This is a genomic window from Acidovorax sp. 94 (assembly GCF_003634645.1).
In the GTDB taxonomy this organism is placed as follows: domain Bacteria; phylum Pseudomonadota; class Gammaproteobacteria; order Burkholderiales; family Burkholderiaceae_C; genus Acidovorax; species Acidovorax facilis.
In genome coordinates, this window is the sequence record NZ_RBJA01000001.1 from 1,573,415 (window position 1) to 1,628,544 (window position 55,130).

Genomic DNA, 55,130 nt, shown 5'->3' on the forward strand with positions numbered 1-55,130 from the left:
GTGCAGGGCCAGGGCGTATTTGCGCAAACGCTGGACAACCTCACCGCGTCCGGCCTCACGCAGATGCAGGCGCTGGCGCAGATCAACCGGCTCATCGACCAGCAGGCGTTCACACGCGCGGCCAACGACATCTTCTTGGGCTCCGCCGGGTTGTTCCTGCTGTTGATCGGTCTGATCTGGCTGACCCGCCGCCCCGCCAGAACGGGGGGCGCAGGTGCTGCAGATGCCGCTGGAGCTCACTAATTTGATAAAAATTGGCTGCTAGCGCTTATCCATAAATCGCTAGCAGCTATATTTTCAATAGCACTTTATTGCTTCCCATCAGCACGACGTCAGCCCTCCATCCCACACGGCGTGTCGGAAAACCCTGACCACCGTGCGGGCGTGGCACCTGCGGGTAGCGCGCTGGATGCACCCAACAATGCATTCACCGCAACCCACAACAAGGAACCGCCATGTCACTCTCGCTGATTCTCCTGATCGTCCTGATCCTCATCCTGGTCGGCGCGCTGCCCACCTGGGGCCACAGCCGCTCATGGGGCTACGGACCCAGCGGCGGGATTGGCCTGGTGGTGCTGATCCTGGTGATCTTGCTGCTCATGGGTCGGATATAGACCTCTGACCGCACTGCGCACATGCCGCCAGCCCCTGAAAAGTGGGCAGCGGCCACCGCAAAAAGCACAACGGCCCTTCTCGGGCCGTTGTGCTTTTTTGTGAACGGAACCGCGTATCGCGCCCAGACGAAGCCGCCGCTTACGCCACCCCAGCCCGCTTGGCGCCTGTCGCGGCAAACGCGGTCGAAAACGCAGCAAACTCCTTGTCCGCCACACTGCCATCGGCATTGCCACTGCGATCCATCAACTGCATCACGGCCTGCGAGAAGTCGCTGCCCGCCTGGGCGCCCTTGGTCTTGGCCAGGCCCTTCAAGAATTCATCCTGCGTGATGGAGCCGTCCTTGTTCGCATCAAAGCCCGCCGTCAGCTGCAACTTTTGCGCATCGTCGGCGCCAAAACGGGTCAGCAGTTCCTGAAAATCCTGAGTGGACACCGGGCGGCCCGACAACGCGGCCGACGCTGCATTGGCGGCCGAACCCGCGCTGCCGCGTGCCACCGCACCCAGGGCGTTCTCCAACTTGCCCTGCGACACCAGGATGCCCTTGCCTGCAAAGCCCGCCAGGGCCTCCGCCTGCGGGCTCAGGGTGAGCACGGCAGACGGCTCAGGCTCCACATCAGCCCCGCTGCGCCGCGACGCAGACGACTTGCCAGGGCCACCGGCGGTGGCGTTGAAAATCAAGGAGGCGACCGAAGCCAGGCCAGAGATAAGGGGGGACATCGCTGTGAACTCCTGTGTGGCGAAAGCCCCGGTGCCTGTGTCAAAAGGACAGGCCACCGCTTCGCCCAGTGAGCTGAGGGTACGCGACCCCCATTGCTGCAATGCCCGGATGAAACTGGGTAAACCGCGTTACTTCAGCACGTAGCTGGCCAGCACCGACTGCACCTCATAGATGCTGAGCTTCTTGTTGAACCGCTTTTGAAACGGCGCTGCTGAGCCAGAGATCCAGATCTTGAGCTCTGCATCCAGATCGAACGTGCCACCGGTCTCGATGCTGAAGTGCGTGATGCTCTTGTACGGGAGGGAGTGGTATTCGACCTTGCTGCCCGTCATGCCCTGCTTGTCCACCAGCACCAACCGCTTGTTGGTAAACACAAAATAGTCGCGGATCAGCTGGTAGGCATGCTCCACCACCTCCCCCGGGGCCAGGATGCGGCTGAATTCCTCCTGAATCTTGGCAGCATCAATCTTGGATGCGTTACCCATCACGCCATCAAGCAATCCCATGTTTTGTGCTCCGGTGAAGTCGTTGGATCGCGTGTTGTACCTCAACGGCTATGAATAGCCAGGCCCAAAGGCCACAAACTCCCCCACCAGCTGGCCCGCAGGCTGCCCCTGGTAGTGCAGCGCGGATGCCTGCGCGATCCGCCCTAGCCCCTTGCGCTGCAGCATGCGGGTGAACGGCTGCCAGGTCTCTGGCGCAGGCGCCTGGGCCACGGCGGTGAAGGTGCCGTCGATGGGCGCCAGATAGTCCATGGTGTTGCGCTGGATCACCAGGCGGCTGCCCAGCCCCTCGGCCGACAGCCGCAGGTGCAACATCGACCACGCAGCCAGGATGGCCACGGCCGACGCGCTACCGCCAAACACCGTCTCGCGGTGGTTGATGTTGGGAGCCAGCGGCGCGCTCAGCACCACCTGGTGCGGCGATGCCTCGACCACGGTGACTTCCATGGCCTGGGACAAGGGGATGTGCTGGTGCAGATAGGACTGAAGTTCGAGAGGGTTCACGGCTTGGCGTCAGAGGGTCAGAGGGTGACGAGATGGAGACGAAACAGGACGCTCACGGAAACTGCCCGGCCCCCGCGACCACAACTCCGTCAGAGGGCTCTGGCAGCGTGTCGATCAACGTGGCGCCGCCCAGAGCGGTGATGCGAACCTGCAGCGGGCCTGTGGCGATCGCGCTGGGGTGAACGAAGTAGTTGTAGTCGGTCCGCGCCACGGCAATCCAGTCTGCGCTGCCGCTGGGCTTGATCTCCAGCCCGGTGATGGGCAAGCGGTGGTTGCGCACCTGGATGGCCACCCACCAGCGGCTGCTGCCCTCCTTGTAGCGGTAGCTCACCGGGCCCGTGACATCACCCGGCACCACATGCCAGCGGATGGGAACACGGCCTGCGACGGGGTCGGCAATGCGGGCGAATGCGGACTCGCTCAGGTCCAGGTCGCCCGTCTTGCACTCGGGGCACTGGTCGGTGATGCGCACGGTGATGGACCCCTTGGGCCCGGTCACCGCCACGAACTGGCCGCAGACGGCACTGCCCGCGTAGTCAGGGCCGTTCATCGCCGCCACCAGGAGGTTGCTGGGGCTCGCGTCGAAAGTGCAGTTGCCCTCGCCCGTGGCGCCGTAGAACGTGCCTTCGCCGGTGTAGGTGGGCGACAGCGCACCGGGCACGGACGGTGCAGGGGATGCCCCCGGTGCGGGCGCCGGGGCCGGTGCCGGAGATGGCGCATCGGCACCTGCGGTGGGTCCGTCGGCCGAGCCGCCGCCACCGCAGGCAGCCAGGGAGACCAGCAAAAGCAGTGCGGTGAGCCGGACCCAGCGGGTTGGATGGGCCTGAGAATTTTGGGGAGTCATCGTCGTCATCCTGTGGTGAGGGCAGTGTGTTGATGGGCACCAGCCGTTCCATCCGTTTTTGGCGGGGGAGTATCGCGGTGCACGATGTGCAGAACGCCTGCGGGCTCCTGCTTCAAAAAGTCGCGCAGGAAGGCAGGCCGAATATCCAAGCCGGCCAGCTCGGCAGCAGAAAACCAAGCAAACACCAGCCTGCGAGCCCCCTCCACGCCGTCATAGGGGCCATCAGTCGCTGCCAACGGGCTGCCGGGCAGAGGGCTGGCGCGCAGATACAGCCCGATCTCGTGGTACGACACGCCCCCATAGGCAAAAAAATTCTCAGCCACCACAGCCAGGGAGCCCACGGCGATGCACGTGCCCCTGTCCGCGCCCAGCTCTTCTTGCAGCTCGCGCGCCAGGGCATCGCACGCGCTCTCGCCAGGCTCGATCGCGCCGCCGGGCAGAGCCCAGAAGCTGTCGCCGTCCAGCTGGTGCAGCAACACCCGTCCGCCGTGGGTGACGAGGGCTGCTGCGCGGTGGCGCACACACCAGGGTGGAGTGGATGGAGGCAGGCTTGGGTCAGGCATGGGAAATCAGCGTGGGGCGAAGGACAGCAGCGAGGCGATCCTATCCACTTGCGCCCGCTGGTCCACTCCCGCCGGCGATCAGCTTGAAAGCAATCGCAACAAGGCATGCCACGGTGCGTGGCGCTTCATGTTGCGCGTGCCCAGGGCACCACCACCCGGATGCAGGTGCCGCCGTGCTCGCCCTGGAGCACCTGCAAATCTCCACCCGCCAGCGTTGCCCTGTGCGCCATCCCTGTCATTCCTTTGCCAGTGGCCACCGTGCTTTGCGGCCCCGGCGGCTCCATACCCCGGCCGTTGTCGCGGATTTCCATGCACCAGGCCCCGGTGTCCGGGAGGTTCCTCGCGCGCACCTCGATCTCGGTGCCCTGCGCATGTTGCAGCGCATTGCTCAAGGCCTCCTGAACAATGGCTACGAGATGGGTCGTGCTCTCCGGGAGCGGAAAATCTGCACATGGGGGCGTTTCAACATCCCACAGCATGCGGATGCCGCGCTGCGCCAGCACAGGACAGATGCGGTATCTCAGCTGCGCCAGGCGATCCGCCAGCGGTGCGTCCGCACTGTCCATGGAATCCACGATCAACCGCAGGTCGAGCAGGCACTTCTCCAGCGCCGCATGAAGCGCGGGCTCGCGGAGCTTCGAAGATTCCAGCAAGACCAGGGCGCAGACCAGTTGGGCGCCCAGGTTGTCATGCAGATCCCTGGCGATGCGCCGCCGCTCGGCGAGGACCTCCATACTGGGCCGCGGGCTGAGCCGGGGGCGCCACTGCAAGGCCCTGGGCAGTTGCACCAGCAGCATTGCACCAAGCCCCATGGTCGCGCCCACCACAGCCATCTCCCACCACCGCTGCATTGACGAACTTACGGACCCGATCCAGTGAAATGCCACGGCAATCAATGCCATCTGTAGTAGCCAGATACCAATGCAGACGACGGCAAACCATGGTGGGCGGGTGCGAAACATAAGGGCATCTGCCTTTCCGGGACCTGCACATCTACAGCGGCTCCCTCCTATGAACGCTCGCTAAAACAGTCCCCGCAGCGAGGCAAAACGCACCGCTTGCGCGCGCGTGCGCACCTGCAGCTTGCGGTAAATGTTGCGCAGATGGGTGTTGACTGTCATGCCGCTGATCAGCAGGCGCGAGCCCACTTCGGCGCTGGTGTAGCCGCTGGCCACCATGCGCAGGATTTCTTTTTCGCGCTCAGACAGGCGCTCTGCCTCGTCGGGTTGTCGCCGCTTGGTCTCGGCGCCGTGGATGCGGTCAAAACGCTGCAGCAGCCTGCGGGCCAGGTTCGGCGTGATGGATGCGCCACCGTTGGCCACCTGCAGCACCGCCATCGAATAGTTGCGAAACCACGAGTTCTTGGCCACGTAGCCTGCAGCTCCCAGTTCGAATGCGCGCATGACCTGCTCGTCGTTTTCCATGACCGAAATGACCACGGCCTGCGCAGAAGGCCGCGCCGACTTGAGGAGCCCCAGCAAATCAAAGGCATCGCCATCGCCGAGATTGAGGTCCACCAGCAGCACATCAAAATCATGCTGCTTGATCGCTCTGCGCCCTTCCCGCACGCTGCCGGCCTGCGCAACGAGCAGGGTGCGGGGATCTGCCATCAGCTCCTGGGCGATGACAAGGCGGATATGCGGGTCATCATCCACCAGAAGCACCCGCACCGGGCTGGCCTTTTGCCCCGTGAGAAAGGCAGGCCACACAGAAGGCGGGCTGTCAAAAGTGTCGAATTGCCCGGATGACCACTGCGGCGCTGGCATTGCATCTGCAAAGGGTAAGCAGGCCAACGCCGGCACGGGCGGGTTCGGAGAGTTGTCAGGCTGCCAGTTGCTCATCACTAGAAACTCCTGCGGACTTGGTCCATTGCGACTCAATGACGGTTTTCGCTGCTGTATCTCTGTACGAGGCTCCAAAGCCGACACGGCTTTCAATTCCATTTTTTCCGCGCGCCACCCCAAGGGGCTGCGGCACATCAAGATGCGGCAAAAAAAGATTGAAATCTATAACTAATTGTGAACTTCACAAACTTCACAAATGGTTACTACCTGAAATTCAGCGCTCGTTCCCCGCTTTTTCCTATGCACAGCAGTGCGCACCTTTGGCCGTGGCAGAGGAAGCAAAGTGAAGGCAAGAAGCGGGTCGCTCCATCGATTGAGGTAGCCCGCCCAGCGTATTTGCGGCCGACACATCCAGGAACACACTGAAACCAGACAGCGCCACACGGCCATCGCCCCCTTCCGGGCACTGACCAGACAGCCTGTCCAGCCCTGCATCGCAGATTCGCTGCGGTTGCAGCATGTGTCGAAGTTCATCCTTGAAGGATCTGTCATGAAAACCCTTGCTTTCATCGCACTCAGCGCCGTTGCCACTGCCGCCCTGGCCACCGGTCCCGTAGCTTCCAGCCCGGAAATCACCATCACCGGGAACTCCACCCAGTCTGTGTCCCTGACTTCGGTGTCGGTGAACAACAACTCGACAGGCGCAAAGAGTGAAGCGTTCCAGAACCTCGCTTCCAACACAGGCAACGTCACCATCAGCGGCAACTCGGTCCAGACCGTGACCGGTTTCGGCGGAAGTCTGACCAACACCGCCAGCGGCAGCGAAGCCTATGCCAGCCAGAACCTCTCCTCCAACGTTGGCGAGGTCACCATCGGCGGCAATTCCAACCAGTTCACCGCCATGATCAATTCGTCGGTCAACAACCTGTCCAGCGGCAGCAACAGCAAGGCCGTGCAGAACATTGCCTCGAACAATGCCTGCTTCACCTGCCAGCCCACCAAGACAGTTGGCTGGCCCCACTGAGAGCGCCGCCACTGCGGCACACAACGGCCGATGGCGGCCTGGGTCCGGGCCGCGCGCAGCCGCCCGGACGTGTTTGCCAAGGAGCGCACTGGCATGGCTGCATTGGCAGCCCGGGTGCGGTCCTTTCCCCTTTCCAGGAGGTGTTCCATGAGCACACGTTTTTTTGCACGCTGGGCGACATGGGCAGCCGCCTTCGCAGCCGTGCTTTTTGCGGTCCCGGCGTGGGCCCAGGCCCCCGGCGAAGACCCGGTCGTCCTCACCAAAAAGCTCACCATCCAGATGCAGCCCACAGGGGCGGCAGCGGCATCCACAGGCCTGGACAACGCCAGCACCATGCCGTCGTGGCTGCGCGCCCGCATTGCACGCTATGAGGCCAAGGCTTTCTCCGACGACCCGGGCGGCGTTCTGACCAACAACGACGTCGTCACCACCGCCAACGCGCAAGGCATGCAAAAGACCTGCGTTCAGGAGGTGGGCAGCAACACCGTATCGGGCGCCGCAACGGGCACAGGCAAATATGGCCCAAACCAAGCCCCCCAAGTGGTGGTGCTGCGGGGCGATCTCGTCAACATCTGCAAGTAACCCGTTCTGCCCTGCAGTTCCTGCAGCGAGGAGAGACAACATGCCGCCCATCGCACTCGGCCAGGCCCGTGCCGACAAGCACACCCAAGCAGGTCCCCATCACGCAACGCTGTGGGCGGTGCTGCTGGCGCTGGTGCTTGGCGGCTGCGCCACCCCCCGGGACCCGCGCAAGGATCAGGAGTTTCAAAGCCTGGCCTCCATCACCGACCGGCCCGTGGTGCGCCCTACCCGCTCCATCTCCAGCTTTTCCGATTCGCTGATGTGCATGGACCACCTGCTGCGCGACGCACAGCTGCCGACCACGCTCATCACCAGCAAGCAGATCCCCGACTACTCCACCCGCGTGACCGTGGCCACCAAGGACATGGTGATCACCGCGCTGTCGCAGATGTCGCGCCTGAGCAATGCGTTCCGCTTCGTCGACTACGAAGTGGACATTGCGCGCCAGGACACGGTGCAGAACCTCACGACGATCCTGCTCAACAACAACCAGATGCAGCTGCAGCGGCCCGCGCTGTACCTGTCGGGCTCGATCTCGTACGTGGACCAGAACGTCATCAACAACCGGTTCGATACGGGGCTTTCCGGACCGCGGATCGACCTGGGCTACAGCCAGAGCCGCAACGCAACCATCATCGGGCTGGAGATGCACCTGGGCGACTTTCGCACCCGTACGCTGATCCCCGGGCTCGACTCGGCCAACGAAGTCATCATCGGCAACGGCGGCCAAGGCGTTGATCTGGCCGGGCGTATCGGCACCTACGGAGTCCAGTTCAATGTGGGGCGCGACTACACCCAGGGATCGGGCGGCGCCGTCCGCACACTGGTGGACCTGGCCACCATCGAACTCATTGGCAAATGGGCCCGGGTGCCCTACTGGCAGTGCCTGACGCTGGAGCAAAACCACCCCGACTTTCAGCGGCAGCTGCGCGACTGGTTTGACGAAGGCTCGCCCGCCGTGCGCACCCAGCTCATTGCGCGCTCGCTGGTCAGCCGGGGCTACCTCGCCCCCGTTGCGCAACCCCTGCCGGACAACGACCCAGCGCTGCGTAAAGCCCTGGCGCGCTTTCAGGCGGACAACGGCATGGTGGTGACGGGCGTGGTGGACTTTGCGACCTACGAACGGGCGTTGCGCCACTTTGTCGGCCTCTCGGCGGACGGCACTCTGGCCCGCATTGGCTGGGCCAGCACGCACGCAGAACCCGTGCAGCACATCGCAGCCGGGCCCGCCACGCCCGATGCCGCAGTCAACGTGGTGAGCAACAATCCGGGTGCAGCCAAGTACGGAGACCCGCCGCCTGCCCGCAGCGTCGATCTGCAGATCGAGAACGTATTGCTGGAGCGCACCGCGTTCGAGGTGGGTGAACAGGTCTTCCTGTCGGCCACCGTGTCGCGCGCTTCCTACCTGCAGTGTTTTCTGGCAGATGCAACTGGCACAGTCATCCGCCTGCTGCCCAACCAGGCCAACACCACCGGCTGGGTGTCCGCCAACCAGGCCATCCGCATCCCCGACTGGATGAGCCCCAACCCCGGCTTCATCATGGACGCGGCCAGCCCGGGCACCGAGGGCGTGGCCTGCTTTGCGACCGACGAGGACAGCACACCCCGCCTGCCCGAAGCGCTGCGCGGCCCGCCGCTCAAGCCCATCCCGAATTACCGGGCGCTGGAGCGCTTGAACGAAGCCTTCGCCACCGCCTGGGGCAGCGAGGGCTACACCGGCAACGCGGTGTACTGGCAGGTCGTTCCGCGCCGGCCCCTACCCGCAGCAGCCACTGCGCCAACGCAACCCGCCCCGCGCAAGTGAAAGACCACAGGCACAGCACTGTGCGCGCACACGCCATGACCACAACCCCATCGACCACCACGGCGCGCCCGCAGTCCACTATCAATGGGCTGCGCACGCCACACGGCACTTGGCGCGCACTCCACGGCGCTGTGGCGCAGGCCTCGGGCACAGCGTGCCTGGTCTTGGCGGTGGTGACTGCGGCGCCCGTGCTGGCCTCGGTGCGTGCGCTTCCCACGCCCGCTGAGACCACCTTCATCGATCGCGCCACCCTGAACGCGGCGTCCCCCCAGGTGCCCGGGTCTGACAACCCCATGCAGGAGAAGATGTTGCAAAAACTTCGCAGCGCCGCGCAACGCGACGGGGCACCAACACGCAAGCCGCGCTCCCCCCCTGTCTCCACAGCGCGATCATCCGGCGACCTATCGCCTGCCGATGCGGCGTGGCTCTTGGGGCTTCTGGCGCTGCACGGCCTGGCCATGCCCGCAGACCCGGCGCAGGCCCAGCACTGGTTTGAACGTGCGCAACTGCTCGGCCACCCCTTGGCACCTGCGGGCCTCGCATGGTGCCAGCTCAGCGGCTGTGTGGCAGCACCCAATCCTTCAACCGCCATGCACTGGATTGCGCTGGTGGGCCGTACCGATCCAGGGCTTTCCAAATACCTCGAATGGCATGCGGCCAAGGCATTGGCCCCGTTGGCCGAGCCCCGTTCGCCCTCACCAGACCGGTACCCCGGTTCGGTGGCGCCAGCGGCGGCCAACCCACCGCTGCAAAAACTGTTGACGCAAGCCGTGCGTGCAGGCAGTGCGCAGGCCAGCAACGAACTGGGGCTGGAGTTCATCGCCAGCGGCGACATCGAACAGGCGATGGTTCAATTTCAATCAGCGTCTGCAAAGTCTGAGGCCGCTGCCGCCAACGCCAGCCTTCTGGCCCGCCGCTTCCACAGCGATCCCGACGCCCGCATCCGATCAGCCCGCTACAGCGCTGCGGACTGGTACGTGGAGGCCCAGCGGTACCACCGGGGCGACGGTGTACCCGCCAACTACACCGAGGCTGTACGCCTGTACCAGGTAGCGGCCAGCAGCGGCGACCCGCAGGCCCGCAAGATGCTAGAGCTGATTTTCTCCAGGCCTTTGCAAGGCGGCACCATCGACGTCACATGGATGCAGCAGCTTGCAGGTCTCCACATGGGCATCAACGGCTCGTCCGCCAGCGCACGCCACTCGGCGCCACCCAATGGCTGGCAGCGGGAGCCAAGTCCCTTGTATGACCTAGTGCCACTGCAGTGGCGAACGACTGGGCACTATCCACGCCGCTGAACCGGCCCTGGCTCCCCCAAGTTCCCGCTGGTGCAGGCACGGGCACCCAGGTGAATCCTCTATCCGGGCGAAGTAGCAGGTATGGAGGGCACAGGCTCCTCCCGGTGTACAAGGTGTGCCACGCCCCTTGAACCACACGCCAGGAGTTCACGCAAATAGCTGCGCAGGATGGTCGGGCGGATGTCCATGTGCGCCAGGTCGTCGCTGGCAAACCAAGCAAACACCAGCCCGCGCCCGCCTTCCACTCCTTCATACGGTCCCTCCCCTTTTGCCAAGGGGCCATCCAGCAGCGGGCTGGCATGCAGGCAAAGACCAATTTCATGGTGCAGCTGGTCTGCATGAAGGAAGAAGTTCTCCACCACGCAAGACAGCGCCCCCGGTTCCACCGCCTGCCCCAGCTCTTCCTGTAACTCACGCACCAGCGCCTGCGCTGCAGTCTCTCCCGGCTCAATACCACCCCCCGGCAATGCCCAGAAGGGATCGCCTTGCGCGCAGTGCAGCAGCACCCGGCCCTGCTGGGTGATAAGCGCTGCCACACGCTGGCGCACGCGTGGGACAGGTGCAGACGGATTTGAGAGCTTGGTTGTCACATGCCAAAAGGATTGCCGGCAAAAGTGCCGGAGGCGCCAATAATTCAGGCGCCACAAGCTATCAATGCTATAGCTATTTAGACCTAGGCAGAAGGGATCAAAAGCCCCTGCTGCGCTGCCACGGCTTCGCGCAAGAACGCCCACGTGGCCTGCATGCGTGCAACGTGTTTGTTCTCTGCAGGCATCGACATCCAGAACGTTCGCTGAAACCGCGCCAGCCCAGGCAGCACGGGAATCAACGACGGGTCCTGCGCCGCCACAAACGCAGGCAGCACCGCAAGCCCAGCGCCGGCACGCGCCGCCTCGTATTGCGCCAGGATGCTGGTGCTGCGCAGCACAAAATGCGCCGGGCGGTGCAGCTCGTCCAGGATCTGCAGTTCCTTGCTGAACAGCAGGTCATCCACGTAGCTGATGAAGGTGTGGCCGCGCAAATCATCGGCCGTATGGATGGGCGCATGACCCGCCAAGTAGTTGCGCGCACCGTACAGCTGCAGCACATAGTCAGTGAGCTTGACCACCAGCACCGCCCCGCGCGCCGGGCGCTCCAGCGAGATCACGATGTCCGCCTCGCGCCGGGACAGGTGCACCAGCCGGGGCAGCGCCAGCAGGTCCACCACCAGGCCCGGGTGGCCCAGCGCAAAGCGGGCCAGTTGGGGCGCCAGGATCAAATTGCCAAAACCTTCGGTGGTGCCAATGCGCACCAGGCCGTGCAGGCCCTGGCGCACGCCGGGCGCGGCGTTTTCCACTGCCAGAAAGGCGGCTTCCATCGCTTCGACCTGGGGCAGCAGCGCCCTGCCCGCCTCCGTCAGGCGGTGGCCGCCAGCCTCACGCGCGAAGAGTGCCGAACCCACCTGCTTTTCCAGCGCCTGGATGCGGCGCGCCACCGTGGTGTGGTCCACGGCCAGGCGGCGCGCTGCGCCCACCAGGGTGCCGGCCCGGGCCAGTTCCAGAAAATAGCGCAGGTTGTCCCAGTCCATGGTGTGGTCCTTGAATCAGTGAGGGCTTACGCAAACAAGGATGCGTAACGGTCGTAGCCCAATAGATAGAAAACGCCCCGACCACCGTGTTTTGCATAAGTGTTGTCAGTGATCGGGCAAGCAAGCGGAGGCAAAAGGAGCGATGTGCATTTTTGCAAACCTTGTGCGCACCATTGTCTATTGTGCAGACAATTCTGCACAGCTAGGATGGCGAAGTTCTGGGCACCATGCCCGCACCTTTGCCCGCTTTTTCCAGGAGACAAACCCATGAACGCACCCACCAACGTGGCCGCACTGGCCCCTACCGTCAAGCTGCTGATCGGCGGCCAGTTCGTCGAATCCAAGACCACTGAATGGCGCGACGTAGTCAACCCCGCCACGCAAGAGGTGCTGGCCCGCGTGCCGTTTGCCACCGCTGAAGAAATCGACGCCGCCGTGGCCTCGGCCAAGGAAGCGTTCAAGACCTGGAAGAAGACCCCCATCGGCACCCGCGCCCGCATCTTCCTCAAGTACCAGCAGCTCATCCGCGAAAACATGGCCGAGCTGGCCGCGATCCTGACGGCAGAACAAGGCAAGACCTTGCCGGATGCAGAAGGTGATGTGTTCCGTGGCCTCGAAGTGGTCGAACACGCTGCCAGCATCGGCAACCTGCAACTGGGCGAGCTGGCCAACAATGTGGCCGGTGGCGTCGACACCTACACCCTGCTGCAACCACTGGGCGTGTGCGCAGGCATCACCCCCTTCAACTTCCCGGCCATGATCCCGCTGTGGATGTTCCCCATGGCGATTGCCACGGGCAACACCTTTGTGCTCAAGCCCTCCGAGCAAGACCCCATGGTGACCATGCGCCTGGTGGAGCTGGCGCTCGAAGCCGGCATTCCACCCGGCGTGCTCAACGTGATCCACGGCGGCGAAATGGCCGTGAACGCGATCTGCGACCACAAGGACATCAAGGCCGTGTCGTTCGTGGGCTCCACCAAGGTGGGCACCCATGTGTACAACCGCGCCACCCTGGCCGGCAAGCGCGCGCAATGCATGATGGGCGCCAAGAACCACGCCATCATCCTGCCCGACGCGAACAAGGAACAAACGCTCAACGCGATTGCCGGTGCCTCGTTTGGCGCCGCTGGCCAGCGCTGCATGGCCCTGCCCGTGGTGGTGCTGGTGGGCGAGGCGCAAAAGTGGATTCCCGAGCTGGTGGCCAAGGCCAAGACGCTCAAGGTCAACGGCGGCACCGAAAAGGGCACCGATGTGGGCCCGCTGGTGTCCTGCGCCGCCCTCGCCCGTGTGGAAGGCCTGATCGAGCGCGGCATTGCCGACGGCGCCACGCTGGAGCTCGATGGCCGCAAGCCCGTGGTGCCCGGCTATGAAAAGGGCAACTTTGTGGGCCCAACGATCTTCTCGAACGTGAAGCCCGGCATGGCCATTTACGACCAGGAAATCTTTGGCCCCGTGCTGGCCCTGGTGCCCGCCGCCGACATCGACGAAGCCATCGAATTCATCAACGCAAACCCCAACGGCAACGGCACCGCCATCTTCACCCAGTCGGGTGCGGCAGCGCGCAAGTTCCAGGAAGAGATCGACGTGGGCCAGGTCGGCATCAACGTGCCAATCCCCGTGCCAGTGCCCCTGTTCTCGTTCACCGGCTCGCGCGCTTCCAAGCTGGGTGACCTGGGCCCCTACGGCAAGCAGGTCGTGATGTTCTACACACAGACCAAGACGGTAACGGCCCGCTGGTTTGATGACAGCACGGTGAGCCAGGGTGTCAACACCACAATTAGCCTGAAATAACCCCCTGAGCGGCTGCGCCGCTTCCCCCTTTCTCTGCATCGCTGCGCCATGCGGAAGGGGGACGCCACCCGTGCCTGAACCGTGAGATGGCGGCCCTTGCACGGTGGCGCTGGCATTGGGCCGCGCTGGTTTCGACTGCATTGGTCGGTGGTAAAAGCAGGACATGCAAATTTTCAAACTGAAGAATTGGGTGTCAACGGTGGCCGTAACTGCAACCGCCGGGGGTGCGTTGTTGCTGAGCCCGGGTGTTTTCGCCCAGGCAGGCGCCGCGTGCCGCGACGCCGGTAGCCTGGAAGAGACCAACGCGTGTGCAGTCAAGGCCTACCAGGTCGCGGACACGCAGATCGCCATCCTCTACGGTGATGTGATGCGCGCCCTGTCGGCCCATGAACGCCCCCAGCTGCGCCAGGAGCACACCAACTGGCAGCGCGACCGCATCACGCGCTGCAAGCAGGCCACACGCGCCAGTGAGTCAGAACCCGAGTGGCCGCGCCTGTACCACGACTGCCTCACCGCAGAGACCGAGAACCGCCGCAGAGGCCTGATGCGCTGGCTGACGCTGGACCATCCGTCTGCCAAGCCTTAAAAACTTCACCCCAGAACAACAAGAACCAACGAGACAAGCAGTATGGACTTTGAACTCACCGAAGAACAACGCGCCTTTGCCCAGACGGCCCGCGACTTTGCACAAGCTGAGTTCGCACCCCACGCCGCGCACTGGGACGAGGAAGGCATCTTCCCGAAGGAAGCCATCGCCAAGGCGGGCGAGCTGGGCTTTTGTGGCCTGTACGCACCCGAAGCCGCCGGTGGCCTCGCCCTGCCCCGGCTGGACGCCACGCTGGTCTTTGAAGAGATGGCGGCTGTGGACCCCAGCACCACCGCCTTCATCACCATCCACAACATGGCCACCTGGATGCTGGGCACCTGGGCCACGCCCGCCGTGCGTGACCACTGGGGCCCGCTGCTGACCACGGGCGAAAAGCTCGCGTCCTACTGCCTCACCGAACCCGGCGCGGGCTCCGACGCCGCCTCGCTCAAGACCCGGGCCGAGTTGGTGGGCAACGAATACGTCATCAACGGCAGCAAGGCCTTCATCAGCGGTGCAGGCAGCACCGACGTGCTGGTGCTCATGGCCCGCACGGGCGATGCGCAGTCTGGCGCCAGCGGCATCAGCGCCTTTGCCGTGCCCGCCGATACGCCCGGCATCAGCTACGGCAAAAAGGAACAGAAGATGGGCTGGAACAGCCAGCCCACGCGCACCATCAGTTTTGACAACGTGCGCATCCCTGCCGACCACCTGCTGGGCCGCGAGGGCGAAGGCTTCAAGATCGCGATGAAGGGCCTGGACGGTGGCCGCATCAACATCGCCACCTGCTCCGTGGGCGCTGCGCAAGGCGCGCTCAACGCCGCCCAGCAATACATGCAAGACCGCAAGCAGTTCGGCAAGCCCATCGCCAGCTTCCAGGCCCTGCAGTTCAAGCTGGCGGACATGGCGACGGAGCTGGTGGCCGCGCGCCAGATGGTGCGCCTGGCCGCCAGCAAGCTCGACGCTGGTGCGCGCGACGCATCCACCTACTGCGCCATGGCCAAGCGCTTTGCCACCGACGCAGGCTTTACCGTCATCAACGACGCCCTGCAGCTGCACGGCGGCTACGGCTACATCCGTGAATATCCGCTGGAGCGCCTGCTGCGCGACGCCCGTGTGCACCAGATCCTGGAAGGCACCAACGAAATCATGCGCGTCATCATTGCGCGGCGCATGCTGGATGGGGATGCGACGGAGGTGATTCGCTGAGCGCTTACTCCTGTTTTCATAGCTGCTAGCGCTTATCCGACGGGCGGTAACGGCCAATTTCCCTCATGAAATACATATCTCAGACAGGAACATCAGCCCACGCACCCGCAGCGGCGCTGGGGGGTTACCCCCTCTCCCCTCGCGGGAGAGGGTTGGGGAGAGGGGGCCCGCACCCGCGCCGCGCCCGTTTCACCCCCTCTCCCCGGCCCTCTCCCACAAGTGGAGAGGGAGTGAGAGCCATCTGAGATAGCGACCTCATCAGCCCATGTGAATCAGAAGCCATGCCCGCCCGCCCCCTCTCCGACGAAACCCTGCACCTGATCGACGCCATCCGCGCGGCGCTCGCGCACCGCAGCGACGTGGAAGAGCGCCCGCTGTTCGGCACCTATGCCTTCTTTGTGGACGGCAAGATGTGCATCGCCGTCAAAGGCGAGGAGCTGCTGGTGCGCCTGCCGCCCGACCGCCACGGCGCGCTGCAAGAGATGCAGAACACCCGCGAGCTCTCGCCCGGCGGCGGCATGCAGGGCTACTTCTGGGTGGAGCCCAACGGCTACGCCACGCGCGCGCAGTGGAACTACTGGGTCGAAGAAGCCCTGGCTTACAACCCGCTGGCCAAGGCCTCGCCGCGCAAGAAGAAAACAACCAACACCCCGGCTGCAGCGAAGAAAGCACCCGCCAGCACCGGCACCAAGCCGAAGACAAAAGCCGCCGCGAAGAAGCACAGCATCTTCGAAGCCGACGACTGATCTGCCCCACCCAACCCGGAGCCCACCACCATGCCCCTACGCATCGTCCGCCTTGGCACCCCGCGCGCCACCGGGGAAGGCACCCGCATCGGCACCGTGCGCCGCCCGCCGCGTGGCGTGCCCAAGGCCGAGTTCGCCAGCCGCGACTACTACGACGTGTGGTACCCCCTGCTCTCCCCCAGCGCCGACCTCATGGCCCAGGGCCAGCAGGTGCCCAGCGGCCAAGAAGGCGACCAGGCGTGGGAGGCCTTCGCCAAACAGTTCCGCAAGGAACTGGCCCAGCCCGAGGCCAGCCGCACGCTCGATTTGCTGGCCGCGCTGTCGCACCACAGCGCGATGTCGCTGGGCTGCTACTGCGAGGACGAAGCCCGCTGCCACCGCTCGGTGCTGCGGGCCGAGCTGGCCCAGCGTGGGGCCGACATCAGCCCCTAGATTTCAAGCTTTTTAGGCCGCTACCGCGCTATGGAAAAGCCTTTCCAGCTATCAAATTCATACTAAATCCGCACCCATTCCCTTTCACCATCACAACGACATCCAGGAGCAACACAGCATGAAAATCGCATTCATCGGCCTCGGCAACATGGGCGGCCCCATGGCACACAACCTGCACAAGGCAGGCCACGAAGTGCGCGCGTTCGACCTCTCGCAACCCGCCCGCGACAAGCTGGCCGCAGACGGCGTGCCTATCGCCACCGATGCCAAGGCAGCAGTCGCAGGTGCCGAAGTCGTCATCAGCATGCTGCCCGCCAGCCAGCATGTGGAAGGCCTCTTTCTGGGCGCAGGCGAGCTGCTGGCCCAGCTGCCTGCGGGCACGCTGATCATCGACTGCTCCACCATCGCAGCCGCCACCTCCCGCAAAGTGGCCGAGGCCGCCAAGGCCAAAGGCGTGGCCTTTATCGACGCGCCCGTGTCGGGCGGCACCGGCGGCGCCATTGCAGGCACCCTCACCTTCATGGTGGGTGGCGACGCCGCCGACCTGGAACGCGCCCGCCCCGTGCTCGAAAAAATGGGCGCCAACATCTTCCACGCAGGCAGCGTGGGCGCGGGCCAAACGGCCAAGATCTGCAACAACATGCTTCTGGGCATCCTGATGGCAGGCACCAGCGAAGCCATCGCCCTGGGCGTTGCCAACGGCCTGGACCCCAAGGTGCTGAGCGAAATCATGCGCCGCAGCTCGGGCGGCAACTGGGCGCTGGAGAAGTACAACCCCTTCCCCGGCGTGATGGAAACCGCGCCTGCCAGCAAGGGCTACGCGGGGGGTTTTGGCACGGACCTGATGCTCAAGGACCTGGGCCTGGCGCAAGAGAACGCGATGGCCGTGAAGGCTGCTACGCCGCTGGGGGGGATGGCGCGCAATTTGTATGCGGTGCACAGCTTGGCGGGGCATGGGGGGCTGGATTTTTCCAGCATTATTAAGATGGTGCAGAAGGGGTAATCGCCCTTCTGCCATAAAAAAACGCCAGCGTTTGCTGGCGTCTTTTATTGTGCTGACAGGAGTGGAATAACTCCTTAAAATCTGGCGATTTTCACTTCCGATCGCGCTTCAGTTCCAAAATGCTAGCGTTGCAGCGTAGAGCTAACCAGCGCTGCGCGGCTTTATCGCGCAGCGTCCAGCGACCGAAGGGGAGCAAGGTTGAGCGCCATGTTATGTTTTTTGGTACGTAAATGGATCGATTCCACGAAGCTGGCACCAATGCTGCAACGTGAGGATGAACGCCTCTAGCGGATATACGCTGTACCCGAGGCAACGCATGTAGAAATCGAGCCCTTTGAGGCTTGGGAACACACGAACCCCTTCCCTTCCGTGATTCAAGAAGTGGACCTCATGGACTAAACCGAGTGTCACAAGAGCCTCGATCTGGGGCCGAAACCGCGAAATTGCGATGCGATGATCGGTCTCTGTCGATAAAATCTTCTCGTGCGTTGAATTGGCAATAGGCACTATAGAACTTAGATCGCCGGGGAACTGCTTAAGTACGTCCACTACCGAGTAGATCAGTTTGTTCTCAGGGTAGAAGACAGACTCCGAATGCGATGCGATGGGTTGCTTTACGCTACAGCAGCGAGGGTCGCCATATATTCGATTGATCAGGCGCGCTTGAAACGGAGTTAACCGTTTCAAGGTGTCGGTGTAGACAAGCGAATCATCCGCTGCTGCGCGCTTGGACGATGCAACTGCCAGAAGTCCAGCCCACATGGATTGGATGCTAGGGTCTTCTGTCCACGATGCATCTTCGATGATTTGTCGAAGTAAGAGCGGGTTTGCATCACCGGTTGGCTCCAACTTCTGATGCTCGATCTTCTCCCTTGACTTGTTAGCTATAGATTCAAGGTTTTTCTTGCGGAATGCGGCGACTTTGTCTCTTAGGAGTAAACCGAACTCCTCTGCCGCAGGCATACAAATCGCGCCAAAGAACGCCCCGACTCCATCGACCGATTTTTCCGTAACTTTTTCGACCGCCTTAGCCAAGGGCTTGGTACCGAGAATGTCGAGGCTGTTGTCGTCAGGCATGAAGATCCTCAGCGAAACATAACGTTTGAATTCACCGGCCTGCGCGGCTTTTCGCGCAGGTCCGGTGGAATGATGGGTTGGGCCTACTTTTTGTCGGTGATAGCAGAAATGCCTTTTATCTGAAACCATTTCTTCGACGGCAAGAGTGGAGAACGGAAGCGGTTTGCCGCAACCCAAACAGCGGACTGAATCAAAGCATCCATTGCGGCCGCCAAGCCTGCCTCTTTGTAGGCAATTGATGGACTGTCTTCAGTGCGACAGGGAACACGCGGGTGGTTAATGTCGTCCAGGTAAGCGTCAAAGGTGTCGCGGGCAACGGCCATGCCATATATTCGCCACGCGTATTTCTTCCCTAAGTACTGACCATCAGTTGCGTTGTGTTGAACACGGTCGTCGGATTTTTGCGTTTCGACTGCGCGCCTTTCTTCACCAAGCAAGCGCGAAACATAGTGACTTTTATGTTGATCAACATCGTCAGCCTTCGCTGTGGCGGAGATATCAACCCAGTTCACGCCGTTGTCGACCGTGTAGCCAATGTTGTATCTCTGGCCTTCTTCAAGTACGGGTTCTTGATTTGCGATGAATTGGTAGACGGTATTCGTCGTCTCGGGCGTGAACTTGTGCAAGAACTTGCCGTTAGGCTGTGGAACTATCGCGTAACCTGTCACGATAAGCACCGGGGTGGTGAAAAGCTCGCGGGACTTCATTGATTCTCCTTAGTGATAAGTGGGCCCAACGTGATGTATCCCGCAAACCTTGCGAAATAACTTGACCGTGCGGGATATTCTGGACATTCCTCTTGGATGTCGGTCCGGGCCTATGTTTATAGCCATATCGCTGTTCAAAAATCCAGGTAAAAATCCCGTCAAACCCCGCAGCTTAAACCGGTCAGACTATAGCTCGCGAAAGTGCGGAGCCAGCGCGTCAGCGCTTCCTCGCGCCGCCGCCCGCAGTTGAGTATGATTCGCATCCCCTCATGCTGCGCCGCACCATCCCCACCCTGCCTCTCCACATCGTGCTTCTGCTGGTGGCGTTGTTTAACGCGCTGGCGGGCGCGCCCTTGCATGAGGCGCGGCACATTCAGGAGGTGGTGCGCAACGCCACAGCCTCGGCAACCGCAGGCGATGTGGATGGCTACGCGGGAACCCGCTCCGCAGCCAGCGACGACCACAGCGAAGAGACACACACTACCTGCGCTTGGTGCCTGACCCACGCGCTGGAGGCGGGGCTGGCGCATGCACCGGCTCGCCAGCCACAATTCGCCGCAGAACCCACAGCCATAGCGCCGCACAGCGCAGACCCATTCACGGCCCAGCAGGTGCGCTGGCCGTTCGCAGCACGCGATCCTCCGCCAGCCCAGCGGGCCTGACAGACGTCGGGCCCTAGCCAGCCTGCGCTCTATAGCGCATCCCCTTTTCGTTTTTGCCCTTGCATTCACCCCCGTGGGTGGGTGCGGGCACGCGACCTTGTGCACCCGCCGCCACCCAGGCGGGTGTGGGCCGCGTTGCTCCTGGCTTTTGCATTCACCGCTTTTGGACTGGTTTGCCATGCGTTCTTTGTCTTCTCCTGATGCTTCTTCACGCCCTGCGCCCCTGCGCCGCCCCACCTTGACGGCCGTGGCGGCCGCCGCCCTGCTGGCCTCCCTCCACCCCGCCTGGGCCGCAGACGGCGATGTGATCACCCCGCCCACCCTGTCTGCCGTAGACGTGGTGGGCCGCAGTGCCTCGGGCGCCTACTACGCCGACGAGGCCGAGGGTGCCAAGACCAGCCTGCCGCTGCGCGAGCTACCCCAGTCCGTGCGGGTGATGTCGCGCCAGACGCTGGACGACCTGGGCGCCACGCGGCTCGATGACGTGCTGGACTACGTGGGCGGTGTCTCGCGCCAGAACAACTTTGGCGGGCTGTGGGACAACATCGCCATCCGGGGCCTGCCGGGCAACGAGAACACGGGCATGGCGACGCTGCTCAACGGGTTTTCGTCCAACCGGGGCTTCAACGCGCCGCGCGACCTGGCGGGGGTGGAGCGGGTGGAGTTCCTCAAGGGCCCAGCCGCCGCCCTGTATGGCAGCAGCGAGCCCGGCGGCACGCTCAACATCGTGAGCAAGAAACCGCTGTGGAAGGCCGCGCATTCGGTAGAGGCCTACGCGGGCAGCTACGGCCTGGGCCGTGCGGCGCTGGACACCACCGGCCCCATCAACGACCGCATGGCCTACCGCCTGAACGTGGCGGTGGAGGACAAGGGCAGCTTTCGCGACCATGTGCGTGCGCAGCGGCAGGTGGTGGCGCCGGCGTTTACCTGGAAGCTCTCGCCCGACACGGTGCTGGAGTACATGTCTGAATTTCTGCGTCACGCCACGCCGCTGGACCGGGGCGTGGTGGCAGTCAACAACCGCCTTGGGGCTGTGCCTGCAAGCCGCTTCCTCGGTGAGCCCGCCGATGGCAATGTGACGGTGACCAACCAGACGCACCAGCTGGTGCTGTCGCACGAATGGAACGCCGACTGGCGCAGCCGCGTGGGGCTGTCGTACCGCGAGACGGGCATGAAGGGCTTTGCCACCGAGTCGACGGCTTTGCAGGCCGACGGGCGCACCCTGACGCGCCAGCGGCGCTGGCGCGACTTCGAGTCGGACGATGTGGCCGTGCAGGCCGAGCTACAAGGCAATCTGCGCGCAGGTGGGCTGGAGCATGAACTGCTGGTGGGCGTGGAGAGCTATCGCTTCAGCATGGATTCGGTGATGCTGCGGGTGAACCCGAGCGCCACGGCGCCGTATGCGATTGACATCTTCAATCCGGTGTACGGCCAACCTCAACCCACACCCGGGCGCAACACCGACACGCTGGAAAAGCAGCGCAACACGGCGCTGTATGTGCAAGACACCCTCAAGCTGGGCGAGCAGTGGCGCGTGATGGCTGGGCTGCGGGCCGACAACTTTGACCAGTCGCTGCAAAACCGCATAGCCAACCGCACCACGCCGCAAAGCCCCTCGGCCGTGTCGCCGCGCCTGGGCGTGAGCTGGCTGCCGCTGCAGGGCGTGACGGTGTATGCCAACGCGGGCACGTCGTTCCGCCCCAACGCGGGCAGTGATGCCGCAGGCAACGCCTTTGACCCCGAAAAGGCCCGCGCGCTGGAGCTGGGCGCCAAGTGGGAGAGCGCCGACCAGCGCCTGGGCGCCACGGCGGCGCTGTTCGACATCACCAAGCGCAATGTGCTGACCAGCGACCCGCTGAACGCAGGCTTTTCTGCCGCGGCGGGCGAGGTGCGCAGCCGAGGGCTGGAGCTGGACCTGTCGGGCCGCGTGAGCGCCCATTGGCGGGTGAACGCTAGCCTGGTGTTCAACGACGTGGAGGTGAGCCGCGACAACACGCTGGAAGTGGGCGGCCGCCTGCTGAACGTGCCCAAGGTCAACGGCAGCGTGCTGGCGGTGTACGAAAACGCGCTGGCCAACGGCCAGCGCTACGGCGTGGGCGGCGGCGTGACCCACATGGGCAAGCGCCTGGGCCAGGCCCGCACGCAGGCCGATGCCAATGCGGGCACCGCCGCGTTCGACCTGCCCAGCTACACCACGGCCAAACTGATGGCGTATTGGCGCCTGAGCCCCACGCTGAACCTGTCGCTGGACGTGGACAACGTGTTTGACAAGGTGCACTACACCAGCTCGTACAGCCGCGTGTGGGTGGCGCCGGGGGCGGCGCGCACCGTTACGGTGGGCCTGCAAGCCAAGTTCTGAGTGGTGCCGGTGACCTGCATGACAACACTCTCCTCCGCCCTCAAACCCCTGACCCGGCGCCGCGCCTTGCAGGCCCCCATGGCCGCGCTGGCGGCAGGCGCCCTGCCCGCTGCCTGGGCACAAGGCTCACCACCCGCGTCCGCCCCCGCACCGCTGCAAATCGTCGGCCCGTGGGAGATCAGCGGCCTGGCGCCCGCCAGCAGCGGCTATGTGTTCACGCGGCTGCAGGTCACCGAAACCCTGCTGGACGCTGCAGACGACGGCCAGCCACGGCCCGCGCTGGCGCAGCGCTGGCGCCGGTCGGCCGATGGGCTGGTGTGGCAGTTTGAGCTGCGGCCCGGGGCGCGTTTTCATGATGGCACGCCGGTGACGGCCGCCGCCGTGGTGCGCAGCCTGCAGGCCGCGCAGGTGGCGCCCGCACTGCTGAGCCAGGCGCCCATCGAGTCCATCACCGCGCCTGACGAAGGCACGGTGCTCATCCGCCTGCAACGCCCCCACACCGCCCTGCCCGCGCTGCTGGCGCATTCCAGCACCATGGTGCTGGCCCCTGTAAGCTATGGCGCCGACGGCAAGGTGCGCAGCATCATTGGCAGCGGCCCCTATCGCGTTGCGGTGCTGGTGCCTCCGCAGCAGGTCGAGACGGTGGTGTTTGACGCCTACGACGGCCCGCGCCCCGCCATTGCCGCCGTGCGCTACCTGGCCGCCAGCCGTGCCGAAACCCGCGCGCTGATGGCCGAGAGCGGCCAGGCCGATCTGGCCTATGGGCTGGACCCGGCCAGCCTGCGGCGGCTGCAGCGCCATGCCCAAAACCCTGCTCTGGCGCGCCGCACTACCGTGCGCATTGCATCGGTCACGTTGCCGCGCACCGTCATCGTCAAGCTCAATGCGGGCATGCCTGCGCTGCGCGATGTGCGCGTGCGCCAGGCGCTGAGCCTGGCCATTGACCGTGCGGGCATTGCCCTGGCGCTGATGGGCGACGAGGCTCTGGCCGCCACGCAGCTGCTGCCGCCCACGCTGGGTGCGTGGCACAACCCCGACCTGCCCGCGCTGCAGCACGACCCCGAAGCCGCCGCGCGCCTGCTGCGCGCCGCAGGCTGGCAGCGCCACGGCGACGGCCTGCGCGATGCCGATGGCCAGCCGCTGCACTTGGTGATCCGCACCTTTGTGGACCGGCCCGAGCTGCCGCTGATTGCCACCGCCTTGCAGGAGCAGTGGCGGCTGGCGGGCATGGCGGTGAAGGTGAGCATCGGCAACTCGGGCGACGTGCCCCGGGGCCACCGCGACGGGAGCCTGCAGCTGGCGCTGGCCGCACGCAACTACGCCAACGTGCCCGACCCCACAGGCACGCTGGCGGGCGACTTTGCCGCCCAGGGCGGCGACTGGGGCGCCATGGGCTGGCACAGCGACACCGTGGTGCAGGCCCTGCAGGAGCTCACGCGCACCCAGACGCCGCCCGAGCGCACGCGCGCGCTGCGGCAAACCATCACGCACACCCTGCAAACGGAGCTGCCCGTGATCCCCGTGGCGTGGTACCGCCAGCATGTGGCCGTGGCCCCCCGGCTGGCGGGCGTCACGCTGGACCCGCTGGAGCGTTCTTACCGCCTGACCGGCATGGAGTGGAGCAACCCATGAACCCTTTGATTTCAAAACCCTGGGCCGCCCTGCTCGGCCGCAGGCTGGTGCAGGTGCTGGCCGTGTCCCTGCTGATCGGCACGCTGTGCTTTTTGATGGTGCGCGCCCTGCCGGGCGACCTGGCCATGCGCGTGGCGGCGGGCCGTTATGGCTATGACTTGGTGAGCAACGCTGCCGCCGACGCCGTGCGCGCAGAGCTGGGGCTGGACCGCCCCGGCTGGCTGGCGCTGCTGCACTGGTGGCGCGACATGGCCACCTTCAACCTGGGGCAGTCGCTGGTGTCGCAGCGTTCGGTGTGGCACGAGGTCACGCACCACCTGGGCGCCACGCTGCGCCTGTCTGCCGCCGCGCTGGTCATTGCCTTTGCCGTGGGTGTGCCGCTGGGCGTGTGGGCCGGGCTGCGGCCCCAGGGCTGGGTGGACAAGGCCAGCTGGCTGATGGCCGTGGTGCTGCGCGCGCTGCCGCCGTTTTTGCTGTCGGTGCTGCTCATCCTGCTGGTGGCGGTGCAGTGGGGCTTTTTGCCTGCGGGGGGTGACGAGAGCCAGGCCAGCCTGGTGCTGCCTGCGCTCACGCTGGGGCTGGGCCTGGCCGCCGGGCTGGCGCGTGTTACCCGCGCTGCGATGCTGGAGGTGGTGGTGTCGCCCTTTTTTGAATTTGCGCGCACCAAGGGCCTGAGCGACTGGCAGGCACTGGTGCGCCACGGCCTGCGCAATGCCGCCGTGCCGGTGACGGCCTACCTGGGCGTGCAGGCGCTGTTTTTGGTGGAAGGCGCGCTTGTGGTGGAGACGCTGTTTGCCTGGCCCGGCATTGGCCATGCGCTGGTGCACGCCGTGTTCGGGCGCGACATCCCCGTGGTGCAAGGCACGGCGTTGTGCATGGGTGTGCTGTTTGTAGTGTTCAACCTGCTGGTGGATGCGGCGTGCCTCGCGCTGGACCCCCGACATACCCAGAAGGTGGCTGCATGAGTGCCGTGCCTTCCACCCTGCATCCCTCCGCTGACATCGTGATCGACCGGCCCCGCTGGCCTGTTCGCACCGTGCTGGGTATTACCTTGCTCGGCCTGATGGCGCTGTTTGCCCTGCTCGGCCCCTGGCTGGTGGGCGCCAGCCCGGTGGTGCAAGACCTGCGCAACACCCTGGCCCCACCCAGCGCCCAGCACTGGCTGGGCACCGATGTGCTGGGCCGCTCGGCGCTGGCGCGGCTGGCGCATGCGGCGCAGCTGTCGCTGGGCATGGCGCTGCTGGCGGCCGTGAGCGCCGCCGTGCCCGGCACGCTGCTGGGCATCACCGCCGCGTGGCGCGGCGGGCGCACCGAGCGGGCGCTGCTCATGCTGTCGGACTCGGTGCTCGCCATCCCCGGCCTGCTGCTGGTGCTGCTGATCGCGGCCCTGGCGCCCGGAGCGCTGTGGGCGCTGTATGCGGGCCTGTCGGCTGCGCTGTGGGTGGAATACTTCCGCGTGAGCCGCGCGGTGGCCCGGCCCGTGCTGGCAGGTGATGCGGTGCAGGCATCGCGCCTGCTGGGTTTTGGGCGCGGATACGTGCTGCGTCGCCACCTGCTGCCTGCGCTCGCGCCCACGCTGGGCACGCTGCTGGCCTTCACCACATCGCAAGCCGTGCTGGCGCTGGCCGCGCTGGGTTTTGTGGGTGTGGGCATGCTGCCGCCCACGCCCGAGCTGGGACTGATGATGACCGAGGCCATGCCCTACTACGAAGAAGCCCCGTGGCTCATTGCCGCCCCCACCGCCCTGCTGGTGTGGCTGGTGGCCGCGATGATGCTGTTCAACCCCGACCGGGAGACCGCATGACCACGCCTTTGAAATCCGACGCCCTGCTGGTCGTGGAGGGCCTGGGCATCCAGGTCGGCGGCAAGCGGCTGCTGCACGACATCGGCTTCAGCCTGCGGCCGGGCGAGGCGCTCACGCTGGTGGGTGAAAGCGGCGCGGGCAAGTCGCTGCTGGCCCAGGCCATCATGGGCAACCTGCCGCCTGCGCTGCAGGCCACGGGCCAGATCACGCTGGATGGCACCACCACCCGTGCCCAGGACGCCGCCGCCCGCCGCGCCCTGTGGGGCCGCAAGCTGGCGCTGCTGCCGCAGGAGCCCTCGCTGGCGCTCAACCCCCTGGCCCGCGTGGCACCGCAGCTGGCCGAGGTGTACCGCCTGCTGCACCAGCAGCCCCCCAGCGCCGCCAGCACACAGGCCGAACAGGTGCTGGGCGCTGCGGGCCTGGGCGGCGCAGGCAGCCACTACCCCTGGCAACTGTCGGGCGGCATGGCCCAGCGCGCGGTGGCCGCCATCACCCTGGCCGGGGGCGCCCCAGTGCTGATGGTGGACGAGCCCACCAAGGGCCTGGACGCGCATTGGCGCGGCCGCATGGTGGAGTTGTTCCAGGGCGTGCTGAAGGCAGGCGGCTGCCTGCTCACCATCACCCACGACATGCAGGCGGCGCAGGCGCTGGGCGGCCAGGTGATCGTGCTGCGCCACGGGCAGGCGGTGGAGCAAGGCGACATCCACACCGTGGCCGCCGCGCCGCAGCACGCCTTTACCCGCCAGCTGCTTCAGGCCGACCCGGCCCACTGGCTGCCGTTTGCCGAGCCCACGCTGGGCGAGCCGGTCGTGCAGGCGCGCGGCATCTCCAAAGCCTATGGTGCGCAGAAGCTGTTTGCACCGCTGGACCTGACGCTGCACAGCGGTGTACGCATCGCCGTGCAAGGCCCGAGCGGCACCGGCAAAAGCACACTGGGCAATGTGCTGCTGGGCCTGGTGGCGCCCGACACGGGCAGTGTGGAGCGCAGCGCCCGGCTGCGCCCGCATGCGTTCCAAAAGCTCCACCAGGACCCGGTCAGCTCCTTTGCGCCGCACATCAGCCTGGCCCAGTCGCTGCGCGACGCCGCCCGCCTGCACCGCTGCGACTGGAAGGCGGTGCAGCAGCGCATGGCCCAACTGCGTGTGCCCGAAGACCTGCTGGCGCGCAGGCCCGACCAGGTATCGGGCGGCGAGCTGCAGCGCATTGCGCTGGCGCGGGTGCTGGTGGCGCAACCGGCGCTGCTGTTCGCCGACGAGCCCACCTCGCGCCTGGACCCCATTACGCAGCAGGAGGCCATCCAGGTGCTGCTGCACGCGGTGCAAGACACCGGCGCCGCGCTGATGCTGGTGACCCACGACCCGCACCTGGCCGCCGCCGTGGGCACCCGCACGCTGGACTTCGCGAGCGCTGGCAAGGAGCCCGCCGCCGCTATGCTCGCCGCATGACAGCGACACCCTCCCGCACCCTCTGGATCATCAAGACCGGCGACACCCTGCCCGCCCAACGGGCCCGGTATGGCGACTTTGAAGACTGGATTGCGGGCGGCCTGAACCAAGCCCCCGCCAGCACGCAGCTGGCGCTGCAGACGCTGGACGCCCGCACCGCCACCGCATGGCCAGAGCCCGGCCAGATAGCGGGCGTGGTGGTAACCGGCTCCCCCGCCATGGTGACCGACCGCGAACCCTGGAGCGAGCGCACCGCCGCATGGCTGGCCAGCGTGGTGGCGGCCCGGGTGCCCGTGCTGGGCATCTGCTACGGCCATCAGCTGCTGGCCCACGCGCTGGGCGGCGAGGTGGCGCGCCACCCCGCCGGGCTGGAGATAGGCACCGTGGCCGTACAGCGCCTGGCCGGTGCCGAGGGCGACACCCTGCTGGGCCACCTGCCTGCCCGCTTTGGCGCCCAGGTGGTGCACGAGCAAACGGTGCAGCGCCTGCCCCCTGGTGCCGTGGCGCTGGCCGCAAACGCCCATGAGCCGCACCACGCGTTCCGCGTCGGCCCCTGTGCCTGGGGCGTGCAGTTTCACCCCGAGTTCAGCGATGCGGTGATGCGCGACTACGTAGCGTGTTTTGCGCCTGCTCTGCAACGCGCGGGCATGGATGTGGCAGCGCTGGAGCAAGGTGTGCAGGCCACGCCAGAATCGGCCAGCCTGCTGGCGCGTTTTGCGCAGCTGGCGGCAGCGGCCGCCACTTGAAATCTCAATGAAAATTGGCTCTAGCGCTTATCTATCAAGCGCTAACAGCTATCAATACAATAGCAAATCCTCCGCTGCGATTGCTCTGCATTGGGCGTAGCGCCTCACCAGTGCATCACCCGCCGCTGCCCCGGCGCACCGCCAATTTCTCGGACTCAGTGGACTAGGAAGCTAGGAAGCGGGCTTCAAACACCTCGGCGGCCACCGGCCTGCTGAGCAGGTAGCCCTGGATTTCGTCACAGCCCAGCAGCGCGAGCCGGCCGCATTGTTCGTCCGTTTCTACGCCTTCGGCAACCACCTTGAGCCCCAGCGAGTGCCCCATGTTGATGATGGCGGAGACCAGCGCCTGCCCTTGCGGGCCGGTGTCCATCCCCATGATGAAAGAGCGGTCGATCTTGAGGGTGTCAGCGGGCAGCGTGGCCAGGTAGCTCAGTGATGAGAACCCGGTGCCGAAGTCATCAATGGCAATCGTGATGCCCATCTCGCGCAGGGCGTGCAGGCTGCTACGGCTGTGCTCCACATCCTCCATGACCATGCTCTCGGTGATCTCCAGCTCCAGCCCGGCCCCTGCGGCCGGGTCAAACGCCAGCGCCTCGCGCACCTCGGCCACAAAGCTGCGGTGGCGCAGCTGCAGAAACGACACGTTGACCGCCACCCGCAGCGGCGCATGGCCGGCCTGCCGCCAGCGCTGGTTGTCTGCCAGTGCCTGCCCAAGCGCCCAGCGCCCCACGTCGTAGATAAGGCCGGTTTCCTCCAGGATGGGGATGAAAAGCCCCGGCGGCACCAGGCCACGCTCAGGGTCGTTCCAGCGGATGAGGGCCTCTGCGCCTGCCAGGGCGCCAGTGGACAGGCACCGCTTGGGCTGGTAGTGCAGAACAAACTGCCCGCGCTCCAGGGCATCACGCAGGCGGCCTTCCATGCCCAGTGCCTCGGCCACGCGGGTATTCATCTCCGACATGTAGAACAGCAGGCTGTCTGCCGATGCCTTGGCCTTGTTGACGGCGGCCTCCGCATTGCGCAGCAGCGTTTCGGCATCAGCGCCATCCATGGGGTACAAGGCCACGCCAGCCTTGGCGGCCATGCGCAGCTCGGTGCCGCCCAGCGCAAAGGGTGTATCAAAACAGGCGCGCAGGAGGTAGTCCACCGCCATGGCCACCGCGCCCGCATCGCGTGCGTCGGTCACAGCGATGCCGAAGCTGTTGATGCCAATGCGTGCCACGTCGTACACATCGGGGCTGGCGTGCTGCAACCGCTGCGCGACCTGCTTGAGGAGTTCGTCGCCCATCTGCCGCCCCAGCGTGTCATTGACAAAGCGAAAGCGGCTGATGTCCATCAGCGCAATACCCATCAGAGGCCGTGTGCCCTCACGCGGGCGCAGGTGCTGGCCGGTGCGCTCCAGAAAAAGGGTGCGGTTGGGCAGCCCGGTGATTTCGTCGTAATAGGCGAGGTAACTCAGCCGGTCTTCCTTGTCGAGGTGGTCCAGGGCAAAACCGATGTCACCGGACAGCTCTGTCAGCAGCTTCATCTCGGCCTCGTCGAAGAAACCCACCTCGTCTGCCAGCAGGGCCAGTGTGGCGGCTACCTCCTGGCCCACCAGGATGGGCAACACCGCAATGCTGGCCACACCCCGCTGGCGCAGTTGATCGCGCAGCATCACACGCGGGTCGCCGCTGATGTCGTCGCACAGCACGGCCTTGCGAGTGCGCACCACTGCGGCGGCGAGGCTTTCACCCGGTGTGGGAACGTCAAACAAACCCAGTCGGTCGCGGATGTTGTGCACAAAATCGGCCTCAACGCCCGACAGCCCCACCGGCACCACCTGCTGCGCCGCGCGGTCCACGCGGCCTATCCAGGCGATGCGGAAATGGCCGTGCTCCACCGCAATGCGGCAGGCCTCGCGGAACAGTTCCTCGCGGTCGCGCACCCGCACGATCAGCGTGTTGATGCCGCTGAGCATCGCGTACACGCGGTTCAGGCGCTTGATCTTGCGCTCGGCCTCACGGCGCTCGGTAATGTCTTCACCGAGCGCGGCCACGCCCGTCACCTGTCCGCCCACAGAGCGCAGCACGGTGTTGTTCCAGTGCACCAGGCGCCGCTCGCCCGAGCGGGTGAGGATCTCGTTGTCGTAGTGCCAGGCCGAAGGCCGGTCCGCCAGCACATCGGCAAACACGCTGCGCACATTGCCCATCTCAGGGGGCACAAACATGTCAAACCAGTTGCGGCCCGCGATCTCTTCACGCTCCCAGCCTGTCAGGCGCAGCAGGTAGTCGTTGCAATAGGTGATGCGCCCTTCGCAGTCGAGCATCAGCGAGATCATCTCGACCTTGTCGAGCATGTCATTGAAACGGCGGTCGCTTTCGTGCAGCTCTTCCTCGGCGCGTTTCTCCCGGGTGACATCCTGGATGGTGTTGAACCAGCGGCCCTGCTCGCCCCGGCCCGCCTCATCCTCCAAAGGCTCCATCACCTGGCGCAAATGCAGCAGTTCGCCATCTGCGCGCAACAGGCGGTAGGTGAAATCCAGGCGGGCGCCTTGCTGTGCGGCCTGCAGCGCATGCTGGCGGAACATGTCGCGGTCTTGCGGGTGTACCAGCGCCAGCCACTCGCGCGCGGATTTGGGCATGGCATCGGCCCCCAGCCCCAGCATATCGGGCAGCGTGTCCAGCCAGCTCTCGAAAGCACCATCAGCACCGCTGATCACATGGGTGATTTTTGCCAGTGCCTGCGCCCTTCGCAGGCTGGCTTTGCTGGCGCGCAGCGCGTCCATGGCCCGCTGGCGTTCGAACACTTCCACCTGCAGTTGCTCGGCATGCTTCTGGATCTCGATATAAAGGCTACCGTTTTCGTAGATACGACCCACTTGCGCGCCCAGGACGGCCAGGACTTTTTCATCGTCGGCCGTGAACGCATCTTCCCCCTGCTTGTTGGCCAGGCAGATCCAGCCATAGGAGAACGAGAGCGAAGTGATGGGCGCAATCAAGCCGGTGTGCAGTGGCGGGTAGCCTGCAGGCAGGCCGATATCGCTCGGCGCACCGCTTTCATTGACCAGCCGCTCAGAGCGGCGCGCAGCACGCAACTGCCCCAATAGGCCGTGCGACACCACGGGCAGGTCCAGCAGCCCGCACAGCGCAGGTTCGATGCCGCTGGTGCACACGATGGAGGCATCGCTTTGCTTGCGCACCACACACAGCACCGCATACTGCGCCCCCACCAGTTCGCGCGCGCCACGGCATACATTGGCCAGCAGCACCTGCGGGTCGCGCTCGGAGGCCAGTTGCAGGTTCAGGTCGGTCAGGGCCGCCAGACGCCGGTTCATGGCCTCCAGCTCGGCGACGTTGCCCGTAAGCTTGTCCGTCATGAGCTGCAGGTGCCGAGTCTGAAAACTGTGCTCCATCGGGTGGAAGGGCTGCGGCGGCACCTGCGACAAGGCCTGCTCAATGGCCGAGGTGATGTCCTGTGGCTCGCAGGGCTTCACCAGCACCTGCGTCACCCCACAGGCCAGGGCCAGGTTGCGGGCCTCTTGCTCGCGGTAGTGCGCGCTGTAGAAGATCACCTGGGTTGCGGCGAGCTGGTGGTCTGTGCGCAGCTGGCGCACAAACTCGTACCCGTCCATGGTCGGCATCAGGATGTCGGAGATCACCAGATCCGGGCGCTCGGCACGCACCAGGGCTAGGGCCTCGGCACCGTCTGCGGCCTCCAGGGCCTGGTGGCCACTGTGCCCGATGAGCGTGACCACCAGCGCACGGTTGGCCGGCAGGTCATCGACAACAAGGATCTTGGCCATGCTACCCGGGGTCCAACGTCAGGCTGCGCCCGGCGGCGCGTGGAATGAAGAACCCAGAAACGCCTCGACCTGGCTCACGAAGGTTTCGGGCGTGATGGGCTTGGACAGGTGCTCGTCAAAACCCACCTCAAGGGCCTTTTCGCGGTCACCCGGCATCGAAAAAGCGGTCACAGCCACCAGCGGCACCACACGCCACCCATGGTGCGAGCGCAGGCTTTGTGCCACCTCATAGCCATTCATCACCGGCATTTGCAGGTCGCACAGGATCAGGTCGGGCCCCTCGGCCAGCGCCAGCCCCAGGCCAAGGGCGCCGTTTTCGGCGGCCAGCACACGGTGGCCCGCGGCTTCCAGCAGGTAGGTGACGAGTTGCCGGCTGGCATCATCGTCTTCGATGACCAGGATGGTGGCTTTCATGGGCTGGTCTCCTGAAACTCCACAATGAACGTGCTGCCCTGCCCTTCGGCGCTCTCCAGCCCCACACTGCCCCCCAGCGCTTCGGCAAGCTTGCGGCTCAGGTGCAGGCCCAGGCCGGTGCCTTCGTGGTGACGCCGGTCGGCGCTTTCGACCCGGGAGAAGGCCTCGAAAAGCCGCGACTGCTCCTGCAGCGGAATGCCAGGCCCGGTGTCGCGCACCTGAACCTGCACGGTGCGCCCTTGGGCCGACGAGGTCTCCTCCAGTACCACATCCACACGCCCCTGCGGCGTGAACTTGATGGCATTGCCCACCAGATTGATCAGAATCTGGCTGAAGGCCCGGCGGTCAGTGTGCAACTGCACGGCCTGGGCGGGGGCATACACATTAAACACCAGGCCCTTGCGCACGGCTTCGGGCTCCAGCGTGGCGGCGACCTCCGCAACAATGCTGCGGCAGTCGAGCGGCTCCTTGTGGAGCGACACCTTGTTAGCGCTGAGCTTGGCCACATCGAGCAGGTCGTTGATGAGCGAAAGCAGGTGCCGCGCCCCAGTCTGCACGATGCGCAACTGCTTGTCCTGCTCCGGGTTGAGCGGCCCCGGCAGCTGCATGAGCAAGGTGCCCGTGAAACCGATGATGGCGTTCAGCGGGGTTCGCAGTTCGTGGGACATGCTGGCCAGGAAGCGGTCTTTGACCAAGGCGGCATTTTCAAGCTCCAGGTTCTTGTCGCGCAAGGCCCGCTCGATCCGCTTGCGCTCCGTCACATCGCGGATTGCGCTGGAGACAAACAGTCCTTCTTCCGTCTCCAGCGGGCTCAGGCTGATCTCGACTGGAAACTCGGAACCATCCTTGCGCAAACCATACAGATCAAGGCCTGCCCCCATGGAGCGGGATCGTGGTTCGGCAAAAAAGCCGCGTCGGTGCTCAGGGTGCCGACCGCTGAAGCGTTCTGGCACCAGCAGCTCGATCTTCTGACCCAGGAGTTCGCTGCGGCTCCAGCCAAACAGTTTCACGGCCTGCGAGTTGACGAGCACGATGCGGCCGTCGCGGTCAACGATGACCATCGCGTCCGGCGCGGCTTCGAGCAGGTCCTTGAACTTCTGGTCGGCCCGCTTGCGGTCGGTGATGTCTCGGATCGCGCTCATCACCATCGCGCCTTCTTCGGTGTCGATCGGGCTCAGGCTGATCTCCACTGGAAACTCGCCGCCATCCTTGCGCAGGCCATGCAGCTCCAGCCCCGCCCCCATGGTGCGCGTGCGCGGCGCCCCAAAGAACCCGCTGCGGTGCCCCAGGTGGGCGCCCCGGTAGCGGTGTGGCAGCAGCACCTCCACGGCCTGCCCTAGCAACTCGGTCCTTTCATAGCCAAACACGCGCTCGGCCTGGGAGTTGACCAGGACGATGCGGCCTGTCACGTTGACCATCACGATCGCGTCGGGTGTGGATTCGAGCAGGTCACGGAACCGCGCCTCCAGCAGCTTGGCCTCGCGCTGGACCTTGAGCTGGGTGACATCCTTCTTGCTCGACAGAAAGTACAGCAGCTGGCCAGCTTCGTCGCGCACGGCCTTGGTGGACACGTTGACATGCACCAGCGATCCATCCTTGCGGCGGCGCACCGACTCGTGCACGGTGCTGCTCAGGCCCCGCAGGGCCTCGGCCCGGATCTCGTCTTCTTCGTGGGCCCGGTTCTCGGGAACAATGAGATCAATGAGGCGCCTGCCCTGAGCCTCTGCCGGTGCATATCCAAAGATCGCTTCGGCAGCCGGGTTCCAGTTGAGCACCACCCCCTCAGGCGACAGCACCAGCAGCGCATCGGGGTTTTGCTCCCAATATGCGGCAGAAAAATCAGATGCCATGCAGAACTCCCTGTGGGGACCCATCCCTCTGCATCCCGTTGTTGTGTTTGTGTGCGACTGCGGATGCAAGCCCGTGCCATCACCCGCGCGGGCCCATGGCTGGACCCATCTTAGGCGGGAAGCCTCCCGATTGCCAACTCTGAAATGCCACAGCCAGTTCCGCGCCGCCGACCATCGGGCAGTTTGGCCCTGGGCGGAGCCCTGCAGCCGCCAGACGACAAAAAGCCCCTGCACCAACAAGGGAACAGGGGCTTGCGAAACGGCGCAAAAGCCGCGCTGGCTTACATGTGGTCGATCATGACCTGGCCAAAACCCGAGCAGCTCACCTGGGTGGCTCCGTCCATCAGGCGGGCAAAGTCGTAAGTCACCTTCTTGGAGGCAATCGACTTCTCCAGCGAACTGATGATCAGGTTTGCGGCCTCGATCCAACCCATGTGGCGCAGCATCATCTCGGCCGACAGGATTTCGGAGCCGGGGTTCACATAGTCCTTGCCTGCATATTTGGGGGCCGTGCCGTGGGTGGCTTCAAAACAGGCCACCGAGTCGGACATGTTGGCGCCGGGCGCAATGCCGATCCCGCCCACTTGGGCTGCGAGCGCATCGGAGATGTAATCGCCATTGAGGTTGAGCGTGGCCACCACCGAATACTCGGCCGGGCGCAGCAGGATCTGCTGCAGGAAGGCATCGGCGATACTGTCCTTGATGGTGATGTCCTTGCCCGTCTTGGGGTTCTTGAGCTTGCACCACGGGCCGCCGTCGATCAGCTCGGCACCGAACTCTTTTTGCGCCAGGGCGTACGCCCAGTCGCGGAAGCCACCTTCGGTGTACTTCATGATGTTGCCCTTGTGGACGATGGTCACGCTGGGCTTGTCGTTGTCGATGGCGTACTGGATGGCCTTGCGCACCAGGCGTTCGGTGCCCTCGATGGAGACGGGCTTGACGCCGATGCCCGAGGTGTTGGGAAAGCGGATTTTCTTCACGCCCATCTCGTCCTGCAGGAACTTGATGAGCTTCTTGGCCTTGTCCGACTCGGCTTCGAACTCGATACCGGCATAGATGTCCTCCGAGTTCTCGCGGAAGATCACCATGTTGGTCTTTTCGGGCTCTTTCAGCGGCGAAGGCACGCCCTTGAAATACTGCACGGGGCGCAGGCAGACATACAGATCCAGCTCCTGGCGCAGTGCCACGTTCAGCGAACGGATGCCGCCACCCACGGGCGTGGTCAGCGGGCCCTTGATCGACACCACGTACTCGCGCAACACCTGCAGGGTTTCATCGGGCAGCCACACATCAGGGCCGTAGACCTTGGTGGATTTCTCGCCCGCATACACCTCCATCCAGTGGATCTTCTTCTTGCCGCCATAGGCCTTGGCCACCGCAGCGTCCACCACCTTGATCATCACCGGCGTGATGTCGAGCCCCGTGCCATCGCCTTCAATGAAGGGAATGATGGGCTGGTCCGGCACATTCAGCGACATGTCGGCATTGACCGTGATTTTCTGGCCTTCGGCAGGCACCTTGATGTGCTGGTAGCTGGTCATGGAAGGGGTGTCTCCTGTGGAAGCTGAAGCAGATTCAGCAGATGGGGCAAAGCGCTCGGTAGCCAGTCAATTCTAATGACAATTTTTTGGGCAAAGTCCCTGCCAGCCTGCGCGCCGCTGCTATCGTTGCGGGCGAAGCCGTGCAGGTTTGCGCGGCTTCAGATTCTCTCTTTCAACCCCTTCACTGGAAACGGCATATATGAAAAAACTCCTCGCTGTCCTGGTGGCTGGTCTGTTGGGTGCAAGTGCTTTTGCACAGGCGCCTGCAGCCGCTCCGGCCCCCGCCCCTGCAGCCCCAGCGCCCATGGCTGCACCCGCTGCACCTGTGGCTGCTGCCCCGGCACCCGTCGCCAAAACCAAGGCAAAGGCCAAGGCCACCAAAACGGCCAAAAAGAAAACCACCAAGAAGGTCGCCAAGAAAAAGACCACCCACAAGGCAGCCTGACGCTGGCATGCAGCACCCTTCGCGGGGTCATGCACATTGCTTCAAAATCGCCCGCTACTGCGGGCGTTTTCTTTTTCCGTTCTTTTCCCCTTCTTTTGCCCGCCGGTTCGGCGCCCCTTGTGCGGACGCTGCCCCCTTGTCCAGAAAGCCTTGCCCATGACCGCTTTTGCACTTGCCTTGCCTTTTTCCGCTGCCACACGGCGCACCGTGGCCGCCGCGCTGTTGACCGCTGCTGCGGGACTGCCGTTCACCACGGCACAGGCCCAGGACGGCCCCCAGCTGAATTTGCAGCGTGTGGAACTGACCGCAGGCATGCACCGCATTGACGCCCAGGTGGCCGCCACGCCCCAGGAGCGCCAGACCGGCCTGATGCATCGCAAGGAGATGCCCCAGCACGAGGGCATGCTGTTTGTGTTTGAACAACCCGCGCAGCAGTGCTTCTGGATGAAGAACACGCTGCTGCCGCTCACGGCAGCGTTTGTGGATGACGACGGCACCATCGTGAACCTGGCCGACATGAAGCCCCAGACGCTGGATTCGCACTGTTCGGCAAAACCGGTGCGCTACGTGCTGGAGATGAACCAGGGATGGTTTGCCAAGAAAAACATCAAGGCAGGCGCCAAGCTGGGTGGAGCGCTGTTCAGCCGCAAGTGACGCAGGACCACCCAGGGACTTGCGCAGATCGGGATGCCACAGCCGCATAGCCCTTGGCCCTGCCGCTTGCCCAAGCGCTGTCTTGCCGACATCGCACTCCCATGATCCGGGAGTGCAACTTACTATCATTTATATAGCTACCAGCGCTTATTCAGCAAGCGCTAGATGCCAAAAACGCCTCAAAATCCCCAACAAAAAACGGCCCGAAGGCCGTTTTTTGTTGCCCGCAGACCTCAGTCCGTCAGGACAGGTCACTCGCGGGGCGCGGATCGCGCATCAGGCGAAGTTGGCTTCGGCAAACTTCCAGTTCACCAGCTTGTCGAGGAAGGTCTCAACGAACTTGGGACGCATGTTGCGGTAGTCGATGTAGTACGCGTGTTCCCACACGTCCACGGTGAGCAGCGCCTTGTCGGCGGTGGTCAGCGGCGTGCCGGCGGCGCCGGTGTTGACGATGTCAACGCTGCCATCGGCCTTCTTCACCAGCCAGGTCCAGCCCGAACCGAAGTTGCCCACGGCAGACTTCACGAACGCTTCCTTGAAGGCTGCGTAGCTGCCCCACTTGGCGGTGATGGCTGCAGCCAGTGCACCAGAAGGCTCACCGCCGCCCTGGGGAGCCATGCAGCTCCAGAAGAAGGTGTGGTTCCAGATTTGCGCTGCATTGTTGTAGATGCCGCCGCTCGACTTCTTGACGATCTCTTCGAGCGTCATGGCTTCGAACTCGGTGCCCTTTTGCAGGTTGTTCAGGTTCACCACATAGGCGTTGTGGTGCTTGCCATGGTGGTACTCCAGGGTTTCCTGGCTGTAGTGCGGAGCCAGGGCATCGATGGCGTAGGGCAGCGGGGGAAGGGTATGTTCCATGGTGGTGTTTCCTTGTGGTTTGAAATTCCGGGATGCCATCTGCAACGCTTTTCTTTCCTGAGCAATGCAGTCGGACACAGCGCGAAGGGGGCATTGTAGGAACATCAGGTGACCTGTGCAGCGTGAGGCCACCCAGATCCGGTCTGCAGCACCACAAACCGCTGCTGTCCTACAGAGGCGCGCCTTCTACCGCGCCGCGACATCACCCCGTTACAGCAGTCGCGGCTGGGCCACCGTCACGTCCACCACGCCATCGGCCAGTGTGGCGCGCAGGGCATCGCCAGGCTGGGCCTGGCGCACGCTGGTCACGGCCCGGCCCTCGGTATCGGTGAGCAGCGCGTAGCCGCGCTGCAGCACCAGGCGCGGGTCGAGCAGCTCCAGCCGCAAGGCCGCGCGGTCGAGCCGCTCGGCCTGCTGCACCAGGCGCCGTTGCATTTTTTGAGGGAAATCGGCCTCCAGCGCTTTCTGGGATTGCGCAAGCCGCTGCAATTTTAATAGCACTCCATGGCGCATGCGCTGGGCCAGGCGTGCCAGTTGCATCTGCTCACGCGCCACCAGGCCCGACGGGCGGCCCAGCCGCGCCGCCGCCTGGTCCAGCCGCTGGTGCCGGGTGTCGAGCTGGCGCTGCACGCCGTCACTGATACGCCCAGCCAGCAGCCCGAGCGCCCCCAGCCACACATCGCGCGGCTGGGCGACCAGCTCGGCGGCAGCGGTGGGCGTGGGGGCGCGCAGGTCGGCGCAGAAGTCGGCGATGGTGAAGTCGGTCTCGTGCCCCACCCCGCTGATGAGCGGCACCGGGCTTTGCACGATGGTCCGGGCCAGTTGTTCGTCGTTGAAGGCCCAGAGATCTTCGATGGAACCGCCCCCGCGCACCAGCAAGATCACGTCAATGGGCGGATTTTTGGTCAAATTGGCGCCTAGCGCTTGTCCCGTTTGCGCAAGTAGATACAGTTTTGATAGCGCCGCAACCAACGAAGCAGGTGCTGCGGCGCCCTGCACCTGCGCAGGCACCAGCACCACCGGAATGTGCGGCACGCGACGGCGCAGCGCCGTGACCACGTCGTGAAGGGCCGCAGCCCCGGTGGACGTGACAAGGCCAATGCCACGCGGCTGCAAAGGCAGCGGGCGCTTGCGGGCGTTGTCGAACAAGCCTTCTGTTTCGAGCCGCGCCTTCAGGCGCAGGAACTGCTCGAACAACGCGCCCTGCCCGGCCCGCTGCATGCTTTCCACAATGAACTGCAGATCGCCCCGCGCCTCGTACACCGAAAGGCGCCCGCGCACTTCCACCAATTCGCCATCGCGCGGCGAAAAGTCAAGCAGGCTGGCGGCGCGGCGGAACATGGCGCAGCGCAACTGGCCGTTCGCGTCTTTGACCGAGAAGTAGCAATGTCCGCTGGATGCGCGCGAGAAGCCCGTGATCTCGCCGCGCACCGCGACAGGATTGAAGCGCGCCTCCAAAGCATCAGCAATGGCGCGGCATAGCGCGCCAACTTCCCAGACGCGCGGCGCCGCTGCGGGGCTGGAGCGCTCAAACATGAGAAACGGCGGGCGTTTGCGCCGCGCGCACCGCGCAAGTACTCCACAGAATCTGGCCAGCGGCAGTTACCACAGCCACATAACTAAAAACCGCCCGCAAAACACCAGTGCACGTACAAGTTATTGATTTATATAGCTTTTTCATTGCGCAATTTTTCATCAATCTGTTGCAAGCACGGCGTGGCGCCACTTTGCGTGGCCTGGAACAGTGGTTGCCCACAAAGTTATCCACAGATTTTGTGGGTGAGCAGATGGGGCGACGGCGCGCACAGCAACGTAACGGTTTGTGACGAGGTGGGCCCTGCAAGCTGGGCCATAATCGCCGATTGCTTTCATCTGCGCGGAGAGAGATTTGCTGTCCATCATACAAGCCGCAGGCTGGCCCATCTGGCCCCTGATTGCGTGTTCCGTCCTGGGAATGGCGTTGATTTTTGAACGGTTCGTGGCCCTCAAGACGGCCCGTGTCGCCCCCCCGAAATTGCTCGATGAAGCCATCACGGTCTCGTCCAAGGCCGTGCCCACCCCCGACGTGGTGAACCAGTTGGCGCAAAACTCCGCCCTGGGCGAAGTGCTGGCCAGCGGCCTGCGCACCCTCAACAGCAACCCCCAGTGCAGCGAGACCGACCTGCGTGCCGCCATGGAGGGCGCGGGGCGCGCCGTGGCGCACCGGCTGGAAAAATACCTGTCGGCACTGGCCACCATCGCCTCGGCCGCGCCCTTGCTGGGCCTGCTGGGCACGGTGATCGGCATGATCGAGATCTTTGGCTCGCAGGCCGGCAGCGGTGGCGTGGGCCAGGCCATGGGTGGCGGCAACCCGGCCCAGCTGGCGCATGGCATCTCGATCGCGCTCTACAACACGGCTTTTGGCCTCATCGTGGCCATCCCGGCGCTGATCTTCTGGCGCTACTTCCGCGCCCGGGTGGATGCCTATCTGCTCACCTTGGAGTTGGCTTCGGAACAATTTGTGCGCCACATCCTGCGTTTGCGGAAGAAATGACGCCCCCACGGTCCGCCCGCTGCGCGTGGCTCCCTGCCCCCCAAGGGGGCCGCGTTTTGCCTTGGGGCGGCCCGGCTGCAAAACCTCAGCCTGAAAGGCTTCGCCAATGAACTTCCGTCCCCGCGCCAAGGAAGAGCCGGAGATCAACCTGATCCCGTTCATCGACGTGCTGCTGGTGATCCTCATCTTTCTGATGCTGACCACCACTTACAGCAAGTTCACCGAGCTGCAGCTCACGCTGCCCGTGGCCGATGCCGAGCAGCAACGCGACCACCCCAAGGAAGTCATCGTGTCCGTCGCCGCCGACGGGCGCTACGCCGTCAACAAGACGGGCGTGGACGGCAAAAGCGTGGACGCGATCGCGCAGGCCTTGCGCAGTGCCGCCACGGCGGGCACGGGCAGTGTGGTCATCATCAGCGCCGATGCGATGGCGCCGCACCAGTCCGTGGTTTCGGTGATGGAGGCAGCGCGCCGCGTGGGCCTCACGCAGATCACGTTTGCCACGCAGTCATCGGCTGCGGCGCGCAGCCCCAGCCGCTGACACGCATGGCTGCCCCCGGGCTGCAGCCGCCCTCGCCCAGCGCCCCCGCATTGCGGGGCGCAGCCCTCCCCCCACCCGCCTCCGGGCTCCAGAAAATCTGGCAGACACGCGGCCCGCTCGCCTGGGTGCTGTGGCCGGTCTCGCGGGTCTACCGCACGCTGGTCGGTATGCGGCGCGGGCTTTACCGCATCGGCATGCTGAAGGCGGAGCACCCTGGCCGCCCCGTCATCGTCGTGGGCAACGTGATTGCCGGAGGCGCAGGTAAAACCCCCGTGGTCATTGCCGTTGTCCAGCATCTGCAAGGTCTGGGCCTGCGCCCCGGCGTGGTCTCACGCGGCTACGGCCGCAGCACCACCGACTGCCGCGAGGTGACGCCCCACAGCCCCGCCCACGAGGTGGGCGATGAACCCGCCCTTATCGCGCGCAACTGCCGGGTGCCCGTGTTTGTGGCGCCTCGCCGCATCACCGCCGCCCGCGCCCTGCGGGCTGCTTACCCGGACACCGACGTGATCGTTTGCGACGATGGCCTGCAGCACCTGGCCCTGGCGCGCGATCTGGAGGTCTGCATCTTCAACGAACAGGGCGTGGGCAACGGCTTCCTGCTGCCAGCGGGGCCCCTGCGTGAACCCTGGCCACGCGCGGTGGATTTTGTGCTGCATGCGGGGAGTCTGCCGCCTGGAAGCGACCCCGCCCATGCCTATGGCCTGCAACGCCGACTGGCCCCCTATGCCTTGCGTGCGGACGGCACCCGGGTGCCACTGTCGGACCTGCAAGGCCAGCCGCTGCATGCCGTGGCGGCCGTGGCACGCCCCGAAGTGTTCTTTGCCATGCTGCAGGCTGAGGCGCTGCAGCTGGCACACACGGAAGCCTTGCCAGATCACTACAATTTTGATAGCTGGAACCGTTCATCTGACAAGCGCCACCCGCTAATTTGCACCGAAAAGGACGCTGTCAAGCTCTGGCAACACCACCCGGACGCGCTGGCCGTGCCCCTGCAATTGCACATTGACCCGGCCTTTTTCGCAACGCTGGATGCGCGCCTGCTGGCCTTGGGCGTCCACAGGCATTAACGATTCACCGCCCGGGCCGCCGCTATCATCCTTGCCTGCCCGAACGAACCTCCTGAAAAGCGCTGTCACCATGGATCCCAAACTGCTTGAACTGCTGGTCTGCCCCGTCACCAAAGGCCCGCTGACCTACGACCGCGATGCCCAGGAACTGGTCTCCCGCAGCGCTCGCCTGGCCTATCCGGTGCGGGACGGCATCCCGGTGCTGCTCGAAAACGAAGCCCGCACACTCACCGACGAGGAACTGGAGCAGTGAGCACCGCAGCACCGGCTCCCACCACCCCAGGCGTTGCAGCGACAGGCAACCGCTTCACGGTGCTGATCCCGGCTCGCATGGCATCCAGCCGCCTGCCCGACAAACCCCTGGCCGATATCGGCGGCCTGCCCATGGTGGTGCGGGTGGCCCAGCGTGCCGCCCAGAGCGCAGCGGCCCGCGTGGTGGTAGCCGCCGATGACCCTCGCATCCTGCAGGCCTGCACCGCCCATGGCGTGCAAGCGATACTGACCCGCGCCGACCACCCCAGCGGCAGCGACCGCCTGGCCGAAGCCTGCACCCAGCTGGGCCTGGACGGGGACGACGTGGTCGTCAACGTGCAAGGCGATGAACCTTTGATAGACCCGGGCCTCATCGACGCTGTGGCAGCCCTCCTGCCCACCCGGCCGGAGGCCAGCATGGGCACCGCAGCCCACGCCATTGCGTCACTGGCCGACTACACCAACCCCAACGTGGTGAAAGTGGTGCTGGACGCGCGTGGCCTGGCCCACTACTTCAGCCGCGCGCCCATCCCTTTTGCGCGGGACCATATGGGATTGACCTGGTGGCAAGGTGCCGCCGAGGCGGCGGCACCCGGTGTAGCAGCCCTGGCGGGATTCGCGCCACTGCGGCATGTGGGCATCTACAGCTATCGTGCGGGCTTTCTGCGCCAATTTCCTGCCCTGACACCCGCCCCCACCGAGGCGGTGGAAGCGCTGGAGCAACTGCGCGCCCTGTGGCACGGCCACCGCATTGCGGTTCATCTGGCCAAAGCGGCCCCTGGCCCGGGCGTGGATACGCCCGAAGACCTGGAACGGGTTCGCCGCCTTTTCCGATGAGGAGCGGGCCGGTGGCGCGCGCCGCGCCGGTCCGCCGAATGCCCCGGCTATCCACCCTGCGACACCCCTGCCCAACCCGGTGCAGCATGTAAGTCAGCGCAAGGGAGTCGCATGCTATCCTCGACCGCAACGAGAGCACCGCATCCCGGGCGCACAGAACGGCTTCAGGCGCCCTTCGAACGTCCCCGCCAGCGGCGCCAACCGATTTCTAACCTTCGAGGACTTCCATGAGACTGATTTTGTTGGGCGCGCCTGGCGCCGGAAAGGGCACGCAAGCCACGTTCATCTGCCAGAAGTACGGCATCCCCCAGATCTCCACCGGCGACATGCTGCGCGCAGCCGTCAAGGCCGGCACCCCTCTGGGCCTGCAGGCCAAGGCGGTGATGGATTCGGGCGCCCTGGTCAGTGACGACATCATCATCGGTCTCGTCAAGGAGCGCATCACGCAAGCAGACTGCGCCAACGGTTTCCTGTTCGACGGCTTCCCCCGCACCATTCCCCAGGCCGATGCCATGAAGGCAGCGGGCGTCAAGCTCGACTACGTGCTCGAAATCGATGTGCCTTTTGACGCCATCATCGAACGCATGAGCGGCCGCCGCTCGCACCCTGCCAGCGGCCGCACCTACCATGTCAAGTTCAACCCGCCCAAGGTGGAAGGCAAGGACGACGTGACGGGCGAAGAGCTGATCCAGCGCGAAGACGACAAGGAAGAAACCGTCAAGAAGCGCCTGCAGGTCTACAGCGACCAGACGCGCCCCCTGGTGGACTATTACAGCAACTGGGCCCAGGCCGAACCCGAGCTGGCCCCCAAGTACCGCGCCATCAGCGGCACGGGCAGCGTGGACGAGATCACGGCACGCGCACTGCAGGCACTGGCCAGTTAAGGCACGGGGCGATCGCCCCTTGCAACCAGCGGCGCCATGGCAGCAGGGCGTCGCTTTTTTTATGCGGCGCAGGGAACCCGCTTCCAGCCTTTCGCATGGCTATACCCGGGCCATACCAGTGGGTCAGGCTGGGCTGGAGCGTAAGCCGTAGGCTTTGCCATCCACAAACAGGTATTCCGCCCGCAGCACCGCGTCGCCCTTCTCTTCGCGCAGGGTAAAGCCCACCACCGATACCGCAGTGCCGGGTTTGATCTCCTGCACCTGCCAGGCCTGCATGCGGGTCAGGGGCGCCAGCTCCACCTCCCAGCGGCGGTCTTTGCGGGTGGGTAAAACCGTCTTGGCCAGCAAGGCCTTGCCATCCACGGGGGACGCCTGCGCAGGCACCGCACGCTGGGCCAGATCCGCAGGCAGCTTCAGCTCGGCAGGTGTCTCCAGCTCCAGCTCGGCGTGTGGATTTTGCCAGCGCACTTTGCGCACGGTGCCTTCCAGGTAGATGGGACGGTCGGGGTCAAAACTGCTCCACCCATGGTGGGCACGCGCGCCCCAGGGAATGGCCGTGGCGGCCAGGAGCACGTGGCGGCGTTGCAGGCTCATCGGTTCTCTCCTTGTCATGTCTGATCAGAGGTAAGCAATCCAGCGGCCACACACCACCACAGCCAGCCAGATCACGGTGGAACCCAGCATCTGTACCCGGGCCAGAGCATCCAGGCGAGCCAGGGAACCCCGCCCATGGAACCACGCGGCGTTGCAACCTGCAAGCATTAACAGCAGCATCTTCAAGGTGAATGCGCGGCTGGCGAGCAGTTCGGCAGGCTGTGTGGCAAACATCAAGAGGCCCGACGCCGCCGCCAGGCCAAAACCACACAACGCCAGCGACAGGCTGAGCCGCGCCAAGTCCTTGACGGGCAGCGCCGCCCCACGGCCAAACACCCGCAACTCCAGCAAGACCAAATTGCCCAGCAGCAAGGCAATGCCTACGATGTGCACCACCTCCAGCGCGGGGTAGGCCCACGCATGGGACTTAAGAGTTGCAAAAAACATCGGGGCGGCCTTGTTGCTCAGTGCAGCAGTTCGAGCATCAGCGAGATCCTGGCCTTCAAGGGGGATAGCCCCTGGGAGTCCGGCAATGCGTCCCCCGGCTTGGGCAGCACCTGCCCCTCGGAGCAGCGCGTGGACCGCACCACGCGCACACCCGCCTCCTGGGCACGCAGCAATGCGGCCTCCAGAGCATGGTGGATGGTGCCATTGCCCGTGCAGGCCACCACCAGCCCCTGGACCCCATCTCGCACCAGTGCGTCCACCATGGTTCCCGATGCGCCAGCGTGGCTAATGACCACTTCCACGCGGGGCCAGGCTGCGGCATTCACTACATTTTGAATAGCATTCAATGCTGGAACACCAAGCGCCAGGGGCCAATCCTGCACAAGGCGGACAGCCCCCTCCTCCACCCAACCCAAAGGCCCGGCCTCGCCCGAATTGAACGCATTCACCCGGTAGGGGTGCACCTTCTGAACCTGCCGTGCCCCATGAATTTCGCCAGCGGCGACCGCCAGCACACCCCGTGCGCCGGGCGTGACCGCCACAGCAACAGCATCCAGAAGATTCTGAGGCCCATCGGGCGTGAGCGCCGTGGCCGGGCGCATGGCACAGGTCAGCACCACGGGTTTCGCGCGGGTGTCCAGCACTTCGTGCAGAAACCACGCCGTCTCTTCCAGCGTGTCGGTTCCGTGGGTAATGACTACACCACGCACCTCGGGATCTTCCAGGTGGTGCGCACAGCGCAGCGCCAGCGCCTGCCACACCTGGCCATCCATGTCCTTGCTGTCGATCTGGGCCACCTGCTCCGCCACCAGCACGCCCCGCGCGGCCTGCTGCAATCCGGGAACAGCTGCAAGCAGCTGCCCGACCCCTACCTGCGCAGCGGTGTAGCCGATGTTGTCGCCAGCCTGCGCGGACGTGCCTGCAATGGTCCCTCCGGTGCCCAAAACCACAATTTTTTGCCCACTCACTTGCGTACTCCGAAAAACTGGTGAAAAATACAGTTACTGGATTAAAAAACAGTTGTCCATCACTGTAGCCGCCTCCACCGGAAACCACCATGCTCGACAACCCGAAACTCACTGCCCGCCAGCAACAAATTCTGGATCTCATCCAGACGGCCATTACACGCACCGGGGCGCCGCCCACCCGTGCAGAGATCGCTGCCGAACTGGGGTTCAAGTCGGCCAACGCGGCAGAAGAACATCTCCAGGCGCTGGCGCGCAAAGGCGTGATCGAGCTGGTCAGTGGCACATCCCGTGGCATCCGGTTGCGCGGTGACACCGTGCGCTCCATCAATGCAGCGCGCGGCAACCAGTTCAGCCTGCCGATTCCCGGACTCTCACAACTGGTGCTACCCCTGGTGGGACGTGTGGCGGCAGGGTCGCCCATTCTCGCGCAGGAACACGTTGATCAAACCTACAGTGTGGAAAACAGCCTGTTCCATCACAAACCCGATTACCTGCTCAAAGTGCGCGGTATGTCGATGCGCGATGCCGGAATCATGGATGGCGATCTGCTGGCTGTGCAGTCCACCCGCGAAGCCCGCAACGGCCAGATCATCGTGGCCCGCCTGGGAGACGATGTGACGGTCAAGCGCCTGCGCCGTACTGCGACTGCCATCGAACTGCTGCCCGAGAACCCGGATTACCCGGTCATAGTGGTGCAGCCCGGCGAACCCTTTGAGATCGAAGGGCTGGCCGTCGGCCTCATCCGCAACACCATGTTGATGTAGCCACAGCGCTCCATCGCATTCACTCATGAATTAGTTCGTTAGCTGCCGCGCTGCAGGTGGCGGGCGTTTGGCGCACTGGTAAAACCAGTACGCCAGCCCTGCGGTGCCGGTTTACTTTGCAATCCTGCCTATGTCCAACCCCCGACCTTCGGAGTTTTCACATGGGAATTGCCTTGACCACCTTTTCTGCGCTCTCCAGCACTCTGCGTACCTTGACCCACTGGCTCCACACCTTCAAGGAGCCGTCTGCAGCCGACCTGCCTGCGCCCCGTCCCCATCCCGATGACGCGGACCCGGGCCGCAGGAGCGGATCAGCAGGCACTGACAAACCCCGCCATCCATCCAACATCCCCAGCCAACGCCCACCGCGAGGCAACTGGCCCTTTACGGTCAGCCCCCAGACACCACCCACCGGAGCCACCACGCGGTTTGTGGCCACCAATACCGATGCCCGGGCGTTCATACCGCCGCCTGCCGCTACCCGCGTTGCCTGTGGATCATCCAGATTGGCAGACGGCTCAGGCTGCAGGGCTGCCAAGGTCCTGCGCAGGCTCCCCACATCGGGCGGCTCAGGCCGACTGGTGATCGCCGGCCGCATGGCCGATGTGTGCGCCGAGCTGGACCGCTTGGCTGCATCCGAGGCGGCGCTGCAAGCCTGTTGAGCCCAAGGCATGCACCACCCAGCGATCCATTGACTGCTTTGTATATGGAGGATGCCGCCTGATCGCTGTGGACGGCGCTTGTCGAGGTCGCCAACACTCCGTCACCAAAAGCCCCATCCTTTCCTGTGCCAGGGGGCGGTCCGGTATGAAACGACCGGCGTGGCCAAGGCACAATGTCGGGATGAACATTGTGATCCTCGACGACTACCAGGACGCAGTCCGCAAGCTCCACTGCGCATCCCGGCTCGACGCGTACACCGCCAAGGTCTACACCAACACCGTCAAGGGGCTGGGCCAGCTGTCCGTCCGCCTCAAAGACGCTGACATCATCGTGCTCGTGCGGGAGCGCACCCAGATCACCCGTCAACTGGTGGAGAAACTTCCCCGTCTCAAGCTCATCGCGCAAACCGGCAAGATCGGCAGTCACATTGATGTAGCTGCCTGTACGGAACGTGGGATTGCAGTGGCAGAAGGCATAGGCTCACCCGTGGCCCCCGCAGAGCTGACGTGGGCACTTGTCATGGCCGCAATGCGCCGACTGCCGCAGTACATCTCCAACCTCAAGCATGGCGCCTGGCAACAATCAGGGCTGAAGACGGCGTCCATGCCTCCCAATTTTGGCCTTGGCAGCGTGCTGCGGGGCAAAACGCTGGGTATCTGGGGTTATGGCCGCATTGGCCAATTGGTGGCGGGCTACGGGCGTGCTTTTGGAATGAACGTCCGCATTTGGGGGCGTGAGGCATCACGCGCCCAGGCCTTGACGGATGGATACCAGGCTGCCACCACGCGCGAGGAGTTTTTCTCGCAATGCGATGTGATCTCGCTCCACCTTCGGCTCAACGACGAAACGCGCGGCATCGTCTCACTCGAAGATCTGTCTTGCATGAAGCCCACCTCCCTGCTGGTCAACACTTCGCGTGCCGAGCTGATTGAGACCGATGCCCTGATTGCCGCCCTGAACCGGGGCCGCCCCGGCATGGCCGCTGTCGATGTATTCGAGAGCGAACCCATTCTTCAGGGCCATGCCCTGCTGCGGCTGGAGAACTGCATTTGCACGCCCCACATTGGCTATGTCGAGCAAGACAGCTATGAGCTTTATTTTGGTGCAGCGTTCGACAATGTGGTGAATTTCATCAAAGGCACTCCCACCAACATCGTGAATCCAGGCGCACTGCAGGTGCGGCGTTAATTTGGCGCAAAAATCGGGTACATCCATCCTCGCTATTGCGGGAAGCAACAAAACTGGAAGCTCCTAACCTCAGTACGATTGCACCTTCTGCTGCGCCTAGCGCCGGTTTTGGTCATCGCCCGAGTCTCAACAAACTCCAGCTCCTGGGCATTGAGCAGCCAAGCAGAACAACCTGCTCACCTCACCTAGCTGCATTTGAACAACAAAAAAGGGCTTCCCAAAGGAAGCCCTTTTATTTGGCGCTCTCCAAAGCCAAAAAGACCTTGAAGAGCCAGACCACTCCGATTACAGAGGGGTCTTCTTGCCGTCCTTGTAGACGTACAGAGTGATGGCGGGGTTCTTCATTTCGCCATTGGGTTCAAAAGCGATGGTGGAGGTCACACCCTTGAAGTTGGACTTGGCCAGTTCGTTCACATACACCTTGGGGTCCACGGAGTTTGCGCGCTTCATAGCGTCCACCAGCAGGAACGTGGCGTCGTAGGTGTAGGGGCTGTAGACCTGGAACTGGTTGGGGTACTTGGCATCGTACTTGGCCTTCCAGGCCGTGCCGCCGGGCATCTTGGCCAGCGAAGAGCCGCCTTCAGCACAGATCACGTTGCCCAGGGTCTTAGCACCCGCTGCGAGCTTGGCGATTTCAGACGTGCAGACGCCGTCACCACCGAAGTACTTGACGTTGCCCATGCCCAGTTGTTCCATCTGGCGCAGCATGGGGCCGGCTTGAGGGTCCATACCGCCGTAGAACACGGCATCAGGGTTCTTGGACTTGATGGCCGTCAGGATGGCCATGAAGTCGGTAGCCTTGTCGGTCGTGAACTGCTCGTCCACCACTTTCATGCCCTTGGCAGTAGCAGTCTTCTTGAACACGTCTGCCACACCTTGGCCGTAAGCGGTACGGTCGTCGATGATGGCAACGGTCTTCAGCTTGAGCGTATCCACAGCGTAGAACGCCAGGCCAGCGCCCAGGGCATTGTCATTGGCGATGATACGGAAGGTGGTCTTGTAGCCAGGCTTGGTCAGGTTGGGGTTGGTCGCAGCGCCCGTCACCATCGGGATGCCGCAGTCGTTGTAGACCTTGGAAGCAGGAATGGTGGTACCGGAGTTGAGGTGGCCGACAACGCCTGCAACTTTGGAGTCGCACAGCTTTTGTGCAGCGGCCGTGCCCTGCTTTGGATCGGCAGCGTCATCTTCAGCTTGAAGTTCGAACTTGATCTTCTTGCCGCCGATGGTGATGCCTTGAGCGTTCAGCTCTTCAATGGCCATGCGGGCGCCATTTTCGTTGTCCTTGCCGTAGTGGGCTTGGGCGCCGGAAACCGGAGCCACATGGCCGATCTTGACCACCTGCTCTTGTGCAGAGGCCACACCAGCAACAGCCGCGATAGCAGCAACCACGGTCAGTTTCAACTTCAATTGCATATCAAATCTCCAGTAAAGATAAACGCTGAGAATCTTCTTGTGTCTCAACGCAGGCGAACATATCGCAATTTACGGGCCAGATCATTAGGGAACACGATTAAACGCGAGAGAAACCACAGGGGAATACCCTGTCATCCCTTTGGCACTGAGGCCGCGCCACTGGCCAGCTCGTCTGCCACCGCCTCGTACACGGCATGCCGGACCACGGATTCAATCTCTTCACGCAGTCGCGGCAGCACCGATCGTGTCTGCTCCTGCACCACGGTGGCGATGGCTTCGCGCAAACGTTGATCCAGCACAACGTCCACACGCTGCATGACCCTGTGCACCATGTACTCCTCCATGCCTTCCGGCAGTGGCCGGGTGAGCTGCGGTCTGGGCGTCTTTGAAGACCCGAGGGTCGACGCGAGAGATGCAGGCGAAGACGAAGACGCGGGAGCCACTGCCGCCGCAACGGGAGCATGGTGAACCAACGGAGCGGGCGCACTCTGCACGGGCGCTGGTGCAGCCGGGCGTGGCGCCATCACAGCAGGCGGGCGGGCACTGGGCAGAGGGGGGCTCAGCGGTCGTGTCGCAGGCTGCGCTGCTGTTGGGCTGGGTCTTGCCGCGGGCAACGCGGACGGAGACATGACCGTGGTGCGCAATGGTGCAGAGGACGCCGGCGGCAGAGGCGCGGAGTCCGGCACCTGCACCACTTCGGTGAGGGTGGGAACGAAGCGCGGGGGCGTTTTGGGAGGAGGCAGCGCCATCAGCCAGCTTTCAGCACCAAGTCGTGGCGAGTGATGGCATAGCCGCGCGATGCATAGTGGCGCCAGCGCGCCCGGGCCTCGCCACGATCCAACTCATCCTGCGCACTCACCACTTCCACCAACCGATCAAACCGGCCAAATCCCTCCGGCACCTCCGCGTGCAGGTTCAGTAGCACTTCATGGTGCGGGGCAGACCGGGCATCGGCAGTCAGCAACACGGGAGACGCATGGACCAGGTCTTCATCAGCATCGCCAAGGCAATGGGCCACAAAGTCCTGCGGAGCAAGGGCCCAGAGCATGCGGTCCAGCGCCGCCAAGGTGTCGGGCGGCGCCGCAATCACCAGGCGGGCCCCGCTGCGCTGCACCTTGCGCGCAAAGCGGCATGCGTAGGCCAGCTTGTCCGGCGCATTGAAATGAAACGCAACCTCGGTCATGGCACGCTCAGGCCGTCTTGGTGCGCACGGAGCGTTTTGCCGCCGCAGGCTTTGAAACCGGCTTGGCGGCAATGGCCTGGCCCATCAGATAGTGCACCAGAAGTCCCACCGGCCGCCCTGTGGCACCTTTGGCTGCGCCCCCCTTCCAAGCCGTGCCAGCGATATCCAGGTGCGCCCATGGCACGTCGCCCACGTACTTTTGCAGGAACTTCGCGGCGGTGATGGAGCCCCCCGCACGGCCGGCTACATTGCCCATGTCGGCGAAATTGCTCTTGAGACCATCGGCATAGTCGTCGTCCAGCGGCATACGCCAGCAAGGGTCCTGGGCAGACTCGCCAGCCTGCTGCAATGCGGATGCCAGGGGATCATTGTTGGCGAACAGACCACTGCGCACACCACCGAGTGCAATCACGCAGGCGCCGGTCAGGGTGGCAATGTCCACCACGGCGGCAGGCTTGAAGCGGGCGGCGTAGGTGAGCGCATCGCACAGCACCAGTCGACCTTCGGCGTCGGTGTTCAGGATTTCGATGGTCTGACCGCTCATGCTTGTGACCACGTCACCCGGCTTGACGGCACGGCCATCGGGCATGTTCTCGCAGGCGGGTATCAGCCCCACCACATTGATCGAGGGCTGCAGCTCCCCCAGAGCGCGAAAGGTGCCCAGCACGCTGGCAGCGCCGCACATGTCGAACTTCATCTCGTCCATCTCCGGGGCAGGCTTGATGGAGATGCCCCCGGTATCGAACGTAATGCCCTTGCCCACCAGCACGACGGGAGCCTGGTCTTTGGCCGCGCCGTTGTAGCGCAATTCGATGAATCTCAGGGGTTCCTCGGAACCCCTTGCCACAGCGAGGAAGGCGCCCATGCCCAACCGGGCCACTTCGGCCGGGCCGTGGACCTTGCACTGGATGCGGGGCAGCTTGCTCAGGGTCTTGGCGGCATCGGCGAGCAGGGTGGGGGTGGCATGGTTGGCGGGGCGGTTGCCCCATTCCCGCGCAAACTCCACCCCAGCCACCAGCGCCACACCGGCGTCGAAGTCCTCGCGCACATCCGGGGCGGTGGGTACACCGACCACGCAGCGGCTCAGGCTGCGCGCCTCCACCTTGGTCTTGGTGGTGGTGTAGACATAGCTCACTTCGGCCACGGCCTGCACAGCGGCGCTGACAGAAGCGGCTTGCACGGCCCCGGCAAAACACAACACCACCCGTTTGGTCTGCGGCGCCTTGACCGCCCCCCCACCGCCTGCAGCGCCTGGCGGGTGGCACGGGCAGATCCGTCACCCTGCCCCACCAACACTACGCGACGGGCGGCAACGGCAGGCACCTGGTACAGCTGCAGGTGCTTGCCCGCCTTGGTGGCCAGATCCCCGTTCTTGAGCGCCAGGGCCGCCAGGGCGGACAGCGCATCCTTGCCGGGCTTGAAGCCCTCAGGGAGCAGCACAACCAGCAGGTCGCATTTCTCTGAAGCTGCCGCAGCAAGGTCAAGGGTCTTGAGATCAAAGTTCATAATCGGTGTTTTCCTTTTGAGCGTGCTATGCACTTTGATATGCACGCAAAAGTGCATAGCGCGCTCCTAGCCAATGTTATTCGATTCATCCATCCGCAAGGAGCTGGCGCGCAGCTTTGGCGCGACGCTCGTGGTGCTGGTGACCGTGGTCATGACCATGATGCTCATCCGCACCCTGGGACAGGCATCCAAGGGCAGCGTGAGCCCTTCCGATGTGATGCTGGTCATGGGCTTCACGGTGCTGGGGCAGTTGCCCACCATCTTGAGCCTGAGCCTCTTCATCGCTGTGGTCGGCACACTTTCGCGCATGTACCGTGACAGCGAAATGGTCATCTGGTTTGCCAGCGGCCGTGGCCTCATCAGCCTGCTGCGGCCCTTGCTGCGTTTTGCGTGGCCGGTCATGGTGGTCATTGCTGTGCTGTCGCTGCTGGTGTGGCCCTGGGCCAACTCCCAGATTCAGGAACTCAAGACGCGCTACGAACAACGCAGCGACATCGACCGCATCGCGCCCGGCGAATTCCAGGAATCCTCCAACGGAAGCCGGGTGTTCTTCATCGACAAGGACAGCCCCGACACGCAGGCTGGCAACAACATCTTCATCGCCGCCACCGACGGCGCCCGCGAATCCGTGACCTCTGCGCGCAGCGCGCGGCTGGAGACACGGGGCGGCGAGCGCATGGCGGTGCTGAGCGAAGGCCAGCGCCTGGAGACCTCGCGCGACAAGCCCGGCGTCAAGATCAGCGAGTTCTCTGAATACGGCACCCGCATTGGGTCGGCACCTGCAGGCTCGGCGGAAGAACTGTCTGTGAAGACCCGCGCCACGCACGAGCTGCTGATGCAACCCTTGCCCGCCTACCGCGCCGAGCTGGGCTGGCGCTTGGGGCTGGCGCTGGCCGCCATCAACTTCGTCGTGCTGGGCCTGGCCGTGGCCAGCGTCAACCCGCGCGCTGCGCGCAGCACCAGCCTGGTGTTCGCGCTTTTTGCCTTCATCGTGTACTACAACCTCATGACGCTGGGGCAAAGCTGGGTGGGTGCGGGCCGGTTGGGCCTGGTGAGCTTCATGGTGCTGCTGCATGGCGGCATGCTGACCATGTCGCTGCTGATCCTTGCTGCGCGCCACAACCACTGGACCGTGCGGCGGCTCTGGCAGCCCCGTCCGACCAGGAGCCCCGCATGAAAACCATTCGCCGCCTGATCCACCGCGAAGCCCTGTTCGCCGTGGCCTTTGTCACCGCCGGATTTCTGGCGCTGTTTTTCTTTTTTGACCTGGTGGACGAACTGCGCTGGGTGGGCCGCACCGGCGCCGAGGGCTACCAGCTCTCGCACGCATTCCTGTTTGTGGTGCTGAGCATTCCCAGCCACCTGTACGAATTGCTGCCCATTACCGTGCTCATCGGCACTATCTTCGTGATGGCGCGGCTCGCCCAAAGCTCCGAGTTCACCATCATGCGCACCAGCGGCATGGGCCCGTGGCGCGCCTTGCGCACCCTGGTGGCGCTGGGGGGCTTCTTTGTACTGTTGACCTTTGCGGTAGGCGACTACATTGCGCCGCTGACCGACCGCGCCGCTCAACTCGTCAAGGTGCGGTACTTGGGGCGCCTGACCACTGGCGCCACGGGTGCCTGGCTCAAAGAGCGCCAGGACGACCACTCCTATGCAGTGAACGTGCGCGCCCTCACACCCAATGGCGGCATGCTGGACGTGCGCATCTTTGAATTCGATGCCAAGGGCCGGCTCGCATCGCAGACACGGGCCGCATCCGGCAAGTTTGGGCCGGACGGTGCGTGGAACCTGGAGCAAGTGCAGCGCAGCCGCTTCGAACAACGCGGCAACGACGAGGCGCGTGTGGAGCACCTGGATGCACCCACCCTGCAGTGGCCCACCCGCATCAGCGCCGACATGGTGGCCGCCTCGCTGCTCAAACCCGACCGCATGGCCACGATCGACCTGTTCCAGTACATCCGCCATCTGGACGCCAACGGCCAGTCTGCCCAGCGGTATGAAATCGAGTTCTGGCGCAAGGTCTTCTACCCCCTCAGCTGCCTGGTGATGGTGGTGCTGGCCCTGCCCTTTGCCTACCTGCATTTCCGCTCGGGCGGCATTGCAGGCTACGTCTTCGGTGGCGTGATGGCGGGCATCAGCTTCTTCCTGCTGAACAACGTGTTCGGCTACGCAGGCAACCTCCAGAACTGGTCGCCCTGGCTCACCGCCGCCGCGCCGGGGCTCATCTATTCCGTGCTGTCGCTAGCCGCCTTCGGCTGGCTGGTGCTTCGCCGGTAAAATTTTTTAAGCCTTTTGGGCCTCTACCGCTTATGCAGCAAGCGCAAGCCGCTATCATTTTATTTGCACATGGTTCGCGCGACCCACTGTGGAGGGCCCCTATGGAGGCCGTCGCCGTGCGCATCGCCACCCAAGATCCCAAACGGCAGGTGGTCTGCGCCTACCTAGAGCTATGCGCCCCGTCGCTGCCCGACGCCACCAGCCAAGTCGTATCCTTGGGTGCCACCCAAGTCACGGTGGTGCCCATGTTCCTGGGCACCGGCAAGCATGCGCGTGAAGACCTGCCCCTGCTGGTGCAGGACCTGCGTGCCGCCCACCCCGGCGTTCATTTCCACGTGCAGACCGCCATCGGCGAAGACCCGCGCATGACCGCATTGATGGCAGAAATCGCCTGCGAGACGCCCCAAAACTGACGGTTCTGCCAATATCTCTTAGATGCTTGCAGCATAATGATGCAAC

General features: G+C 64.4%; 56 protein-coding genes and 2 pseudogenes (1 of these 58 cut by a window edge). 34 read left to right on the top strand and 24 right to left on the bottom strand.

The genetic code is table 11. The features are described from left to right. Both C8C94_RS07305 and C8C94_RS07310 read left to right on the top strand, forming a co-directional pair. Window positions 1-243, top strand: the 3' end of a protein-coding gene (locus tag C8C94_RS07305) for a DHA2 family efflux MFS transporter permease subunit (protein ID WP_121420258.1). Its footprint begins 1,386 nt before the window's first position; only the last 243 of its 1,629 coding nucleotides appear in the window; the start codon falls outside the window, past its left edge; it ends in the stop codon at window positions 241-243. Window positions 244-455: 212 nt separating this feature from the next. Continuing rightward, window positions 456-614: a DUF3309 family protein gene (locus tag C8C94_RS07310; protein ID WP_007856361.1), complete on the top strand. Its 159-nt coding sequence runs from the start codon at window positions 456-458 to the stop codon at window positions 612-614. Window positions 615-753: 139 nt separating this feature from the next. Here C8C94_RS07310 and C8C94_RS07315 read toward each other — a convergent pair whose 3' ends face one another. From C8C94_RS07315 to C8C94_RS07345, 7 genes are all read right to left on the bottom strand, one after another. After that, window positions 754-1,332 carry a hypothetical protein gene (locus tag C8C94_RS07315; RefSeq protein WP_121422758.1) on the bottom strand — a complete coding sequence of 193 codons (579 nt, stop codon included), beginning with the start codon at window positions 1,330-1,332 and terminating at the stop codon, window positions 754-756. Window positions 1,333-1,461: 129 nt separating this feature from the next. Further along, on the bottom strand, window positions 1,462-1,839 hold the full coding sequence (locus C8C94_RS07320) for a PH domain-containing protein (RefSeq protein WP_121420259.1): 378 nt from the start codon (window positions 1,837-1,839) through the stop codon (window positions 1,462-1,464). A 48-nt stretch (window positions 1,840-1,887) separates the two neighbouring features. Next, the gene (locus C8C94_RS07325) at window positions 1,888-2,340 is read right to left on the bottom strand and encodes a YiiD C-terminal domain-containing protein (RefSeq protein WP_055397783.1); all 453 of its coding nucleotides are present in this window, start codon (window positions 2,338-2,340) and stop codon (window positions 1,888-1,890) included. Between the two features lie 52 nt (window positions 2,341-2,392). Beyond that, the gene (locus tag C8C94_RS26005) at window positions 2,393-3,184 is read right to left on the bottom strand and encodes an expansin EXLX1 family cellulose-binding protein (RefSeq protein WP_121420260.1); all 792 of its coding nucleotides are present in this window, start codon (window positions 3,182-3,184) and stop codon (window positions 2,393-2,395) included. A 5-nt stretch (window positions 3,185-3,189) separates the two neighbouring features. Further along, window positions 3,190-3,747 (bottom strand): NUDIX hydrolase, encoded by a 558-nt coding sequence (locus C8C94_RS07335; RefSeq protein ID WP_121420261.1) that lies wholly within the window; start codon window positions 3,745-3,747, stop codon window positions 3,190-3,192. 125 nt (window positions 3,748-3,872) lie between these two features. Next, window positions 3,873-4,649: a sensor histidine kinase gene (locus tag C8C94_RS07340; RefSeq protein WP_158603813.1), complete on the bottom strand. Its 777-nt coding sequence runs from the start codon at window positions 4,647-4,649 to the stop codon at window positions 3,873-3,875. A gap of 120 nt (window positions 4,650-4,769) precedes the next feature. Further along, a complete protein-coding gene (locus C8C94_RS07345; protein ID WP_121422759.1) occupies window positions 4,770-5,513 on the bottom strand; it encodes a response regulator transcription factor in 744 nt (247 codons plus the stop codon). Window positions 5,514-6,081: 568 nt separating this feature from the next. On the opposite strand from C8C94_RS07345, the gene C8C94_RS07350 reads away from it, so the two are divergent. The 4 genes from C8C94_RS07350 to C8C94_RS07365 all read left to right on the top strand — a co-directional run bounded on the left by C8C94_RS07350 (window position 6,082) and on the right by C8C94_RS07365 (window position 10,239). Then, a complete protein-coding gene (locus tag C8C94_RS07350; RefSeq protein ID WP_121420263.1) occupies window positions 6,082-6,555 on the top strand; it encodes a hypothetical protein in 474 nt (157 codons plus the stop codon). A gap of 147 nt (window positions 6,556-6,702) precedes the next feature. Then, window positions 6,703-7,137, top strand: a complete 435-nt coding sequence (locus tag C8C94_RS07355) for a hypothetical protein (RefSeq protein WP_121420264.1) — start codon at window positions 6,703-6,705, stop codon at window positions 7,135-7,137. A gap of 40 nt (window positions 7,138-7,177) precedes the next feature. Then, window positions 7,178-8,941, top strand: coding sequence for a DUF4384 domain-containing protein (locus tag C8C94_RS07360; RefSeq protein ID WP_233573432.1), 1,764 nt, complete (start codon window positions 7,178-7,180; stop codon window positions 8,939-8,941). Window positions 8,942-8,976: 35 nt separating this feature from the next. Further along, window positions 8,977-10,239 (top strand): SEL1-like repeat protein, encoded by a 1,263-nt coding sequence (locus C8C94_RS07365; RefSeq protein ID WP_121420265.1) that lies wholly within the window; start codon window positions 8,977-8,979, stop codon window positions 10,237-10,239. A gap of 59 nt (window positions 10,240-10,298) precedes the next feature. On the opposite strand, the gene C8C94_RS07370 is transcribed toward C8C94_RS07365, so the two are convergent. Together C8C94_RS07370 and C8C94_RS07375 are read right to left on the bottom strand one after the other, a co-directional pair. Beyond that, complete coding sequence (locus C8C94_RS07370; RefSeq protein WP_121420266.1) at window positions 10,299-10,787, bottom strand: NUDIX hydrolase; 489 nt, start codon at window positions 10,785-10,787, stop codon at window positions 10,299-10,301. A 125-nt stretch (window positions 10,788-10,912) separates the two neighbouring features. Continuing rightward, window positions 10,913-11,806, bottom strand: a complete 894-nt coding sequence (locus C8C94_RS07375; protein ID WP_121420267.1) for a LysR family transcriptional regulator — start codon at window positions 11,804-11,806, stop codon at window positions 10,913-10,915. A 267-nt stretch (window positions 11,807-12,073) separates the two neighbouring features. On the opposite strand from C8C94_RS07375, the gene C8C94_RS07380 reads away from it, so the two are divergent. From C8C94_RS07380 to mmsB, 6 genes and pseudogenes are all read left to right on the top strand, one after another. Further along, window positions 12,074-13,597: a CoA-acylating methylmalonate-semialdehyde dehydrogenase gene (locus tag C8C94_RS07380; protein ID WP_055396084.1), complete on the top strand. Its 1,524-nt coding sequence runs from the start codon at window positions 12,074-12,076 to the stop codon at window positions 13,595-13,597. 163 nt (window positions 13,598-13,760) lie between these two features. Next, on the top strand, window positions 13,761-14,183 hold the full coding sequence (locus C8C94_RS07385) for a lysozyme inhibitor LprI family protein (protein WP_121420268.1): 423 nt from the start codon (window positions 13,761-13,763) through the stop codon (window positions 14,181-14,183). Between the two features lie 42 nt (window positions 14,184-14,225). Next, window positions 14,226-15,392, top strand: coding sequence for an acyl-CoA dehydrogenase family protein (locus tag C8C94_RS07390; protein WP_121420269.1), 1,167 nt, complete (start codon window positions 14,226-14,228; stop codon window positions 15,390-15,392). Between the two features lie 281 nt (window positions 15,393-15,673). Then, window positions 15,674-16,138, top strand: coding sequence for a TfoX/Sxy family protein (locus C8C94_RS07395; protein WP_121420270.1), 465 nt, complete (start codon window positions 15,674-15,676; stop codon window positions 16,136-16,138). 30 nt (window positions 16,139-16,168) lie between these two features. After that, the gene (locus C8C94_RS07400) at window positions 16,169-16,570 is read left to right on the top strand and encodes a DUF488 domain-containing protein (protein ID WP_121420271.1); all 402 of its coding nucleotides are present in this window, start codon (window positions 16,169-16,171) and stop codon (window positions 16,568-16,570) included. 40 nt (window positions 16,571-16,610) lie between these two features. After that, window positions 16,611-17,573: pseudogene (mmsB, locus tag C8C94_RS07405) on the top strand (3-hydroxyisobutyrate dehydrogenase); the annotation flags it as partial. 210 nt (window positions 17,574-17,783) lie between these two features. On the opposite strand, the gene C8C94_RS07410 reads toward mmsB, so the two are convergent. Both C8C94_RS07410 and C8C94_RS07415 read right to left on the bottom strand, forming a co-directional pair. Further along, entirely contained in the window at window positions 17,784-18,650 is an 867-nt protein-coding gene (locus C8C94_RS07410; protein WP_158603814.1) for an Abi-alpha family protein, read from the bottom strand. A gap of 83 nt (window positions 18,651-18,733) precedes the next feature. Continuing rightward, window positions 18,734-19,357, bottom strand: a complete 624-nt coding sequence (locus C8C94_RS07415) for a hypothetical protein (RefSeq protein WP_121420274.1) — start codon at window positions 19,355-19,357, stop codon at window positions 18,734-18,736. A gap of 269 nt (window positions 19,358-19,626) precedes the next feature. On the opposite strand from C8C94_RS07415, the gene C8C94_RS07420 reads away from it, so the two are divergent. From C8C94_RS07420 to C8C94_RS07450, 7 genes are all read left to right on the top strand, one after another. After that, entirely contained in the window at window positions 19,627-20,019 is a 393-nt protein-coding gene (locus tag C8C94_RS07420) for a hypothetical protein (protein WP_121420275.1), read from the top strand. Window positions 20,020-20,197: 178 nt separating this feature from the next. Then, the gene (locus tag C8C94_RS07425) at window positions 20,198-22,378 is read left to right on the top strand and encodes a TonB-dependent siderophore receptor (protein WP_121422761.1); all 2,181 of its coding nucleotides are present in this window, start codon (window positions 20,198-20,200) and stop codon (window positions 22,376-22,378) included. Window positions 22,379-22,396: 18 nt separating this feature from the next. Continuing rightward, window positions 22,397-24,010 carry an ABC transporter substrate-binding protein gene (locus C8C94_RS07430; RefSeq protein ID WP_233573433.1) on the top strand — a complete coding sequence of 538 codons (1,614 nt, stop codon included), beginning with the start codon at window positions 22,397-22,399 and terminating at the stop codon, window positions 24,008-24,010. Further along, window positions 24,007-24,975, top strand: coding sequence for an ABC transporter permease (locus C8C94_RS07435; protein ID WP_121420276.1), 969 nt, complete (start codon window positions 24,007-24,009; stop codon window positions 24,973-24,975). Before C8C94_RS07430 ends, C8C94_RS07435 begins: the two co-directional genes overlap by 4 nt. After that, window positions 24,972-25,814 carry an ABC transporter permease gene (locus tag C8C94_RS07440; RefSeq protein WP_121420277.1) on the top strand — a complete coding sequence of 281 codons (843 nt, stop codon included), beginning with the start codon at window positions 24,972-24,974 and terminating at the stop codon, window positions 25,812-25,814. Before C8C94_RS07435 ends, C8C94_RS07440 begins: the two co-directional genes overlap by 4 nt. Next, window positions 25,811-27,259: an ABC transporter ATP-binding protein gene (locus tag C8C94_RS07445; RefSeq protein ID WP_121420278.1), complete on the top strand. Its 1,449-nt coding sequence runs from the start codon at window positions 25,811-25,813 to the stop codon at window positions 27,257-27,259. The genes C8C94_RS07440 and C8C94_RS07445 overlap by 4 nt, the downstream gene beginning before the upstream one ends. Beyond that, window positions 27,256-28,005 carry a glutamine amidotransferase gene (locus tag C8C94_RS07450; protein WP_121420279.1) on the top strand — a complete coding sequence of 250 codons (750 nt, stop codon included), beginning with the start codon at window positions 27,256-27,258 and terminating at the stop codon, window positions 28,003-28,005. Before C8C94_RS07445 ends, C8C94_RS07450 begins: the two co-directional genes overlap by 4 nt. Window positions 28,006-28,168: 163 nt before the next feature. Here the strand turns inward: C8C94_RS07450 and C8C94_RS07455 are convergent, their stop codons facing one another. The 4 genes from C8C94_RS07455 to icd all read right to left on the bottom strand — a co-directional run bounded on the left by C8C94_RS07455 (window position 28,169) and on the right by icd (window position 35,591). Continuing rightward, a complete protein-coding gene (locus tag C8C94_RS07455) occupies window positions 28,169-31,786 on the bottom strand; it encodes an EAL domain-containing protein (protein ID WP_121420280.1) in 3,618 nt (1,205 codons plus the stop codon). Window positions 31,787-31,804: 18 nt separating this feature from the next. After that, window positions 31,805-32,200, bottom strand: a complete 396-nt coding sequence (locus C8C94_RS07460) for a response regulator (RefSeq protein ID WP_055396057.1) — start codon at window positions 32,198-32,200, stop codon at window positions 31,805-31,807. Further along, window positions 32,197-34,050: a PAS domain S-box protein gene (locus C8C94_RS07465; RefSeq protein ID WP_121420281.1), complete on the bottom strand. Its 1,854-nt coding sequence runs from the start codon at window positions 34,048-34,050 to the stop codon at window positions 32,197-32,199. Before C8C94_RS07465 ends, C8C94_RS07460 begins: the two co-directional genes overlap by 4 nt. A gap of 281 nt (window positions 34,051-34,331) precedes the next feature. After that, window positions 34,332-35,591, bottom strand: a complete 1,260-nt coding sequence (icd, locus tag C8C94_RS07470) for an NADP-dependent isocitrate dehydrogenase (protein WP_121420282.1) — start codon at window positions 35,589-35,591, stop codon at window positions 34,332-34,334. A 199-nt stretch (window positions 35,592-35,790) separates the two neighbouring features. Here icd and C8C94_RS07475 point away from each other — a divergent pair, with 199 nt between their 5' ends. Both C8C94_RS07475 and C8C94_RS07480 read left to right on the top strand, forming a co-directional pair. Further along, window positions 35,791-36,036 carry a hypothetical protein gene (locus C8C94_RS07475; RefSeq protein WP_055396052.1) on the top strand — a complete coding sequence of 82 codons (246 nt, stop codon included), beginning with the start codon at window positions 35,791-35,793 and terminating at the stop codon, window positions 36,034-36,036. A 156-nt stretch (window positions 36,037-36,192) separates the two neighbouring features. Next, on the top strand, window positions 36,193-36,690 hold the full coding sequence (locus C8C94_RS07480) for a DUF192 domain-containing protein (protein ID WP_055396050.1): 498 nt from the start codon (window positions 36,193-36,195) through the stop codon (window positions 36,688-36,690). A 276-nt stretch (window positions 36,691-36,966) separates the two neighbouring features. On the opposite strand, the gene C8C94_RS07485 is transcribed toward C8C94_RS07480, so the two are convergent. Together C8C94_RS07485 and xseA are read right to left on the bottom strand one after the other, a co-directional pair. Beyond that, entirely contained in the window at window positions 36,967-37,548 is a 582-nt protein-coding gene (locus C8C94_RS07485) for a superoxide dismutase (RefSeq protein ID WP_121420283.1), read from the bottom strand. A 210-nt stretch (window positions 37,549-37,758) separates the two neighbouring features. After that, window positions 37,759-39,084, bottom strand: coding sequence for an exodeoxyribonuclease VII large subunit (gene xseA / locus C8C94_RS07490; RefSeq protein ID WP_121420284.1), 1,326 nt, complete (start codon window positions 39,082-39,084; stop codon window positions 37,759-37,761). 352 nt (window positions 39,085-39,436) lie between these two features. Between xseA and C8C94_RS07495 the strand changes: the two genes are divergently transcribed. The 6 genes from C8C94_RS07495 (at window position 39,437) to adk (ending at window position 43,665) form a co-directional block, all read left to right on the top strand. Further along, window positions 39,437-40,081, top strand: coding sequence for a MotA/TolQ/ExbB proton channel family protein (locus C8C94_RS07495; protein WP_055396044.1), 645 nt, complete (start codon window positions 39,437-39,439; stop codon window positions 40,079-40,081). A gap of 106 nt (window positions 40,082-40,187) precedes the next feature. Then, window positions 40,188-40,622, top strand: a complete 435-nt coding sequence (locus C8C94_RS07500; protein WP_121420285.1) for a biopolymer transporter ExbD — start codon at window positions 40,188-40,190, stop codon at window positions 40,620-40,622. Window positions 40,623-40,627: 5 nt separating this feature from the next. Next, window positions 40,628-41,692, top strand: coding sequence for a tetraacyldisaccharide 4'-kinase (gene lpxK / locus C8C94_RS07505; RefSeq protein WP_121420286.1), 1,065 nt, complete (start codon window positions 40,628-40,630; stop codon window positions 41,690-41,692). 70 nt (window positions 41,693-41,762) lie between these two features. Beyond that, on the top strand, window positions 41,763-41,945 hold the full coding sequence (locus C8C94_RS07510; protein ID WP_010458810.1) for a Trm112 family protein: 183 nt from the start codon (window positions 41,763-41,765) through the stop codon (window positions 41,943-41,945). Further along, entirely contained in the window at window positions 41,942-42,781 is an 840-nt protein-coding gene (gene kdsB / locus C8C94_RS07515; RefSeq protein WP_121420287.1) for a 3-deoxy-manno-octulosonate cytidylyltransferase, read from the top strand. Before C8C94_RS07510 ends, kdsB begins: the two co-directional genes overlap by 4 nt. A 227-nt stretch (window positions 42,782-43,008) precedes the next feature. Then, window positions 43,009-43,665, top strand: a complete 657-nt coding sequence (gene adk / locus C8C94_RS07520; protein WP_121420288.1) for an adenylate kinase — start codon at window positions 43,009-43,011, stop codon at window positions 43,663-43,665. A 123-nt stretch (window positions 43,666-43,788) separates the two neighbouring features. Here adk and C8C94_RS07525 read toward each other — a convergent pair whose 3' ends face one another. From C8C94_RS07525 to C8C94_RS07535, 3 genes are read right to left on the bottom strand one after another with little or no spacing between them, the layout of a single operon-like run. After that, window positions 43,789-44,259: a DUF6152 family protein gene (locus tag C8C94_RS07525; protein WP_121420289.1), complete on the bottom strand. Its 471-nt coding sequence runs from the start codon at window positions 44,257-44,259 to the stop codon at window positions 43,789-43,791. A 24-nt stretch (window positions 44,260-44,283) separates the two neighbouring features. Beyond that, window positions 44,284-44,706, bottom strand: coding sequence for a hypothetical protein (locus C8C94_RS07530; RefSeq protein WP_121420290.1), 423 nt, complete (start codon window positions 44,704-44,706; stop codon window positions 44,284-44,286). Between the two features lie 17 nt (window positions 44,707-44,723). Further along, entirely contained in the window at window positions 44,724-45,674 is a 951-nt protein-coding gene (locus tag C8C94_RS07535; RefSeq protein WP_199731215.1) for an asparaginase, read from the bottom strand. Window positions 45,675-45,763: 89 nt separating this feature from the next. On the opposite strand from C8C94_RS07535, the gene lexA reads away from it, so the two are divergent. The 3 genes from lexA to C8C94_RS07545 all read left to right on the top strand — a co-directional run bounded on the left by lexA (window position 45,764) and on the right by C8C94_RS07545 (window position 48,289). Next, window positions 45,764-46,438, top strand: coding sequence for a transcriptional repressor LexA (gene lexA / locus C8C94_RS07540; protein WP_121420291.1), 675 nt, complete (start codon window positions 45,764-45,766; stop codon window positions 46,436-46,438). Window positions 46,439-46,611: 173 nt separating this feature from the next. Further along, a complete protein-coding gene (locus tag C8C94_RS25450) occupies window positions 46,612-47,100 on the top strand; it encodes a hypothetical protein (protein ID WP_147433245.1) in 489 nt (162 codons plus the stop codon). 181 nt (window positions 47,101-47,281) lie between these two features. Next, window positions 47,282-48,289 (top strand): D-2-hydroxyacid dehydrogenase family protein, encoded by a 1,008-nt coding sequence (locus C8C94_RS07545; RefSeq protein WP_121420292.1) that lies wholly within the window; start codon window positions 47,282-47,284, stop codon window positions 48,287-48,289. A gap of 285 nt (window positions 48,290-48,574) precedes the next feature. Here the strand turns inward: C8C94_RS07545 and C8C94_RS07550 are convergent, their stop codons facing one another. Then, on the bottom strand, window positions 48,575-49,702 hold the full coding sequence (locus C8C94_RS07550) for a branched-chain amino acid ABC transporter substrate-binding protein (RefSeq protein ID WP_121420293.1): 1,128 nt from the start codon (window positions 49,700-49,702) through the stop codon (window positions 48,575-48,577). 131 nt (window positions 49,703-49,833) lie between these two features. After that, a complete protein-coding gene (locus tag C8C94_RS26050; RefSeq protein ID WP_055396105.1) occupies window positions 49,834-50,034 on the bottom strand; it encodes a hypothetical protein in 201 nt (66 codons plus the stop codon). Here C8C94_RS26050 and C8C94_RS26055 point away from each other — a divergent pair. Continuing rightward, window positions 50,033-50,170: a hypothetical protein gene (locus C8C94_RS26055; RefSeq protein ID WP_306556267.1), complete on the top strand. Its 138-nt coding sequence runs from the start codon at window positions 50,033-50,035 to the stop codon at window positions 50,168-50,170. The genes C8C94_RS26050 and C8C94_RS26055 overlap by 2 nt on opposite strands. 280 nt (window positions 50,171-50,450) lie before the next feature. On the opposite strand, the gene C8C94_RS07560 is transcribed toward C8C94_RS26055, so the two are convergent. Both C8C94_RS07560 and C8C94_RS07565 read right to left on the bottom strand, forming a co-directional pair. Then, window positions 50,451-50,885: a DNA polymerase III subunit chi gene (locus C8C94_RS07560; RefSeq protein WP_121420295.1), complete on the bottom strand. Its 435-nt coding sequence runs from the start codon at window positions 50,883-50,885 to the stop codon at window positions 50,451-50,453. Between the two features lie 7 nt (window positions 50,886-50,892). Next, window positions 50,893-52,391: pseudogene (locus C8C94_RS07565) on the bottom strand (leucyl aminopeptidase). A gap of 73 nt (window positions 52,392-52,464) precedes the next feature. On the opposite strand from C8C94_RS07565, the gene lptF reads away from it, so the two are divergent. Genes lptF through C8C94_RS07580 form a run of 3 tightly spaced genes read left to right on the top strand, consistent with a single transcriptional unit; the run spans window position 52,465 to window position 55,084 of the window. Further along, complete coding sequence (gene lptF / locus C8C94_RS07570; protein ID WP_121420296.1) at window positions 52,465-53,568, top strand: LPS export ABC transporter permease LptF; 1,104 nt, start codon at window positions 52,465-52,467, stop codon at window positions 53,566-53,568. Next, window positions 53,565-54,671 carry an LPS export ABC transporter permease LptG gene (gene lptG / locus C8C94_RS07575; RefSeq protein ID WP_121420297.1) on the top strand — a complete coding sequence of 369 codons (1,107 nt, stop codon included), beginning with the start codon at window positions 53,565-53,567 and terminating at the stop codon, window positions 54,669-54,671. The genes lptF and lptG overlap by 4 nt, the downstream gene beginning before the upstream one ends. 32 nt (window positions 54,672-54,703) lie before the next feature. Then, on the top strand, window positions 54,704-55,084 hold the full coding sequence (locus C8C94_RS07580) for a sirohydrochlorin chelatase (RefSeq protein ID WP_121420298.1): 381 nt from the start codon (window positions 54,704-54,706) through the stop codon (window positions 55,082-55,084). Window positions 55,085-55,130 lie beyond the last annotated feature (46 nt).

Excerpts from the sequence above, each read along its gene's own strand:
- C8C94_RS07310 (WP_007856361.1), top strand. The coding sequence starts at position 456 with ATGTCACTCTCGCTGATTCTCCTGATCGTCCTGATCCTCATCCTGGTC.
- C8C94_RS07315 (WP_121422758.1), bottom strand. The coding sequence starts at position 1,332 with ATGTCCCCCCTTATCTCTGGCCTGGCTTCGGTCGCCTCCTTGATTTTC.
- C8C94_RS07320 (WP_121420259.1), bottom strand. The coding sequence starts at position 1,839 with ATGGGATTGCTTGATGGCGTGATGGGTAACGCATCCAAGATTGATGCT.
- C8C94_RS26005 (WP_121420260.1), bottom strand. The coding sequence starts at position 3,184 with ATGACTCCCCAAAATTCTCAGGCCCATCCAACCCGCTGGGTCCGGCTC.
- C8C94_RS07335 (WP_121420261.1), bottom strand. The coding sequence starts at position 3,747 with ATGCCTGACCCAAGCCTGCCTCCATCCACTCCACCCTGGTGTGTGCGC.
- C8C94_RS07340 (WP_158603813.1), bottom strand. The coding sequence starts at position 4,649 with ATGGCATTGATTGCCGTGGCATTTCACTGGATCGGGTCCGTAAGTTCG.
- C8C94_RS07345 (WP_121422759.1), bottom strand. The coding sequence starts at position 5,513 with ATGCCAGCGCCGCAGTGGTCATCCGGGCAATTCGACACTTTTGACAGC.
- C8C94_RS07350 (WP_121420263.1), top strand. The coding sequence starts at position 6,082 with ATGAAAACCCTTGCTTTCATCGCACTCAGCGCCGTTGCCACTGCCGCC.
- C8C94_RS07355 (WP_121420264.1), top strand. The coding sequence starts at position 6,703 with ATGAGCACACGTTTTTTTGCACGCTGGGCGACATGGGCAGCCGCCTTC.
- C8C94_RS07360 (WP_233573432.1), top strand. The coding sequence starts at position 7,178 with ATGCCGCCCATCGCACTCGGCCAGGCCCGTGCCGACAAGCACACCCAA.
- C8C94_RS07365 (WP_121420265.1), top strand. The coding sequence starts at position 8,977 with ATGACCACAACCCCATCGACCACCACGGCGCGCCCGCAGTCCACTATC.
- C8C94_RS07375 (WP_121420267.1), bottom strand. The coding sequence starts at position 11,806 with ATGGACTGGGACAACCTGCGCTATTTTCTGGAACTGGCCCGGGCCGGC.
- C8C94_RS07380 (WP_055396084.1), top strand. The coding sequence starts at position 12,074 with ATGAACGCACCCACCAACGTGGCCGCACTGGCCCCTACCGTCAAGCTG.
- C8C94_RS07385 (WP_121420268.1), top strand. The coding sequence starts at position 13,761 with ATGCAAATTTTCAAACTGAAGAATTGGGTGTCAACGGTGGCCGTAACT.
- C8C94_RS07390 (WP_121420269.1), top strand. The coding sequence starts at position 14,226 with ATGGACTTTGAACTCACCGAAGAACAACGCGCCTTTGCCCAGACGGCC.
- C8C94_RS07395 (WP_121420270.1), top strand. The coding sequence starts at position 15,674 with ATGCCCGCCCGCCCCCTCTCCGACGAAACCCTGCACCTGATCGACGCC.
- C8C94_RS07400 (WP_121420271.1), top strand. The coding sequence starts at position 16,169 with ATGCCCCTACGCATCGTCCGCCTTGGCACCCCGCGCGCCACCGGGGAA.
- C8C94_RS07410 (WP_158603814.1), bottom strand. The coding sequence starts at position 18,650 with ATGCCTGACGACAACAGCCTCGACATTCTCGGTACCAAGCCCTTGGCT.
- C8C94_RS07415 (WP_121420274.1), bottom strand. The coding sequence starts at position 19,357 with ATGAAGTCCCGCGAGCTTTTCACCACCCCGGTGCTTATCGTGACAGGT.
- C8C94_RS07420 (WP_121420275.1), top strand. The coding sequence starts at position 19,627 with ATGCTGCGCCGCACCATCCCCACCCTGCCTCTCCACATCGTGCTTCTG.
- C8C94_RS07425 (WP_121422761.1), top strand. The coding sequence starts at position 20,198 with ATGCGTTCTTTGTCTTCTCCTGATGCTTCTTCACGCCCTGCGCCCCTG.
- C8C94_RS07430 (WP_233573433.1), top strand. The coding sequence starts at position 22,397 with ATGACAACACTCTCCTCCGCCCTCAAACCCCTGACCCGGCGCCGCGCC.
- C8C94_RS07435 (WP_121420276.1), top strand. The coding sequence starts at position 24,007 with ATGAACCCTTTGATTTCAAAACCCTGGGCCGCCCTGCTCGGCCGCAGG.
- C8C94_RS07440 (WP_121420277.1), top strand. The coding sequence starts at position 24,972 with ATGAGTGCCGTGCCTTCCACCCTGCATCCCTCCGCTGACATCGTGATC.
- C8C94_RS07445 (WP_121420278.1), top strand. The coding sequence starts at position 25,811 with ATGACCACGCCTTTGAAATCCGACGCCCTGCTGGTCGTGGAGGGCCTG.
- C8C94_RS07450 (WP_121420279.1), top strand. The coding sequence starts at position 27,256 with ATGACAGCGACACCCTCCCGCACCCTCTGGATCATCAAGACCGGCGAC.
- C8C94_RS07455 (WP_121420280.1), bottom strand. The coding sequence starts at position 31,786 with ATGGCCAAGATCCTTGTTGTCGATGACCTGCCGGCCAACCGTGCGCTG.
- C8C94_RS07460 (WP_055396057.1), bottom strand. The coding sequence starts at position 32,200 with ATGAAAGCCACCATCCTGGTCATCGAAGACGATGATGCCAGCCGGCAA.
- C8C94_RS07465 (WP_121420281.1), bottom strand. The coding sequence starts at position 34,050 with ATGGCATCTGATTTTTCTGCCGCATATTGGGAGCAAAACCCCGATGCG.
- icd (WP_121420282.1), bottom strand. The coding sequence starts at position 35,591 with ATGACCAGCTACCAGCACATCAAGGTGCCTGCCGAAGGCCAGAAAATC.
- C8C94_RS07475 (WP_055396052.1), top strand. The coding sequence starts at position 35,791 with ATGAAAAAACTCCTCGCTGTCCTGGTGGCTGGTCTGTTGGGTGCAAGT.
- C8C94_RS07480 (WP_055396050.1), top strand. The coding sequence starts at position 36,193 with ATGACCGCTTTTGCACTTGCCTTGCCTTTTTCCGCTGCCACACGGCGC.
- C8C94_RS07485 (WP_121420283.1), bottom strand. The coding sequence starts at position 37,548 with ATGGAACATACCCTTCCCCCGCTGCCCTACGCCATCGATGCCCTGGCT.
- xseA (WP_121420284.1), bottom strand. The coding sequence starts at position 39,084 with ATGTTTGAGCGCTCCAGCCCCGCAGCGGCGCCGCGCGTCTGGGAAGTT.
- C8C94_RS07500 (WP_121420285.1), top strand. The coding sequence starts at position 40,188 with ATGAACTTCCGTCCCCGCGCCAAGGAAGAGCCGGAGATCAACCTGATC.
- lpxK (WP_121420286.1), top strand. The coding sequence starts at position 40,628 with ATGGCTGCCCCCGGGCTGCAGCCGCCCTCGCCCAGCGCCCCCGCATTG.
- C8C94_RS07510 (WP_010458810.1), top strand. The coding sequence starts at position 41,763 with ATGGATCCCAAACTGCTTGAACTGCTGGTCTGCCCCGTCACCAAAGGC.
- adk (WP_121420288.1), top strand. The coding sequence starts at position 43,009 with ATGAGACTGATTTTGTTGGGCGCGCCTGGCGCCGGAAAGGGCACGCAA.
- C8C94_RS07525 (WP_121420289.1), bottom strand. The coding sequence starts at position 44,259 with ATGAGCCTGCAACGCCGCCACGTGCTCCTGGCCGCCACGGCCATTCCC.
- C8C94_RS07530 (WP_121420290.1), bottom strand. The coding sequence starts at position 44,706 with ATGTTTTTTGCAACTCTTAAGTCCCATGCGTGGGCCTACCCCGCGCTG.
- lexA (WP_121420291.1), top strand. The coding sequence starts at position 45,764 with ATGCTCGACAACCCGAAACTCACTGCCCGCCAGCAACAAATTCTGGAT.
- C8C94_RS07545 (WP_121420292.1), top strand. The coding sequence starts at position 47,282 with ATGAACATTGTGATCCTCGACGACTACCAGGACGCAGTCCGCAAGCTC.
- C8C94_RS07550 (WP_121420293.1), bottom strand. The coding sequence starts at position 49,702 with ATGCAATTGAAGTTGAAACTGACCGTGGTTGCTGCTATCGCGGCTGTT.
- C8C94_RS26055 (WP_306556267.1), top strand. The coding sequence starts at position 50,033 with ATGTACTCCTCCATGCCTTCCGGCAGTGGCCGGGTGAGCTGCGGTCTG.
- C8C94_RS26050 (WP_055396105.1), bottom strand. The coding sequence starts at position 50,034 with ATGGTGCACAGGGTCATGCAGCGTGTGGACGTTGTGCTGGATCAACGT.
- C8C94_RS07560 (WP_121420295.1), bottom strand. The coding sequence starts at position 50,885 with ATGACCGAGGTTGCGTTTCATTTCAATGCGCCGGACAAGCTGGCCTAC.
- lptF (WP_121420296.1), top strand. The coding sequence starts at position 52,465 with ATGTTATTCGATTCATCCATCCGCAAGGAGCTGGCGCGCAGCTTTGGC.
- lptG (WP_121420297.1), top strand. The coding sequence starts at position 53,565 with ATGAAAACCATTCGCCGCCTGATCCACCGCGAAGCCCTGTTCGCCGTG.
- C8C94_RS07580 (WP_121420298.1), top strand. The coding sequence starts at position 54,704 with ATGCAGCAAGCGCAAGCCGCTATCATTTTATTTGCACATGGTTCGCGC.